The 56,793-nt window shown below is 72.1% G+C and carries 53 protein-coding genes, 1 tRNA gene and 1 pseudogene (1 of these 55 only partly in view); 36 read left to right on the top strand and 19 right to left on the bottom strand.

The features are described from left to right. Window positions 1-96 precede the first annotated feature (96 nt). Window positions 97-627 (top strand): annotated as a pseudogene (locus P3T27_RS10130) (site-specific integrase); the annotation flags it as partial. 319 nt (window positions 628-946) lie between these two features. Here P3T27_RS10130 and P3T27_RS10135 read toward each other — a convergent pair. Both P3T27_RS10135 and P3T27_RS10140 read right to left on the bottom strand, forming a co-directional pair. Then, entirely contained in the window at window positions 947-1,867 is a 921-nt protein-coding gene (locus P3T27_RS10135; RefSeq protein ID WP_280676657.1) for an HNH endonuclease, read from the bottom strand. A 158-nt stretch (window positions 1,868-2,025) separates the two neighbouring features. Next, on the bottom strand, window positions 2,026-3,120 hold the full coding sequence (locus P3T27_RS10140) for a DNA cytosine methyltransferase (protein ID WP_280676659.1): 1,095 nt from the start codon (window positions 3,118-3,120) through the stop codon (window positions 2,026-2,028). Between the two features lie 95 nt (window positions 3,121-3,215). Here P3T27_RS10140 and P3T27_RS10145 point away from each other — a divergent pair, with 95 nt between their 5' ends. Beyond that, window positions 3,216-3,650, top strand: coding sequence for a GntR family transcriptional regulator (locus tag P3T27_RS10145; RefSeq protein ID WP_280676661.1), 435 nt, complete (start codon window positions 3,216-3,218; stop codon window positions 3,648-3,650). A 12-nt stretch (window positions 3,651-3,662) separates the two neighbouring features. After that, a complete protein-coding gene (locus tag P3T27_RS10150) occupies window positions 3,663-4,208 on the top strand; it encodes an HD domain-containing protein (RefSeq protein WP_280676664.1) in 546 nt (181 codons plus the stop codon). Here P3T27_RS10150 and P3T27_RS10155 read toward each other — a convergent pair. Continuing rightward, window positions 4,205-4,678 carry an NUDIX domain-containing protein gene (locus P3T27_RS10155; protein WP_280676666.1) on the bottom strand — a complete coding sequence of 158 codons (474 nt, stop codon included), beginning with the start codon at window positions 4,676-4,678 and terminating at the stop codon, window positions 4,205-4,207. The genes P3T27_RS10150 and P3T27_RS10155 overlap by 4 nt on opposite strands. After that, window positions 4,675-5,445, bottom strand: a complete 771-nt coding sequence (locus tag P3T27_RS10160; protein ID WP_280676668.1) for a helix-turn-helix transcriptional regulator — start codon at window positions 5,443-5,445, stop codon at window positions 4,675-4,677. Before P3T27_RS10160 ends, P3T27_RS10155 begins: the two co-directional genes overlap by 4 nt. A 599-nt stretch (window positions 5,446-6,044) precedes the next feature. Here P3T27_RS10160 and P3T27_RS10165 point away from each other — a divergent pair. The 14 genes from P3T27_RS10165 (at window position 6,045) to P3T27_RS10230 (ending at window position 17,156) form a co-directional block, all read left to right on the top strand. Continuing rightward, window positions 6,045-6,332 carry a hypothetical protein gene (locus P3T27_RS10165; RefSeq protein ID WP_280676670.1) on the top strand — a complete coding sequence of 96 codons (288 nt, stop codon included), beginning with the start codon at window positions 6,045-6,047 and terminating at the stop codon, window positions 6,330-6,332. Window positions 6,333-6,433: 101 nt separating this feature from the next. After that, window positions 6,434-7,936, top strand: coding sequence for a DUF2637 domain-containing protein (locus tag P3T27_RS10170; protein WP_280676672.1), 1,503 nt, complete (start codon window positions 6,434-6,436; stop codon window positions 7,934-7,936). Beyond that, window positions 7,933-8,295, top strand: coding sequence for a hypothetical protein (locus tag P3T27_RS10175; RefSeq protein WP_280676674.1), 363 nt, complete (start codon window positions 7,933-7,935; stop codon window positions 8,293-8,295). Before P3T27_RS10170 ends, P3T27_RS10175 begins: the two co-directional genes overlap by 4 nt. Before the next feature lie 4 nt (window positions 8,296-8,299). Then, on the top strand, window positions 8,300-8,689 hold the full coding sequence (locus P3T27_RS10180; RefSeq protein WP_280676676.1) for an RRQRL motif-containing zinc-binding protein: 390 nt from the start codon (window positions 8,300-8,302) through the stop codon (window positions 8,687-8,689). 17 nt (window positions 8,690-8,706) lie between these two features. After that, complete coding sequence (locus tag P3T27_RS10185) at window positions 8,707-9,492, top strand: NUDIX domain-containing protein (RefSeq protein ID WP_280676678.1); 786 nt, start codon at window positions 8,707-8,709, stop codon at window positions 9,490-9,492. Window positions 9,493-9,581: 89 nt separating this feature from the next. Next, complete coding sequence (gene traA, locus P3T27_RS10190; RefSeq protein WP_280676681.1) at window positions 9,582-10,061, top strand: plasmid transfer protein TraA; 480 nt, start codon at window positions 9,582-9,584, stop codon at window positions 10,059-10,061. A gap of 13 nt (window positions 10,062-10,074) precedes the next feature. Further along, window positions 10,075-12,126 carry a plasmid transfer protein TraB gene (gene traB / locus P3T27_RS10195; RefSeq protein ID WP_280676683.1) on the top strand — a complete coding sequence of 684 codons (2,052 nt, stop codon included), beginning with the start codon at window positions 10,075-10,077 and terminating at the stop codon, window positions 12,124-12,126. Window positions 12,127-12,277: 151 nt separating this feature from the next. Further along, a complete protein-coding gene (locus P3T27_RS10200) occupies window positions 12,278-12,484 on the top strand; it encodes a hypothetical protein (protein WP_280676685.1) in 207 nt (68 codons plus the stop codon). Further along, window positions 12,481-12,759 carry a hypothetical protein gene (locus tag P3T27_RS10205; protein ID WP_280676687.1) on the top strand — a complete coding sequence of 93 codons (279 nt, stop codon included), beginning with the start codon at window positions 12,481-12,483 and terminating at the stop codon, window positions 12,757-12,759. Before P3T27_RS10200 ends, P3T27_RS10205 begins: the two co-directional genes overlap by 4 nt. A 14-nt stretch (window positions 12,760-12,773) precedes the next feature. Then, the gene (locus P3T27_RS10210) at window positions 12,774-12,968 is read left to right on the top strand and encodes a hypothetical protein (protein ID WP_280676689.1); all 195 of its coding nucleotides are present in this window, start codon (window positions 12,774-12,776) and stop codon (window positions 12,966-12,968) included. Window positions 12,969-13,050: 82 nt separating this feature from the next. Then, complete coding sequence (locus tag P3T27_RS10215; protein ID WP_280676691.1) at window positions 13,051-13,905, top strand: bifunctional DNA primase/polymerase; 855 nt, start codon at window positions 13,051-13,053, stop codon at window positions 13,903-13,905. A gap of 2 nt (window positions 13,906-13,907) precedes the next feature. Next, window positions 13,908-15,383, top strand: coding sequence for an ATP-binding protein (locus P3T27_RS10220; protein ID WP_280676693.1), 1,476 nt, complete (start codon window positions 13,908-13,910; stop codon window positions 15,381-15,383). A gap of 451 nt (window positions 15,384-15,834) precedes the next feature. Continuing rightward, window positions 15,835-16,023, top strand: a complete 189-nt coding sequence (locus P3T27_RS10225; protein ID WP_280676695.1) for a helix-turn-helix domain-containing protein — start codon at window positions 15,835-15,837, stop codon at window positions 16,021-16,023. Then, window positions 16,023-17,156, top strand: a complete 1,134-nt coding sequence (locus P3T27_RS10230; protein ID WP_280676697.1) for a site-specific integrase — start codon at window positions 16,023-16,025, stop codon at window positions 17,154-17,156. The genes P3T27_RS10225 and P3T27_RS10230 overlap by 1 nt, the downstream gene beginning before the upstream one ends. Window positions 17,157-17,211: 55 nt before the next feature. Here the strand turns inward: P3T27_RS10230 and P3T27_RS10235 are convergent. Continuing rightward, a tRNA-Val gene (locus P3T27_RS10235) sits at window positions 17,212-17,286 on the bottom strand. A 166-nt stretch (window positions 17,287-17,452) separates the two neighbouring features. Between P3T27_RS10235 and P3T27_RS10240 the strand changes: the two genes are divergently transcribed. Together P3T27_RS10240 and P3T27_RS10245 are read left to right on the top strand one after the other, a co-directional pair. Continuing rightward, window positions 17,453-18,814 carry a hypothetical protein gene (locus P3T27_RS10240; protein WP_280677214.1) on the top strand — a complete coding sequence of 454 codons (1,362 nt, stop codon included), beginning with the start codon at window positions 17,453-17,455 and terminating at the stop codon, window positions 18,812-18,814. A gap of 102 nt (window positions 18,815-18,916) precedes the next feature. Beyond that, window positions 18,917-19,138 (top strand): zinc ribbon domain-containing protein, encoded by a 222-nt coding sequence (locus P3T27_RS10245; RefSeq protein ID WP_280676698.1) that lies wholly within the window; start codon window positions 18,917-18,919, stop codon window positions 19,136-19,138. Between the two features lie 22 nt (window positions 19,139-19,160). Here P3T27_RS10245 and P3T27_RS10250 read toward each other — a convergent pair whose 3' ends face one another. The 3 genes from P3T27_RS10250 to P3T27_RS10260 all read right to left on the bottom strand — a co-directional run bounded on the left by P3T27_RS10250 (window position 19,161) and on the right by P3T27_RS10260 (window position 23,800). Further along, entirely contained in the window at window positions 19,161-20,000 is an 840-nt protein-coding gene (locus P3T27_RS10250; RefSeq protein WP_280676700.1) for an HAD family hydrolase, read from the bottom strand. Beyond that, window positions 20,000-22,429, bottom strand: a complete 2,430-nt coding sequence (locus P3T27_RS10255; protein WP_280676702.1) for a phosphoribosyltransferase — start codon at window positions 22,427-22,429, stop codon at window positions 20,000-20,002. Before P3T27_RS10255 ends, P3T27_RS10250 begins: the two co-directional genes overlap by 1 nt. 174 nt (window positions 22,430-22,603) lie before the next feature. Then, on the bottom strand, window positions 22,604-23,800 hold the full coding sequence (locus tag P3T27_RS10260; protein WP_280676704.1) for an HpcH/HpaI aldolase/citrate lyase family protein: 1,197 nt from the start codon (window positions 23,798-23,800) through the stop codon (window positions 22,604-22,606). Between the two features lie 384 nt (window positions 23,801-24,184). Between P3T27_RS10260 and P3T27_RS10265 the strand changes: the two genes are divergently transcribed. Further along, window positions 24,185-25,390, top strand: a complete 1,206-nt coding sequence (locus P3T27_RS10265) for a TerD family protein (RefSeq protein ID WP_280676706.1) — start codon at window positions 24,185-24,187, stop codon at window positions 25,388-25,390. An 81-nt stretch (window positions 25,391-25,471) separates the two neighbouring features. Here P3T27_RS10265 and P3T27_RS10270 read toward each other — a convergent pair whose 3' ends face one another. Continuing rightward, window positions 25,472-26,221 carry a Tellurium resistance gene (locus tag P3T27_RS10270; RefSeq protein ID WP_280676708.1) on the bottom strand — a complete coding sequence of 250 codons (750 nt, stop codon included), beginning with the start codon at window positions 26,219-26,221 and terminating at the stop codon, window positions 25,472-25,474. Between the two features lie 349 nt (window positions 26,222-26,570). Here P3T27_RS10270 and P3T27_RS10275 point away from each other — a divergent pair, with 349 nt between their 5' ends. Next, window positions 26,571-27,743: a DUF2637 domain-containing protein gene (locus P3T27_RS10275; RefSeq protein WP_280676710.1), complete on the top strand. Its 1,173-nt coding sequence runs from the start codon at window positions 26,571-26,573 to the stop codon at window positions 27,741-27,743. Window positions 27,744-27,814: 71 nt separating this feature from the next. Here P3T27_RS10275 and P3T27_RS10280 read toward each other — a convergent pair whose 3' ends face one another. From P3T27_RS10280 to P3T27_RS10300, 5 genes are all read right to left on the bottom strand, one after another. Beyond that, window positions 27,815-28,909 carry a DUF475 domain-containing protein gene (locus P3T27_RS10280; RefSeq protein WP_280676712.1) on the bottom strand — a complete coding sequence of 365 codons (1,095 nt, stop codon included), beginning with the start codon at window positions 28,907-28,909 and terminating at the stop codon, window positions 27,815-27,817. Window positions 28,910-29,059: 150 nt separating this feature from the next. Continuing rightward, window positions 29,060-29,638, bottom strand: coding sequence for a TerD family protein (locus tag P3T27_RS10285; protein WP_280676714.1), 579 nt, complete (start codon window positions 29,636-29,638; stop codon window positions 29,060-29,062). Between the two features lie 270 nt (window positions 29,639-29,908). Further along, the gene (locus tag P3T27_RS10290) at window positions 29,909-30,484 is read right to left on the bottom strand and encodes a TerD family protein (protein WP_280676716.1); all 576 of its coding nucleotides are present in this window, start codon (window positions 30,482-30,484) and stop codon (window positions 29,909-29,911) included. A gap of 197 nt (window positions 30,485-30,681) precedes the next feature. Further along, window positions 30,682-31,140, bottom strand: coding sequence for a peroxiredoxin (locus P3T27_RS10295; RefSeq protein ID WP_280676718.1), 459 nt, complete (start codon window positions 31,138-31,140; stop codon window positions 30,682-30,684). Window positions 31,141-31,387: 247 nt separating this feature from the next. Then, entirely contained in the window at window positions 31,388-31,828 is a 441-nt protein-coding gene (locus P3T27_RS10300; RefSeq protein WP_280676720.1) for a DUF3052 domain-containing protein, read from the bottom strand. Between the two features lie 517 nt (window positions 31,829-32,345). On the opposite strand from P3T27_RS10300, the gene aceE reads away from it, so the two are divergent. Together aceE and P3T27_RS10310 are read left to right on the top strand one after the other, a co-directional pair. Beyond that, window positions 32,346-35,096: a pyruvate dehydrogenase (acetyl-transferring), homodimeric type gene (gene aceE, locus P3T27_RS10305; RefSeq protein WP_280676722.1), complete on the top strand. Its 2,751-nt coding sequence runs from the start codon at window positions 32,346-32,348 to the stop codon at window positions 35,094-35,096. Between the two features lie 111 nt (window positions 35,097-35,207). Continuing rightward, on the top strand, window positions 35,208-35,672 hold the full coding sequence (locus P3T27_RS10310; protein ID WP_280676724.1) for a nitroreductase family deazaflavin-dependent oxidoreductase: 465 nt from the start codon (window positions 35,208-35,210) through the stop codon (window positions 35,670-35,672). A gap of 73 nt (window positions 35,673-35,745) precedes the next feature. On the opposite strand, the gene P3T27_RS10315 is transcribed toward P3T27_RS10310, so the two are convergent. Then, entirely contained in the window at window positions 35,746-37,350 is a 1,605-nt protein-coding gene (locus P3T27_RS10315; protein WP_280676726.1) for an MFS transporter, read from the bottom strand. 214 nt (window positions 37,351-37,564) lie between these two features. On the opposite strand from P3T27_RS10315, the gene P3T27_RS10320 reads away from it, so the two are divergent. From P3T27_RS10320 to P3T27_RS10360, 9 genes are all read left to right on the top strand, one after another. Beyond that, window positions 37,565-38,266, top strand: a complete 702-nt coding sequence (locus P3T27_RS10320) for a TetR family transcriptional regulator (RefSeq protein WP_280676728.1) — start codon at window positions 37,565-37,567, stop codon at window positions 38,264-38,266. A gap of 153 nt (window positions 38,267-38,419) precedes the next feature. Next, window positions 38,420-39,724, top strand: coding sequence for a sensor histidine kinase (locus P3T27_RS10325; RefSeq protein WP_280676730.1), 1,305 nt, complete (start codon window positions 38,420-38,422; stop codon window positions 39,722-39,724). Next, window positions 39,721-40,395, top strand: coding sequence for a response regulator transcription factor (locus P3T27_RS10330; protein WP_280676732.1), 675 nt, complete (start codon window positions 39,721-39,723; stop codon window positions 40,393-40,395). The genes P3T27_RS10325 and P3T27_RS10330 overlap by 4 nt, the downstream gene beginning before the upstream one ends. A 215-nt stretch (window positions 40,396-40,610) precedes the next feature. Continuing rightward, entirely contained in the window at window positions 40,611-41,732 is a 1,122-nt protein-coding gene (locus P3T27_RS10335; RefSeq protein ID WP_280676734.1) for an alpha/beta hydrolase, read from the top strand. Window positions 41,733-41,766: 34 nt separating this feature from the next. Beyond that, window positions 41,767-42,996 (top strand): acyltransferase, encoded by a 1,230-nt coding sequence (locus tag P3T27_RS10340; protein WP_280676736.1) that lies wholly within the window; start codon window positions 41,767-41,769, stop codon window positions 42,994-42,996. Between the two features lie 234 nt (window positions 42,997-43,230). Beyond that, window positions 43,231-45,168 carry a glyoxal oxidase gene (locus P3T27_RS10345; RefSeq protein ID WP_280676738.1) on the top strand — a complete coding sequence of 646 codons (1,938 nt, stop codon included), beginning with the start codon at window positions 43,231-43,233 and terminating at the stop codon, window positions 45,166-45,168. A gap of 29 nt (window positions 45,169-45,197) precedes the next feature. Further along, entirely contained in the window at window positions 45,198-47,573 is a 2,376-nt protein-coding gene (locus P3T27_RS10350) for a Dyp-type peroxidase (RefSeq protein ID WP_280676740.1), read from the top strand. A gap of 101 nt (window positions 47,574-47,674) precedes the next feature. Beyond that, window positions 47,675-48,022 carry an MmcQ/YjbR family DNA-binding protein gene (locus tag P3T27_RS10355; protein ID WP_280676742.1) on the top strand — a complete coding sequence of 116 codons (348 nt, stop codon included), beginning with the start codon at window positions 47,675-47,677 and terminating at the stop codon, window positions 48,020-48,022. Between the two features lie 160 nt (window positions 48,023-48,182). After that, window positions 48,183-49,397 carry an alpha/beta hydrolase gene (locus P3T27_RS10360; protein WP_280676744.1) on the top strand — a complete coding sequence of 405 codons (1,215 nt, stop codon included), beginning with the start codon at window positions 48,183-48,185 and terminating at the stop codon, window positions 49,395-49,397. Between the two features lie 25 nt (window positions 49,398-49,422). On the opposite strand, the gene P3T27_RS10365 is transcribed toward P3T27_RS10360, so the two are convergent. Beyond that, window positions 49,423-50,406: a WYL domain-containing protein gene (locus P3T27_RS10365; protein WP_280676746.1), complete on the bottom strand. Its 984-nt coding sequence runs from the start codon at window positions 50,404-50,406 to the stop codon at window positions 49,423-49,425. A gap of 101 nt (window positions 50,407-50,507) precedes the next feature. Here P3T27_RS10365 and P3T27_RS10370 point away from each other — a divergent pair, with 101 nt between their 5' ends. Next, window positions 50,508-51,086 carry a TIGR03086 family metal-binding protein gene (locus tag P3T27_RS10370; RefSeq protein ID WP_280676748.1) on the top strand — a complete coding sequence of 193 codons (579 nt, stop codon included), beginning with the start codon at window positions 50,508-50,510 and terminating at the stop codon, window positions 51,084-51,086. 84 nt (window positions 51,087-51,170) lie between these two features. Here P3T27_RS10370 and P3T27_RS10375 read toward each other — a convergent pair whose 3' ends face one another. Continuing rightward, complete coding sequence (locus P3T27_RS10375) at window positions 51,171-52,184, bottom strand: aldo/keto reductase (RefSeq protein ID WP_280676750.1); 1,014 nt, start codon at window positions 52,182-52,184, stop codon at window positions 51,171-51,173. Window positions 52,185-52,225: 41 nt separating this feature from the next. Next, the gene (locus P3T27_RS10380) at window positions 52,226-52,702 is read right to left on the bottom strand and encodes a MerR family transcriptional regulator (protein ID WP_280676752.1); all 477 of its coding nucleotides are present in this window, start codon (window positions 52,700-52,702) and stop codon (window positions 52,226-52,228) included. Between the two features lie 122 nt (window positions 52,703-52,824). On the opposite strand from P3T27_RS10380, the gene P3T27_RS10385 reads away from it, so the two are divergent. Then, window positions 52,825-53,655 (top strand): serine hydrolase domain-containing protein, encoded by an 831-nt coding sequence (locus P3T27_RS10385; protein ID WP_280676754.1) that lies wholly within the window; start codon window positions 52,825-52,827, stop codon window positions 53,653-53,655. A gap of 7 nt (window positions 53,656-53,662) precedes the next feature. On the opposite strand, the gene P3T27_RS10390 is transcribed toward P3T27_RS10385, so the two are convergent. Beyond that, complete coding sequence (locus tag P3T27_RS10390) at window positions 53,663-54,439, bottom strand: pirin family protein (protein WP_280676756.1); 777 nt, start codon at window positions 54,437-54,439, stop codon at window positions 53,663-53,665. Between the two features lie 208 nt (window positions 54,440-54,647). On the opposite strand from P3T27_RS10390, the gene P3T27_RS10395 reads away from it, so the two are divergent. Next, window positions 54,648-55,844 carry a helix-turn-helix domain-containing protein gene (locus tag P3T27_RS10395; protein WP_280677216.1) on the top strand — a complete coding sequence of 399 codons (1,197 nt, stop codon included), beginning with the start codon at window positions 54,648-54,650 and terminating at the stop codon, window positions 55,842-55,844. Between the two features lie 90 nt (window positions 55,845-55,934). Continuing rightward, on the top strand, window positions 55,935-56,793 hold the 5' portion of the coding sequence (locus tag P3T27_RS10400; protein WP_280676758.1) for an ACP S-malonyltransferase. It continues 92 nt past the right edge of the window; only the first 859 of its 951 coding nucleotides appear in the window; the start codon lies at window positions 55,935-55,937; the stop codon falls past the right edge of the window.

The following is a 56,793-nucleotide window of genomic DNA, read 5'->3' on the forward strand; positions in this document are numbered from 1 at the left end:
CAGCCGGACGGGCGTAGACCATCCGGCCTACGCCCACCAGGAAGATCAACAGCTAGGCCAACCGGGTGCCGTACACCTAGATCGTGATAGTCCCGGCTCCGGCGCGGCGAGATCCTGGGCCTGCGCTGGAGCGACATCGACCTGGACGGCCGCAAGCTGACCGTTCGAACCCAGCTTCAGCGGGTGCAGAAGGAGCTGTACGCCGACAGCACGAAGAACCGCCGGACGCGGGCGATCCCGCTGCCGGCGATGTGCATCGCTCCGCTGCGGTGGCGGCGGTTCCAGCAGACGAAGCAGCGGGAGGAGGCTGGGCGGGAGTGGGAGGACACCGGGTACGTGTTCACCACGCGGACCGGCCGGCCGATCGAGCCCCGAAACCTCAGCCGGTCCTTCGAGCGGATCGGTGCTGACGCCGGTCTGCCGCGCATCCGCCTCCACGACACGCGGCACGGCTGCGCGACGATCCTGTTCGCGGCCGGCGTCGCGCCGCGGGTGGTGATGGAGATCCTGGGGCACTCCCAGATCGCCGTGACCATGAACGTGTACACCCACGTCTCGGAGGAGACGCGGCGCGAGGCCCTCGGGCACATGGACCGCCTCCTCAAGAGGCGCCGCAAGACCGGCTGACATCAGCGGTTGCCGTCAATCAGTGCAGTCAAAAGGCCCGCAGCATGATCGCTGCGGGCCTTTTGTGCTGGTGGGCGCGGACGGTTTCGAACCGCCGACATCTGCTTTGTAAGTTCGATCGGGTGGCGTCCGTAGCTGCACGCGTCCGTGATCGCAGCCCGGCCGCGATCCACCCGAATCCCGGTGGGGTTGCCGGTGTCCGCTGTCGTTGATGTCAGACGCTGATGTCGCACTCAGGGGAGATCAGCCCAGCTCACCGCAGGTTTGGGGCAAGCTGCCGCCGAGGCTGGCAACCTGCCCCCGCGATCGTCCACCCTGTCTAGGTGCGATGCATCTTCCAGTGGGCAGCCAGCCACTTGACGTGATCGGCCGTCACACTCACCGCGAGCGGGGCGCCATCGAGCTTGGCGTAGTCCGGGAACCCCTTGAGAGAGTCGGCCAGGTGGAGCAACTTGGTCGTTGGGTTCACCGCGATCATGCCGAGGTCGAAGAGGCGATGAAGGTCGCGGCGCAAGAGCAGGCCGCCGCCCTTCCGGTGCTTTCCGTCAGCGGCGTAGCTGTACAGGTGGGCCGCCTCGATCGCTTGGCTGGGCGCTGGTCCCGTGAAGGCGCACACTTCACCAAACACACCCAGGAGATGAGTACGGAAGGCAGCCTGGCCCTTGCGCACTCGGATCGTGGCGACGCTGTGGCCACCGGCGATGAGCTTGAGAGTGGTGTCGACGATCCCCAGCGGTACTGGCGTACCGGCCTGCTCAACTGCCGTGTGGAAGTCGTCCCACCGCAGTTCGCGCAGGCTGTTCTGTGACGAGCCCTTCACGCACAGGGCTCGCAACTCAGGTGCCGTCAGCGAGCTGTTAGCTCGGACCCAGCCGGCTTCGTGGCGGCTGCGGTAGGTGGTGACCAGCTTGCGCTTCCAACCGGCCTGGTCGTCCTCGTGCTTGCACTTCTGGTTCCAGCAGACGAACCGCGGCAACTTCTTCTTGCGCTCGGCTACGTCTGCCTTCTTGCACTTGAGGCAGAAGGGGACCACTTTCTCCCGCTGCCCGATGGCGATGTCCTCGATCACGGAGACGCCGAGCAGCTGGACGGAGTCCCACAAGGCGATGACGTCGCCCACCTTCGGGGCGGCGTGGTTCGGCACAGAGCTGTCCCAGCTGTAGTGAGTAGCCGGGCTGTCGTCGTACCCCTCGCTGATCCGCTTGCTGCCGGCCTTCGCCAGCATCAGCCATGCTGTCATGCGCCCTCCCAGTGATGCGTCACGCCGCGCTCCGAGGGCGGCGGTGCCGCAGCCCAACGTAGCCCGACGCGCTGACATCGGCCGAGACATCCTCGACACGCTGAGGCCGCACGGCAGTCGGCCATGCCGACTGGTGCGTCAGGGTCCAGCGCTGGCGATCACGTGCCGTCCTCCATGGCAGGTACGCCATCGTGAGCTTTGCTGGAGGTTCGTTCCGAAGGCCGCCACTCGTGAAGGCTTTCCAGTTCGCTTTCACTCGGAGGTGCCCAACCGAACGCCGCGGAGAGGACATGCATGGCAAGTCGAGGCGGAATGGCGTTGCCGGCCTGCTGGCCCAGACCCCGTGCGGACCACGGATAGTTAGCCGGGAAGGTCTGCAGGATTCCTGCCTCTGAGAGAGTGAAACGGTCGAGGGGATAGCCCCCAGGCCCGTAGATCATGTTTCTGGCGATCTTTCCGGTAACGGTGGCAGACGGCTCCTCGGAGCTCCGGCGACCTCGCTTCCTCGGGTCGCCGCCAGTGCCGTAGTTGGAGATCACCTCGAATGGCGACGGACGATCAAGCACTTCACCCATGGTCTTCCAAGGCTGGAGGGCCGGATCGCCGGCATTCCGGGGGACCCCGTTCTTGTAGGGCCGGTGAGTGGGCGGTGGGAGATTCACAGGACTTTGCCCATACCGGGCGACTAGCACGGCCCGACTGCGAGTCTGGGGAACACCGAACTCTTCGGCCCTGAGGATGCCGCAGGCGACCTGATAGCCCTCGCCGAGCAGGACCGTCCGGTAGGCCTCCCAGACGGGCAGGACAGCCGGGACCTGCTCAAGGACAATTGCCTGATACGGCCGATCTACCTTGTCGATGGCGTCCAGCGCCCAACGGAGGGGCTCTAGGACGAGCATTGTCCGCTCGTCAACGAGCTTTCTGATATCCGTTTCGATCTCATCACGGTCGTCCCTACCGGCAAGGCGCTCAGCGAAGTCGAGCACGTCGTTGAGCGCCTTACGCCCGGCACCTGCCCCCTGAACAGTGAAGGTCTGGCATGGGGGTCCCGCTGCAAGGACATCGCTATCAGGGAAGTCTGATGGCCCGAACGAACGTACATCGCCCTCCACCGTCTCTAGGCCCGCAGACCGGCGCGTGGCGCACGTGTCGCGATCCCATTCGATGCCCACTGCGCGGATGCCGAGGTGTTCCGCTGCCACATCAAGCCCACCGGGGCCGCCGAATAGGTCGATGATCTGGGTGGGCTGCAACCTGGTCTCCTGGCATGTTCGCTGAGGGGCAACTGTCCCGCGACCCCAAGGATCGTTCATCCTGTCTAGGTATCACCTAGAGAAGGGAGTGGCCAGTGCCCGAGCGGAGCCCGCGCGGTACCTACCTACGGATCGCCGATGCGCTGCGGACCAAGATCAGCGGAGACTCCACGGTGACGGCGCTTCCCTCCGAAGCGGAGCTCATGGAGGAGCATGGCGTCGCCCGCACCACGGTGAAGCGCGCTCTCGACGTCCTCGCGGCAGAGGGCCTGATCCGGTCGCAGCCTGGCGTTGGATGGGTTGTCGGTCGTGCCGAGCCCAAAATCCCGGTACTCGACCAGCTCGCCGCCCTCGCCCGCAAGCTCGACGTCGGGGCCGAATTCCCCTCCGAGAAGGAACTCACCGAGCACACTGGTGCAGCGAGAGGTACCGTCCGTCGCGCCCTCGCGCAGTTGGAGGGCGCCGGCGTCCTCGAAGTGCGCCACGGAAAGGGCCGAACGATCCGCGCCCTGCCCGGCAATCACACCTAGGAGCAGCTGCCCATGTGGGCCTACGACCTTGCCGAGTCCCTGCTGTCCACCGACCTGCCGCGCCGCTGGAACCACTCCCAGGGGGTAGCCAGCAAGGCGCGTACCCTGGCCGGCATCCTCGGCCCGGATGCTGAGCTGCTGGAATCCGCAGCGGTCCTGCACGACGTCGGCTACTCGCCGCGGATCGTCGACACCGGCTTCCACCCGCTCGACGGCGCGCGCTTCCTCCGCGCGGAGAACGTCGACGAGCGCGTCGTGCGACTGGTCGCTCACCACTCCTGTGCCCTGCTCGAAGCCGAGGAACGGGGCCTTCGCCAGGAGTTGGAGGCGGAGTTCCCGCTGGAGGAACCCCACTTGGTGGACGCACTGATCTACTGCGACATGACCACCACTCCGGACGGCACACCGACGACGACGCCCGACCGGATCGGCGAGATCGTGGGCCGCTACGGACCGGACAGCGTCGTCGGCCGGTTCATCCGCCGCGCCGAGCCGGAGATCGATGCGGCGGCGCGACGCGTCGAAGGCCGGCTGCTCCAGATCGGCACGTCGGCCTAGCCGATGTACGGCTCGGCTCGGTCCGACGCCAAGCCGTGCGTGATCCGCAGCCGCATGGACGGGTGAATGTCCAGGTCGTCGAGGTCCGCTGGGTTCACCCAGCGGACCTCCTTCGACTCCGAACTCGTCCGCAGAGCGCCACCGACGGGGCGTGCCCGGAAGCAGATGGAGAACTGCTGCCGGACTTCCCCGTCGTCGTAGGCCATGACGTGACCAGGGTCCGTGTAGAGCCCGACGACCGAGGCCACCTCGACGTCGATCCCCGTCTCCTCCCGAACCTCCCGGACCACGGTGTCCGCCACGGACTCCCCGATGTCGTGCCCACCACCGGGGAGGGCCCACAAGTCGTTGTCTGTCTTGTGGATCAGCAGCAACTGTCCCTCGGTGTCCGTCACAACGGCGGTAACGGAGGGCACAACGGAGTTCGCCGGCGGGGCGGCCGGGTCGTGGAAGTAGTCAATGCGGCTCATGCGGCCTCACTTTCAAGATTCGGCGAGGTGATGATCCGGGAGCTTTCCCAGATCCGCTCGATGCTCGCCGCGTACGTGCTGAACAGCTCGCCTCCGGGCACCTCGGAGAGGTGCATCACCGGCGCCAGGTAGGCGCCGACACCGTAGACGTGTCCGTTGACGAGCAGGTCGTCATCGGCTCGGTAGAGCGAGTTGTAGAGCGTCGTCGAGTGGAGCCGGAACTCGACTCCAGGGACGCCGAACAGCGGCGCGTAGTTGGCGAGCGCGTTGCGAATCTTGCCCGCCATCGCTGGGCCGATCCCCTCGTCCTCGCCCCGTTGGGCCACTCCATCGCAGTCGGGGTCACCCAGCATCAGCCTTACCGGCACGCCCGCCTGCGCCTTCTCTCGGACGAGGCGGAAGAACAGCGGGTCCTCCGACAGCCAGAAGCCGGCGTACACCACCAGGTCGAAGTGCCGCGTGGACCTCGCGTAGAGGGACGTCCACAGCTCTTTCGGCACGACCGCGCGGTGTGGGTACAACTTCACCAGCTCGGCCCGGCCGGCCTCCGCCGCCGCGCTGCTGGTCTGCTCATCCGGCCAGAGGTCCGACAGGTCTCGCTGCAACAGGTTGGCGAGCGCGTACTGGAAGCGCCGGTACGGCCGGCGCTCGTCCTTGGCCTCCACCCATCGCTCGACGGTTCGCGAGCTCACTCCCAACCGCTCTGCGATCTGCTCAATCGTCAAATTGCTGGCAAGGATTGCCCCTCGCAGCCTCTCATTGGCCATCTCGCCCTCCCCTGGACGATGGTGCGGCGCTTGGACGATCCGGGACGACTTCGACCGTAGCGAAGTCGGACCGTAGCCGTCCAGACGCGCCGTGTTCCGACAGGGCCGGAGAGCCGAATCTATTGATGCGCGGCCGGGACTCTCCGGCCGCACCAACCGAAGGACTTGACGAAGCGTCTGTTTCTCGGCATCGTAAGAGACATGTTCAACATGTCTCGCATCGCGAGGCGGACGAACTGACGGCCTTCTTTGGCCTGCTCTGAGCTGTATGAACGCGCCTATCAATGGACGGCTACCGCCGTACCCAGGGCGAAGCGGCCTTACGGGGCCATGGTTCCCGGCGCCTTTTCAGTCCGGAGGGCAGTGATCGAAAGATCCGCGTCTGCCTAAAGCGGGAGCACGCTCCCGAAAGACGCAACAGCTCAACAACGAGTGTCTTTGGTCCCCGATCCGTGCCACCTGTGGCGGGTCGGGGGTCATGGCTGCTCGTGACGTGACGAGTGGTCTGGGCCCGCATGAGTCGGGGCCGCCGCGCCTTCCTTGGCCGGAGCACGGCAGCCCCTGGGGCCTACACCCCCATCGAGAGAAGAGGTAGACCCGTGAGGTCGATTGTTGCAGGTCAGACGGCCCTGAACGAGGACGAGTTCGCCGAGCTGGCGCTCGGCGTGGACTCGGAGTTCACCCGGCTGTTCACCGGGATGCCCGGTGAGAGCGAGACCGAGCGCGAGGCCCGGATGGACGCCGCGCACGACGTCCTGGCGGATCTACGCCGGGAGGACCCGGAGCTGGCCGCCTACGCCGAGCGCCTGCTGAGCGTGGCGCCGGTCCCGCTGCGGCGCCCGGCCGTGATCCGCCGCACCGCCAGCGTCGAGCGGGTGGCCGCGTGACCACCATGGCCGCGCCGACGGGCGTTTCACCCCCGGCCGCCGCCGCTTCGACCACCCGGCCCGCCGCTTCAAGCACGCGGGCCGAGGCTTCGGACAAGCTCATGCTGGGCGTGGCAATCCTCGCCGCGATCGGCGGTGCGGTCCTCGCCGGGATCGGCTTCAGCGGCTCCTACACCGCGCTGCAGCAGCTCGGTTTCAGGCACGGCTTCGGGAACTTCAGCTACGCGTTCCCGATCGGTGTGGACGCCGGGATCGTGGCCCTTCTCGCCATGGATCTGCACCTGATCCGCAAGGGCGCCCCGGCGCCGTGGCTGCGGCTGCTGGCCCACACCTTCACCGTCGCCACGATCTACTTCAACGCCGCCTCCGCCGGGCCGCTGATGGCGAACCCGACCGGCACCGCGATGCACGCAGTGATCCCGATCATGTTCGTGGCGGTCGTGGAGGCCGGGCGGCGCCTGGTCATCCGGATCACCCGGATCGAAGCCGGACACCAGCGCGACGGGGTACCGCTGCACCGCTGGCTCCTCGCCCCCCTGCCCGCGTTTCGGATGTACCGGCGGATGCGCCTGAACGGCATCGCCTCCTACGACCGGACGGTCGAGCTGGAGCGCGAGCGCCTCGTCTACCGGGTGATGCTGGAGCGCGACAACGGCGGCGACTGGCGCAAGGCCCCCGCCGACCAGCGCCTTCCGCTCACCATGGCCCCGTTCGGACTGAGCGTGGACGAGGCCCTGGCCCTCCCGGCGGAGGCCGAGGAGCGCGCCCAGCTGCGGGCCGAACGCAAGGCCGCATTCGAGGCCGAGGCCGCCACCCGCGCCGAGGCCCGCACCGCCGAGCTGAAGATCTCCAAGCTCCGCACCGCAGGCCGGGTGGAGGCCGCCGGGTACGAGGTCGGCGCCGAGACCGCCACCGCCAAGGCCCACGCCCACGCCCGAACCGTGGCCGCCGGCCGGGAGGCCGAGGCCGCCGAACGGCTCGACCAGGCCGAGGAGGAACTGGCCGCCGCCGCGGCCGAGCAGGAAGCCGCCGACGCCCGTCTGCGCGCCGCTGAAACCGACCGCACGGCCGCTGAAACCGAGCACACTGCCGCTGAAACGCGGCGTCGCGCCGCTGAAACGGACCGCGATGCGGCGACCGTCGAGCGGGCCCGGGCCGAGGACGAGGAAGCCGTTCAGGCCGCCCGCCTGAGCGCGGCTGAAACGGCCAAGGCCGCCGCTGAAACCGAGGAGGCCGCCGCTGAAGCGCTGAAGCGCAAGGCCGAAGCCGACCGCGACGCGGCCACCGCCAAGCAGTCCCAGGCCGACACCGAAGAGGCCACCCTCGCGGCCCGGCTGCGTGCCGCTGAAGCCCGCCAGCGCGCGGCTGAAGTCGAGCTGCGCGCGGTCGAAATGGAGGACGAGGCGAAGCTGACGCCCTCCGCCCGGGCCACCCGCAAGGTCGCCCGGATGATCCTCGCCGACGGCGCCGGCAACCCGGACGCCGTCGACCTCCAGACCATCGCCGAGACGCTCGGCGTCTCCCTCGCCACCGCCTCCGGGCGCCGTGCCGAGGCCGCCGAACTGCTCGCCTCCGGCTACAACCCCGGAAGGACACTGTCGTGACCACCAGCACCGCCACCACCGCCGCTGAGATGGCCGCCGCCCAGGTCAACGCGGCCGGCGCCCTGATGGCCATCCTCACCGCCCACAGCGACCTGCCCGCGCCGACGGTCCAGCTGCAGCAGTTCTTCGAGCCCGCTACCGACATCCCGTGGGGTGCGTGGGGCGTGAAGCTGTCGCTGCACCGCGGCCTCACCACGTTCGAGCAGTGGCGCGAGGCCCTGGACCTGGACCCCGCCACCACCGACCACGGCGAGTGCAACACCAGCCGATGGCTGTCCGCCTACGGCACCCGCCACGGCGTCCCGGTCGAGGTCGTCGGCTTCTACACCCTGCCCGCCGCCGACGGCACCAGCGAGTAGCGCCATGGGACGACCCCGCCACTGGGACCCCACCGGCGACCGCCACGGCGGCACCCCCACCTACCCGTGGCGCATGGCGCCGCGTGGCCTCTTCACCCGCCACCAACTGCGCGAACGGGGACTTCGTCCCGGCGGCCAGGACGTCGCCGCGCAGATCATGTGGCGCTCCCGCCGCAGCCAGACCGGCGTCCGGGTCGCCTACCTCTACCGGCTCGACCGGGCCAAGCCCGTCCGCCCGATGACCCCCGCGAAGGCCGCCGCCCTCGCCAACGCCAACCGGGCCCGCCGCACCTGCCCCACCTGCCCCACCTGCGGCCAGGACGCCGGCTACGTGCTCCCCGCGCACCTCGACTCGTGCCTGACCTGCGCCGACACCATGCCGGCCGCCGCGTGAGCCCGAAGGAGAACCCAGTGCCCAAGTACCGCCAGAGCGAGATCACCGAGACCATCCCCGCCGGGCGACGCTCCTGGTCGGTGAGTTGGCCGCAGTACATGCCAGCGGACGTCACGCCGCCTGAGCTGCGGCCGTCGGCGCTGGCCCACCACGTGCCCGACTGGGCCGAGGGGGCGGCCACCCCGGACGCCGTGACCGACTGGGCCCGGCGGCAGCGGCACGCGCTCGTCCAGTTCCAGCGCGACGACCGCGGCTGGCCGCTGCACCCGGCGGGCCGGACCGGCCGCACGGGTCGGAACCTGGGCCGCTGGGGCGAGAACGCGGCGGTCGACCCCATCGTGATCGCGGGCATCGGCTCGGACCGGCGGATCCTGCTGATCACCCGGGACGACATCGGGGTGGAGGCGATCCCTGGCGGGATGGTGGACGACGGCGAGCCCGTCCCGGACGCGCTGCGGCGTGAGCTGCTGGAGGAGACAGGGGTGGACCTGAGGGACCACCAGCCGGTCATCCTGGGCCGGGACCTGGTGGACGACTGGCGGGCCAGCGACCACGCGTGGGTGGCCTCCACCAGCGCCCTGTACGTCCTGCCCGCTACCGTCGCCGCGATCGCCGCCGATGACGCCCTGGATGCGACCTGGTACCCGGCCGGGTCCCTGGCCGCCCTGGACACCGCCGTGGTCGCCGCCGGTCGCACCCTCTACCCGGCGCACCGGCCGCTGCTGGCGCGGGCGCTCGCCCACCTCGACCAGGCGTGGCACCACGCCGCCGAGACCCTCGCCGCGCTGATCGCCTCGGCCTGACGCTGGCCGATTGCCTGTCCCCGCCCGGCCCTTCGTGGTCGGGCGGGGGCGGGGAGTCGGGACAGCCCCGGCCCACCAGGAGGCCTGCGATGACCGTGAACGCCACGCCGGGCAACGGCGCGAGCAGCACCAACGTCAACAAGAACACCACCGCCGGCGGCGCCGGCGGGATCGGCGCCCCGCAGATGGGCGCCGCCGCGAACCCCGGCAGCGGCGTGAACCGCACCTCCCCCTTGGCCCTGCCGGAGCCCGCGTTCTACTCCACCGCCGACGTCCGCTCCTACTGCGAGGCCTTGCGGGCGTTCGGCGCCTACTCCGCGATCGAGGTGGAGGTGGCCGCCGAGATCCTCAAGGCCGCGCTGGAGCAGGCCCCGGGCGCGCCGGGCGACCACCTGTTCCAGCGGAAGCTTCGGGCCCGCACCGTGGCCCAGAAGTTGTCCAAGGCCGCCGACGCCCTGACCGACGTCGCGAAGGACGCCGCCGCCGCGTACGCCGCCTTCGAGCGCGAGTACGCCGACGTCATGGCCCCCCGCCCGGCCCAGCAGCAGCACCGTCCGTTCCAGTTCTGAGAGGAGCACCACCGTGCCGAAGAAGGACACCGACCCGGAGGTCCAGCACCGGGAGAACCTGGAAGGCGCCAGCACCGGCAAGGGCATCGCCGCGTGGATCGCCCACCGTGCCAAGCCCTACACCCCGCCGTGGATCCTGGCCGGCGCGACCGGTGTCGCCGGGAGCATGGCGTGGGTGCCCGCCCACGACTCCCCCGGGTACGCGGTCGGCCTGACCCTCGGCTCGGTCGGGCTCACCGCCGCGACCGCGTGGGCGGGCAAGACCACCTCGCCGCAGCGCCGCCTGCACTCGGCCGTGACCGTCGCCGCCGCGTCCGGCTGGTTCACCACGACCGCGTTGGCCGGCTGGAACGGATTCACCTTCGGCACGTTCTGGCTCGGCGGCAGCATCCTCGCCCTGTCCTGGAACGTGCGCCAGATACTGCGCCGGAACCCCGACGCCGTCCAGGCCGCCGGAGACAACGCGGACGCGTCGCTGCTGGAGAAGGTCAAGCTCGCCGGAGCCAAGATCCGGCGCGCCGAGGTGGAGCCGAACCGGGTCACCGCCGAACTGACCCTCCCGGCCGGAGAGTTGACCAACGATGACGTGGCGAAGGCGCTGCCGAACCTCGCCTCCGGCCTCGACGTGGCGAAGACCGCCGTGCGGTACATGCCCGATCCCGACTCCGCCCGGCGCGGTGAGCTGGTCGTGGTGCCCCGGGACATGCTCGCCGAGGTGGTCGAGTGGGAGATGCCGACCAACGTGGGCGGGTCAATTGCCGAGCCGCTGGTCATCGGCCGCTACGACGACGGCTCCCCGCTCATGCTCTGGCTGCCCGGCGACCCGCAGGCCGGCCGCAACAGCACCCACCTGCTGATCTGCGGCATCTCCGGCTCCGGCAAGGGCGACGGCGCACTCAACATCCTCACCGAGATCATGGGCCGCCGCGACGTCATCGTGTGGCTGTCCGACCCGAAGGCCTTCCAGGACTTCGGCCCGCTGCGGCCCGGCCTGGACTGGGCTGTGGAGGGCGGAGCCGAGACCGAGACCATGGTCACCGCCCTGCAGGCCGCCATCCCCGCCCGCACCCGCTGGCTCGGCGCCCACGGCTACCGCCAGTGGGTGCCCGCCGCCGCCGAGCAGCAGAGCGACCCGGCGCACTCCTGCCGGAAGGGCCGTGCCTGCGGCTGCGAGGGCATGCCCTTCCTGGTCGCCTGGTTCGAGGAGGCCGCGAACACCCTGCGCTTCATGGGCGACAGCGCGTTCACCGGCGCCGCCCAGGAAGCCCGCTCCGCCGGTATCGCCCTGGTCATCAGCCTCCAGCGCCCCAGCCACGACCAGTTGTCCACCAGCACCCGGGCCTCCCTGCCGTCCGCGCTGGCCTTCGGCCTGGACGCCAAGGACGAGGGCATGGCCCTGCCCGGCCCAGTCATCGATGCCGGCGCCCACCCCGGCGCCTGGGGCAACCGTCGCCCCGGCTACTGCTACCTCGTCACCCCCGGCGTCGAAGAGCAGCGCTACAGCTCGCCCGGCCGCACCTTCCGCTTCACCGGCCGGGCCGCCCGCGTCATGGAACAGCTCGCCGCGTGGGCGGTGCGCAACGGCGCCAAGGTCGACCCCGTCACCGCGAAGGCCGCCACCGCCACCGTCGGCAACGCCTACACCGAACGCCACAACCAGGACGCCACCGACGAGGACGAGGACAGCGTGTACGCGGACGGCGACGGCGGCGACGACACCGGTACCGAGCGGCGGGTGGCCCCGGAGGACGAGGGTCTGGACCCTCAGGCCGAACTCCCCCCGGTCCCGCAGACGCTCGCCGACATCACGTTCGGCACCGATTCGAGCGCCCCGGACCTCACCCCCGAGGAGGCCCGCGCCGCCATGGACACCATCGTCACCGAGTTCGAGCAGAGCGGGACGATGGTGATCGGCCCGAAGGACGTCATGGAGCACGCCGCCCGCTTCGGCCGGACCCGCCAGTGGGTGAGCGGGGAGTTCCGCCGCCTCATCGAGGACGGCCGCCTGGTGCCCACCGCGAAGGGTGGCCGCTACCGGATCGTCCCGTCCCCGGCGCTGGTCTGACACCCCCTGACGCCTGACACCCCCTGACACCCATTCCCCTAGGCAGACGCGGGTGTCAGGGGCCCTGACAGCGGCCCCTGACACCGTCTGACACCCGCCCCTGACACCCCGGCGTCGCCACGCCCCCAGCACCCGGAAGGGAGGCCCTGCCATGCCCCCGCACACCATCCGCCCGCTCGCCGCCACCCACCTGCGCGAGGCCCTCCAGGCCGCCGCCGACCACCAGCCCACCACCGCCCTCGCCGCCCTCATGCACATCGACCCCGACTCCTGGCAGGCCATCGAACACCGACTCGCTGCCCTCGGCACCGACCTGCTCGACGTCCTCGCCCACGCCACCACCGGAGGAACCCGATGAGCACCACCAGCGACCTCATCACCACTGCCGTCCTCATCGCCCCCGGCGCGCTCCTCAGCATCCCCGTGGCCATCTCCCAGCGCGGCGCCCGCGCCGACAGCGCCGCCGTCCGCCAGGCCCTCGCCGCCTCCGCCGCCGAACGCGCCGCCCGCACCACCGCCACCACCGAGACGGCCCCGCCCGACGGCGGCGAAGGCGCCCCAGCCCCGGCCGTCGAGGCCGCAGCCCGGCTCGCCACCGTCCACCAGCTCCCCAGCGCCCGCCGCGCCGCCTGACCGGAGGTCACCCCATGTACGACGAGTACGACGACGACCTGAACGAGTTCGACACCGACGAGGGCATCGGGGACTGGGCCCCGGGCGAGTGCGACAACTGCCCCGGCGGCGAGCCCACCCGTGTGCCGTTCGGATTCATCTACTGCGCCTGCCAGATCGGGCAGGGCGCCGACCCCGAGAACTGCGCCTGCGGCCCCGACCAGAACTGACTTCGCCCGGAGCGGCCAGCCATCCCGGCCAAGGAACCCGGCCGCTCCGGTCCCCCGCCCAACGAGACGAGGAGACCCCAGCATGACCCAACCGACCGACTTTCGGGGAGAGCACCTGCCCACCGCGCTCGCCCTGGCGGCCGACGGCGTACCCGTGCTGCCGCTGCGAGCCGGGAAGAAGACGTTCGGCAACTGCCGGCGCTGCGCCGGCAACGCGTGCGGCGGCCGGCCGAACATGAAGACCCCGGGCCCCTGTGTCTGCCAGGCCCCTTGCCACGGCTGGGCCGCCGCCACCACCGACCCCCGGATCATCAACGCACCGGACTGGACGGGGGCGTGGCGCGAGGCGGCCGCGGTGGCCTACCACCCCGGCGGCGCCGGCCTGACCGTCGTGGACCTCGACAACGCGGAAGCCATCGCGTGGGCTCACGACCACCTGCCCGCCACCCGCACCGTGCCCACCACCAGGGGCGAGCACTGGCTCTACCAGGGCACCATGACCTCCGCCAACAACGTCCGACCCGGCGTGGACATCAAGTCCGCCATGTCCTACGCCCGGTGGCTCGGCCCCGGCACCGGCACCATCGCGGCCCTGCCGGACGTCGTCCGCGACCTGGTCATGAAGGCGCCCGCGGCTGTCCGGCCGACGGCCGTCACGGTGCCCGCGCCGGCCGGGGGCGGGAAGTGCCCTCACCGCAGCCCGGCCTTCCTGGAACGTGGCATCGCCATGGCGGAGCAGCGCATCGCCGAGGCGTGCAGCGCGGTGCACGCCACCGTGTTCGGGACGTTCCTCGCGGTGCTCTCGACACACGGCCGGTGCGGCTGCCTGACCGAGGCGCACACCGCCAGGCTGTTCACCGCCGCGCAGGCCAAGGGCGAATCGCCCCGGCACTGCACCGACGCGTGGACCAACGCCCTGACCAGGCTGGGGCTGTAGCCGTGGCCGAGGACGAGAAGACCCCGGCGCGCGAGATCATCGCCGACTACGCGCAGGCGCACTTCCGGTACTTCCGTACCGCCGACGGGACCGTGTACGCGCAGAAGACCGGCCACCCGGTGGCCCGTCCGATCCGCTCCCAGGGCACGACGGGCAGCCACCGCCAGGAACTCATGGTCGGCCTGTACCGGGACGGGGTCGGTGTGTTCAACGGCAGCGCGCTCAAGGAGGCGTTGGACCTGATCGAGGCGCTGGCCCTGTCCGAGGAGGTGCAGCCCGTCCACATCCGCGTCGCCCCGGGCTTTGACGGGGCCACCTGGCTCGACCTGGGCCGCGCCGACGGGCAGTCCGTGCGCATCCACCCTGCCGGCTGGGACATCGCCGTCCCCGACCCGCGTGAGGTCTGCTGGCGGCGCACCCAGCTCACCGGTGAACTGCCGCTTCCGGCCAAGGACACCGATGGCAAGGGCATCGACCTCCTGCTCAGGCTGTGCAACTTCACCGACGCGGCGACCGAGTGCCTGGCCCTCGCCTGGCTCATCGGCTGCCTCGGGCCGTCCGTGCCCGTCCCCGCCCCGTTCCTGACCGGCCCGCAGGGCGCGGGCAAGTCCACCGGCGGCCGGATGCTCGTGCGGATCATCGAGGGCATGAGCGGCGACCTGCGCCGGGCGCCGAAGGACGAGGAGAACCTGATCGCGGCGGTGGCGGCCGGATGGGTCACCGCCCTGGACAACCTCTCCCACATGACCCCGGACCTGTCCGACGCCATGTGCTGCATCGTGACCGGAGCCGAGTCCGTCAAAAGGGCCCTGTTCACCGACGGGGACGTGCACCGCGCCAGCTACCGCCGACCCCTGCTCCTGACCGGCATCGACGTCGGCGTCATCCGGCCCGACCTCGCGGAACGACTCCTGCCGCTGCGTCTGGAGCGGCCCCGCGTGCGGCGCACCGAGGCGGAGCTGTGGGCCGAGTACGCGGACGTTCTGCCCGTCGTCCTCGGGTCCCTGCTCGACCTCACGGTCAAGGTCCGCACGGCCGAGGCGGAGACCCCCACTGACCTGCGGATGGCCGACTTCGCCCACCTGTGCGCGCAGCTCGACGCGGCGACCGGCCTCGGGGCGCTCACCGCCTACCGGGCCAGCCTGGACGACCTGAACGACGACGTGATCGAGGGCGACCTCCTCGCGCAGACCGTCCTCAAGCACGCCGACACCATCGAGCCCGGCGGGGCGCAGCGCATGACCTCCACCGAGTGGCTGCACTGCCTCAGCCGCCTCTACAGCGGCGACGACCTGCGCTCCCTGCCCAAGGGCTGGCCGACCACCGGCAAAGTCCTCTCCGACCGGCTCAAGCGCCTCCAGCCGACGCTCGCGGCCCGCCGGGTCCTCATCGACACCGGCCGGACGAGAGAGGGCCGCTACCTCGAAATGGCCCGCCCGGCCACCGCACCCCCGCACGAACAGCAACAACTGCTCTGACCCGCGTCCACGCCCGCACGGACAAGCAAGAAGAGCACCCGGGCCGACGAGGGTGCTCCTCTTGCTGTTCGGCGAAGCCGCCAAAGGTCGCGCCGCGCAGCGGCTCCTTCTTCACGCTGTGAGGCGCGCCAACCACCAACAGACACCCCCTCTTTTGTCCTAAGAGGGAAGACGCTGCGTCACCTGCGTCACACGGCCTGAAAAACGGCCCCTGACCTGCGCCGACACCCGTGACGCAGACGGCGGCCGCTGCGTCATCCTGCGTCACCTGCGTCACCTGCGTCATGCGATGACGCAACCCGCGACGCAGCGATGACGCAGCCCCCGGCCGCCGCGTCACCCAAAACCCCAGGTCAGAGACCTGAATGACGCTGATGACGCAGTGACGCAGAAATCCGCACCTAGGACACACGCCCACCGCGAGAAGCCCGCCATCGCCCAGGGAGCACACGTGACCACGATCCCGCCCCTCGTTCTGGAAGTCCCCGAAGTCATGACGGCCCTGCGCATGAGCCGCAGCAAGGTCTATGACCTCATCCGCGCCAAGAAGCTCGAAAGCTTCACGGAAGGCCGTCTCCGCCGCATCCCCGTCACCGCCCTGCACGACTACCTGCGCACCAAGAAGGAAGAGAACGCCTAATGACCAAGCGAAACCCGAACGGCGCCGGCACCGTGACCAAGCGCAAGGACGGCCGGTACCAGGCTGCCGTCTACGTCCCGCAGCCCGACGGCACGTGGGCCCGCAAGTTCGTCTATGGCAAGACCTGGGACGAGTGCGACGGCAAGCGCAAGGAGTTGGTGGAACGCGCCAAGCAGGGCATTGCCACCCCGACCCGGTCGGCGAAGCTCTCCGAGTGGCTGCCGTACTGGCTGGAGCACTTCATCAAGCCCCAGCGGAAGAAGACCACACAGGCCAAGTACGAGACGCACGTGCGCCTCTACCTCATCCCGCTGCTCGGCTCGAAGGGGCTGGAGTCGCTGAGCCCGCGCGACGTACGGACGTTCCTGGCGAAGGTCACCAAGCAGTCCAGCGCCGCCACCGCGAAGGAGTCGCACCGAGTGCTCCGCTCGGCTCTGAGCGCCGCGTGCCGGGACGAGCTGATCGTGCGGAACGTCGCGATGCTCGTCCCGCCGCCCCGGGTGACGAGCCGTGAGATCACGCCGTGGACGCTCGGCCAGACGCTCGCCTTTCTCTCGGCCGCCCGCACCGATCCGCTCTACGCCGCGTTCGTGCTGGCCATCGCGCTCGGCATGCGGCGTGGGGAGATCGTCGGTCTGCGCTGGTCGTGGCTGGACCTGGAGAGCCGGGTCGTATGGGTGGGCCGACAGCTCCAGCGGGTCGGCGGTGAGCTGTACGAGGACACCACCAAGAACAGCAAGCGCCGCCCCGTGCCACTCCCCCGGATCTGCGTGGCAGCCCTGCGCTGGCACCGGATGCGACAGGACGAGGCCCGGCGCGCGGCCGGGGCGAAGTGGGAAGAGACCGGGTACGTCTTCACCACCCGAACCGGCCGGCCGATCGAGCCGACCAACCTCTACCGCTCGTTCGTCCGGGTGTCCAAGGCCGCCGACGTCCCCGTGATCCGGCTGCACGACGCTCGGCACGGGTGCGCGACGCTGCTCGTCGCGTGCGGGGTGCCGCCGCGGGTGGTGATGGAGATCCTCGGCCACAGCCAGATCGGGCTGACGATGAACGTCTACACCCACGTCACCCAGGACACCCAGCGGGAGGCCCTCGGCAACATGGACCGGCTGCTCAAGCGGCGCCACTGATGTCAGGCTGAGATGTCAAATGCCCCGGACCATGATCGGTCCGGGGCATTTTGGCTGGTGGGCGCGGACGGTTTTGAACCGCCGACATCTGCTTTGTAAGAGCAGCGCTCTACCACTGAGCTACGCGCCCCCGTCGCGGCCCGGTGGGGGCACGACGACTGCCTAGGGTACCTGGTCCCGGGGGGTGGTGTGGTGTCGGTGGCCGGGGAGTGGGACGGGTGGGGTGCCGGTGGGGTGGGGTGATCGGGAAGAATGGGGGCGGATCAGCGGGTCGGAGCAGGGAGCGCGCAGTGACGGTGGCCGGCGGGAGCGGGCGGGGGTGGCGTCGGGCGGGGGGTGCGCTGGCCGACGCGCTGGTGGTGCCGGTGGTGCTGGCGGGTGCACTGGGCACGGTTGCGCTGGCCTCCGCCGGGAGCGGCGGTTGGTGGGGCCGGCGCGGCGGGGAGGGTGTGCGGGCGGACGCCAAGGCGGCCCGGGACGCCGCGCAGGAGGCGTTCTACGAGCTGGACTCGACGCAGCGCGAGGTGCAGTTGGCGGTGGAGACCGTCCGGGCGGCCGAGGACGAGGCGACGGCACGGCGGGTGCTGGCCGACCTGGAGGCGATCTCCGGCCGGGTGGACCAGGTCACCGTGAACTACCTGGGTGCGCTGGACGCGTACAACCTGGACGACGAGGCGCTGGACGCCGGCGCGGCCACGCGGGCCCGGCGGCAGCTGGAGGACGTGAAGGGGCAGCTGGGCTCGGCCCGGGCGGAGCTGAACGACTTCCTTCAGCGGCTGCAGCCCGTCCTGCAACGCGCCGAGCAGCAGCTGATGCGGGTCACCCCCGCCGTCGAGCAGGCGAAGCGCGCGCTGCTCCAGGCGAGCAACGCGCTGGACGCGGTGCGCGGCGCCGGGCTGCGGGCGGACGACCTGGCGGCCCGGCTGGCCGAACTGGCACCGGAACTCGGGCTGCTGAACGAGGGGCCGGCCCGGCACGGGGTGGCCCCGACGCTGCGGCGCGCGGACGAGGTGAAGCAGCGCGCGGAGGCGATCGCGGCCGACGCCGGGCAGCTGCCGGAGCGGGCGCGGGAGATCGACCGGCGGGTGGCGAGCCTGCGGACCCGGATCCAGGCGCTGGAGACCAAGGCGGCGACGGTCGAGCCGGCGCTGAGCGAACTGCGCCGCCGGTTCAGCGCGGCCTGCTGGCAGGACCTCCAGCGGGTGTCGGCGCAGGTCGCGGAAACCGGCCGGGCGGCGGAGCGGAAGCTGGCCGAGGCCGCCCGGGCCCGGGACGAGCAGCGCTGGGCGGACGCAACGGGCGCGATCGGTACGGTGCGCGCGCTGCTGGACACGGCGGACGGGTCGGTGGTCGCGGTGAACGACCGCCTGCGGCAGCTGAACGAGGTGCAGCACGACCCGAACCGGGAGGTCGAGCGGGCCCGGTTCGCCCTGCGCGACGCGCAGCGGCTGGCGATGGCGGGCCGCAGCGCGCCGGACCCGCGGCACGCCGCCCCGCTGGACGAGGCGGTGGCGCGGCTGGACCGGGCGGTGGCCACCCTGGACGCGGCCGGCTGGCACCCCGACTACTGGCACTTCCTGACCGAGCTGGCGGGCGTGCGGGAGACGGCGGCGCGGGTGATCGGGCTGATCCGCGGCGATCTGGGCGGGCCCCGGTGAGCACAGTGGACAAACTGCGGTGAACAAGGTGAACAAGCTGCGGTGAGCAAGGTGAACAAGCCGCGGTAACCGGCCGCCGGACGGCCTGGGTACCCTGCCGGTATGCCACGCTACGACTTCCGCTGCCGCACCTGCGACGCCACCTTCGAGCTCCGCCGCCCGATGGCGCAGGCCGGCGCCCCCGCCGTCTGCCCGCAGGGCCACGAGGACACCGTGAAGCTGCTGTCCGCCGTCGCCGTCACCGGCTCCGCTTCCGGCGGTGCCCCGCAGCAGGCCCCCTCCGGCGGCGGGGGCGGCTGCTGCGGCGGCGGCTGCTGCAGCTAGGGCCGGGGGCACCCGACCGCGGCTAGGACGCGACCGGGGTCGCGGCCACCCGGGCCAGGAACCGTCGGACGATCTCCTCCCCCGCCGCCACCCCCACCTCGTCCAGGGCGGTGACGCCGGGGGCGGTCCACCCGCCGTCGGCGAGTTCGCCGTGCCCGGGCCGCCAGGCGGCGTCGGCGGCGAGCAGCAGGTCGGCGTCGAGCAGCGAGTCGCCGGCCGCGAGCACCGTGGTCGCGCCGGAGCGCCGGACGGCTTCCGCCAGTGCGGCGCTCTTGCTGAGCGGCGCGGGCACGGCGTAGACCTTGCGGCCCTGGAGGGAGACCGTCCAGCCGCGTTCGGCGCACCAGCCGGTGAGTTCGTCGAGCCAGCCACTGGGCAGTTCGGCGCGCTCGACGACGAGGTAGGCGAACAGGCCGTCGGCGACGCGGCGCTTGTGCGTCCACTCCGGGTCGGCGCTCAGCGCGAGCTGCCGGACGACCTCCTCCAACGGGGCCGCGCCGGCGGCGATCCGCGCGGTGATCTCGGCGCGCCAGTCCGGGTCGGGCACGCCGTCGACGAGCAGGTGCCCGCCGTTGCCGCAGATCGCGTACGCGGGGACCCAACCGGGCGTCGGGCCGGGCAGGTTGATCCGCTCGTACTGGGCGAGGGTGCGGGTGGTGGCGGGGACGAAACAGGCCTGGCGGACGAGGTCGACGAGCAGCGCGGCGGCTTGCTCGGTCATGAAGGAGAGCGCCTTCCCCTCGTGCACCTCGACCGAGAGCAGCCGGGGCGCGAGCCGGTCGGGGACGTCCAGGGCGAGGGCCCGGTTGGAGTAGACGAGCGTGCGGTCGAGGTCGCTGGCCACGAGAACATCCGGGTGCATCAGGACTCCTTCACCAGAACGGCCGTACCGGATGCGCCGGTCGCCCCTCGACTGTAACGGGGGTGGATGAGGCCGACGCACGAGTACGGCAGGCCGTCCACCTCCTCGACCCGGACGCCGCGTTGGGCGGCGAGCAGCCGGACGTGGTCGAGGTCGGCGCCGGCGCCGCGCCGGGCGAGGATCCGCCAGGGGACGCGGCGCAGCAGGACCCGGGTGGTCTCGCCGACGCCGGGTTTGACCAGGTTGACGCTGTCGATGCCGTACTCCGTGCTGATCCGCTCGACGGTGGCCCAGCCGGCCCAGTCGGGCGTGCGGTCCGGGTCGGCGGACAGCCGGCCGGCGGCGGCGACCGCCTCCGCGCGGACGGCGGCGAAGTGGTCGGCCACGGTGTCGAGGAACGCGGCGGAGGCGTCGCCGCCGGCCAGTTCGGCGTAGTGCTTGGCGCCGTGGAAGTCGTCCGGGCCGATCAGGCCGGGCCGCAGCACGGTGCGCGAAATCAGGCCGGAGACCGTGGAGTTGAGGCAGGCGGAGGGGATCAGGAAGTCGTCCCGGGTGCCGTAGGTGCGCACGCAGCGGCCGGGGTCGGCGAGGACGGCGAGGTCCGGATCGAAACCAGTACCGGCCAGGGCGTCGGCGAGTTCGCGGGTGATCGCGCCCTTGCCGGTCCAGCCGTCGACGAACACCACGTCGCCGGCGTGGTGATGGGCGGCCAGGTAGCGCAGGGCGACCGGGTCGATGCCACGGCCGCGGACGATCGAGACGGCGTAGTGCGGGGTGTCGAGGCCGTGCGCGAAGCCGAGCCAGCGGCGGATCAGGATGCCGACGGGCGTGCCGGCCCGGGCCAGCGAGGCGAGCACCAGGCCGGGGCCGCGCTCGCTCAGCAGGGTCTCGGCGACGGTGCCGACGGCGAGCGCGATCCGGCGGGCGGAGGCGCGCAGTGCCTGGTGGAACAGCTCCTGGTACTCGGGGCTGGGCTGGTACTCGACCGGCAGCGACTCCGCGTAGTGCGCGCCGCCGTTCTGGACGGCCTCCTCGCGCTCCTCGGTGGGGGCTTCGAGCGGGACGCCGGAGAGGTCCTTGAGCAGCCAGGTCACCTCGTCGGGCCGGTACGAGGAGAACTCCGGGCCGTACAGCGGGGACGGCAGGCGGACCGGCCGGTGGGAGGGCAGCACCGCGAGCACCACCTGGTCGGTGACCTGCCGCAGCTGGCCGAGCAGGGCGCGCTCGCCCTCGTGCAGGGCCGCGGTGTCGGCGACGTCGTCGACCACCAGCACGACGGCGTCGAAGCGGCGGGCCGGGTCGGTGCCGGGGGCGACGTTGTAGGCGTAGCGCTCCCGCGAGGCGTCGTCCTGCGGGTCGTCGTGGGCGGGGAAGGCGAGGCGGGTGCGGATGGCGTAGCCGGGGTCGTCCACGGCGAGGACGGGCGACCGGGTGGTGGTGGAGTAGCGGACGCGGTCGCCGCCGAGCCGCTCGGCGAGCGCGTCGGCCAGCCGCAGCGGGGCGTACATCAGCTCCTCGAAGCCGAGGACCAGCACGCGCCGCGCCGTCGCGGGTATCGCCTCGGCCAGCTGTCCGGCCAACCCGGGCAGGGCGGCGTCGAGTCGGGCGCGGTTCCGGGCGGTGAACCCGTGCCGGCCGCCGTCCGGGAGCCCGGCGGGCCAGTCCAGCTCGACCCGGACGAGCGGCGCGGGCGCCCCCGCCGGCACGGCCGGGGCGTGGGCGGGCGTGGCCTCGGCGATCAGCCGCTCGGCGCGGTCCAGGACGTCGGCGGGCAGCTCGACGGCACCGGTGGCGGTGGCCACCAGGTCGAGCCGGACGCCGAGTTCGGCGGCGGCGGCGACCAGCCGGCGGCGGTCGGCGGCGGAGCGCAGGTCGACCAGGGCGACCACGACGTAGTGGCCACGGGGGTGGCGGGCGTGCAGTTCGCGGATCGTGTTGAGGACCGTCCGGCCGGTCGAGAACTCGTCGTCGACCAGCACCAACGGGCCGTCACCGGCGAGGAGTTCGGGATCGGCGGGGAGCAGCAGGTGCGAGGTGGCGTGCGAGTGCTCCTCCTCGAAGCCGCCGACCGGGGGCACGCCGGGCACCGGGCGGCGGGTGGAGTGCAGGTACGGGGCGTCGAGGCCGTCGGCGACGCTGTGGCCGAGGCCGGTGGCCGTCTCCGCGTAGCCGAGGACGACGGCCCGCGCGGCGGCCTCGTCACCGAGCAACGCGTGGACCCGGCGGCCGAGTTCGAGCCCGGCGCCGTGGACGACCGCGGGCCGCTGCGGGACGTGCTTGCCGAGCACGGTGGAGACCAGCAGGTGGGCGCGCTTGCGGTTCTCGCGCAGGGCCAGGCCCACGAGTTCGGGGAGGCGGTCCGATCCGGTCAGGGCGATGCCGGCCCGGTCGGAGACCCACCGGCCGGTCCACGTCTGCTGTGCTGTCACTGCTGGTCCTGCCTTCGAATGGTGCGGTAGTGCGGTCTTCGGATCGGTTACGGCGTTCAGATCGGTTTCAGCGTTGAGATCGGTTACGGCGTTCAGATCGGTTACAGCGTTGAGATCGGTTACGGCGTTGAGATCGGCACGGCGACCCAACGCGGTGCAGCCCCCTCAGCCCCCTCAGCCCCCGCACAGGCAGGCCGAGAGCAGTTCCGCGAAGCTCACGTCCTCCCGGGCCACCCCGAACACCTCCGCCCGCAGCAGCACCCGCTCCGCCCAGGCACGGTGCGGCCGGGCCTCGTTCATCTTGTTGGTGTACGCCGAGCGCAGGACCCCGCCGCCGTCCTGCTCCTGCCGGAGGATGTCCCGGGCGTCGCAGTACTCCTCGTGCGTGACCACGGACAGGGCGTGCACGGCGGGGACGTGGCTGGGGTGGATGCAGGTCTTGCCGAGCAGGCCGTTGGCCCGGTCGAGTTCGACCTCCCGGATCAGCCCGTCCAGGTCGTGTTCGATGATCCGCCGGCGGACCTCCTCACCGGAGGCCAGGGCCGTCCCGGACGACTCGGCGAACGGCGTGCGGCGCAGCTGCGGCTTGAACATCCGCTCCTGCACCGGGAAGTACTCCCAGACCGGACCGGTGACGGTGTACCCCGTGCCGTCCGCCCGGCCGAGCACGTTGACCACCTCGCCGATCACCGCCGCGACCAGCGCGACGTCGTACGCGGTGAGGTCGGGCGAGCGGCGCAGGCCGTACGCGGAGCAGAGGTCGGTCACGCCGAGGCGGACGGCGAGTACCCGCTCCCGGTGCCCGGCGAGCAGTTCGGCGATGCCGAAGAGCTGTTCGCGTCTGGTCTCCAGGTGGGCGAGCTCGGGCGATTCCAGGACGGGCATGGCGAACAGCCGTCGCCCGGTGGCGGCCTCGGCGGCGGCGAGGGCGGCCAGGTACGCGCCGCCGGTCTCGGTGGTGAACTTCGGCAGGACGAAGCCGCTGAGCAGTCCGACGGCCGGGCCGAGCCGCTCGGCCAGGTCGAGGATCTGGGAGGCGGCTCGGACTCTGATGAAGAGCAGGGGGTGGCCCTGTGTGCAGTCGGTGAAATCCCTGACCAGGTCATTCAACTGCTCGACCAGGTTCCGCTCCCCCGCGTCCACCTCGTGGTCCGCGATCGCGTCCTCCAGGCAGAGCACCATCGAAACCACGCCCCGAGCAGCCTGTTTGCGGATGTCGGCGGCCAACGCGGGCCGGGTGGCGGGGCTGTAGAGGGTGCCGCCGAGGGCGGTGGCGAGCACCGCGGGCTCGCTCCGATCGGTGAACGGCCGGGGCTGTTCGAGGAAGAGGCGGCCGCGTACGTCGTCGGCGAGATGGCCGAAATGGCGCAAGGTGCTCTCCTCAGAGGATTGACGGCCACCGGTCCGTTGCCGGGGCGTGCGGCGGCGCGGGACGGCACCACGATTCAGCGGGACGACACCATGGTTAACCGGTCCACGGGGCGCGGTGGTTCCCGGACGGACGCCGGCGGACCCCCCTTCGTCCGCCCCCGGTGGGCCCTTCGATCGCCCATCGTACGGACGAATTCCGGCCGTCCGCGGTTCCTCGGCACTGAACTCCCGGAACATCCCGGAACACCGCCGTCCGGATCACGGATCCACGGGAGAAGCACCGGCAAACCCACGGATAGCGCAATTCTTGGCAAAGTCCGACCCTGTTGCGGCGGCCTCGGTCACGTTGTCCGAAGGGGTGGCGAACGGGCAGGATGGTCCGCTATGACGCACGTGATGGCCAAGGGCGCCAACATCGCACTGCCGGCGGCGGCGGTCCGTGCCGTGCTGCGCTGGAGCGCCACGCCCGGTGCGCCGGACGTGGACGCGTCCGCGCTGCTGCTCGGCGCCAACGGCAGGGTCCGTTCGGATGCCGACTTCGTCTTCTACAACCAGCCGCGACACCCCTCCGGCCTGGTGCGCCACCTGCCCAAGCAACAGACCTCCGGCGGCGCCGAGATCATCGACACGATCGAGGTCGAGCTCGCCAAGCTGCCCGCCGACGTCGACCGGGTGGTGCTGGCCGGCTCCTCCGAGGGCGGCTCCTTCCGCGCGGTGCCCGGGCTGCGCCTGATGCTCTTCGACGCCGCGACCGGCGACAGCGTGCCCGCGCTCGCCGAGTTCGCGATCTCCGACGGCGACAACGTCACCGCCCTGGTCGCGGGCGAGCTGTACCGGCGGGCCGGAGCCTGGAAGTTCCGGGCGATCGGCCAGGGCTACACCTCCGGCCTGATCGGCCTGGCCACCGACTTCGGGATCACCGTCGACGACGAGGCGGAGGCCGCCACCGCCACCGCCGACGCGGCACCGGCACCGGCACCGGCTTCGACGTCCACCCCCACCGCCGCCGTCGACCCGCGCAGCACCCCGCTGCCCGCCCCGCGCCCGACCGCCCAGCCGGAGCCCGACACCTTCACCCTGGCCCCGGCCGTCCGACAGCCCCCGCCCGCCCCCCGGTCCCAGCCGCAGCAGCAGGCCGCCACGGCCGCCGCGGGCACGGCGCCGACCCCGCCGCCGCCCCCCTCGGCGCCGCCGACCGTGACACCCCCGCCGACCGCACCGCCCACCGTGCCCCCGGCCGCGCCGCCGACCCCGCCCGCGCCCCCGGCCCACCAGCCCGGCACCGGGTACGGCTACCCCCAGCCGCAGCAGCCCCCCGGCACCGGTTACGGCTATCCGCACCAGCAGCAGCCCGGTACGGGGTACGGCTACCCGCAGCCCACCCCCCAGCCGTACCCGCAGCAGCAGGGCACCGGCTACGGCTACCCGAACCAGCAGCAGCCCGCCCCACAGCAGCAGCACCCCGGCAGCTACGGCTACCCGCACCCCGGCACCGGCCAACAGCAGCCCGCCGCACAGCAGCCCGCACAGGCGCCCACCGGCGAGGAGTTCGCCCTGCCGCCACAGGGCCCGCAGTTCCAGCCCCGCTAGCCGAAGCCGACGGGGTCGACGCGGCCAGCGGGGCCGGCGCGGCCGACCGGGCGGCCCCGCACCCCGCCGCCCGACGCCGCCCTACTCGGAGCCGCCCGACTGGCTCTTGTACCCGCGCTGCCACTGCATCCCGAACCCGTACAGCCGGTCGATGTCCGCCTGGAACCCGTTGACGTACCGCACCTCACGGCGCACCGTCAGCTGGTTGTCCCCCGCGTTCTCGATCAGCACCACCGCGCACGAGCGCGCCGCCCGGGCCCGCTCTTCCAGTTTGATCTCGATCCGCGGCCCGGTCTGCGGCACGATCGTCACCACCGCGTGGGACTGCTCGAAGGCCGGCGTGCCGTCGTAGATGTACACGAAGATCAGCAGCCGTTTGAACTTGTCCTTCTTCTCCAGGTTGACGTACATCGTCTCGCCGGACGGCGCCCCGTACTGGTCGTCGCCGCTGAGCTTGATGTACGGCGGATGCTGGAGGTCGCCGAAGTAGCCGCCGAGCGGCTGCACCACGCCGCTGCTCCCGTCGGACAGTTCGTACATGCACGCCAGGTCCAGGTCGACGTTGACCTGCTGGTTCTGCACCGAGTCCGGCTCCAGCGGGCTCAGGATGCGCGGGCTGAAGAAGCGCTTGACGCGGTCCCCCGCGCTCGGCCGGACGGCCCCGGAGCGGGTGGTCCAGTGCAGGTTGACGTAGAGGTAGCCGGTGGTGGCCGCGGCCCCGGTGATCGCGTGCTGCGGGGTCGACTTGGTGAGTATGACCTTGTGCTGACCACCGGGGTTGTCGAAGGTGTAGTTCCGCTCCCCGCGCAGGTACTCCCAGATCGAGACCATCCCGTCCCCTCCCCCTGCTCCCGTCAGGCGATCTGACGGTCCGCCGCTCCATGATCGGGCATCAGCCCGGCCGTCCGATACCCGAGCCGTCCTCTCCCCTACCCCGTGGGGCCCCCTGGCGCTCACCGGCGGGTCGATTGGCAGGAGGAAGCCGCCCTCCCGTAACATGCCGCCCCTTCGGACGCGATATCGTCTAGCCGCACAGGTGTCCCGTCCGCCCCTGCGCGGGTGCGGCGGGAATGCCGTGCGGCGACGAACGAATCGTCAGGCGATCCCGGCGCACCGGGAGCTGACCGCCTGTGTCGCCCTGTGAACCCGTCCCCTGCGGAAACCCGAGGCCCGACCCGCAATGAACCTGACCTCCATACAGCTGGTCTGGACCGTCATCGGCGGCGCAGCCCTGCTGTTCGTCGCCATCCTGCTGGCGACGCTGCGCTTCAAGAACACGAAGAAGGAAGAGGCCGGCGACTCCTGGGAGCGCAGCGAGGAGCGTCGGCGGCGCAAGGAGATGATCTACGGCATCTCCTCCTACACGCTGCTGTTCTGCTGCGCCGGTGTCGCGGCCGCGCTGTCCTTCCACGGCCTGGTGGGCTTCGGCAAGGAGAACCTGGGGCTGTCCGGCGGCTGGGAGTACCTCGTCCCGTTCGGCCTGGACGGCGCCGCGATGTTCTGCTCGGTGCTCGCCGTCCGCGAGGCCAGCCACGGCGACGCCGCGCTCGGCTCGCGCCTGCTGGTCTGGGTGTTCGCGATCGCCTCGGCCTGGTTCAACTGGGTGCACGCCCCGCGCGGCGTGTCGCACGACGGCGCCCCGCAGTTCTTCTCCGGCATGTCGATCTCGGCGGCGATCCTCTTCGACCGCGCGCTGAAGCAGACCCGCAAGGCCGCGCTGCGCGAGCAGGGGCTCGTGCCGCGCCCGCTGCCGCAGATCCGCATCGTCCGCTGGCTGCGCGCCCCGCGCGAGACCTACGCGGCCTGGTCGCTGATGCTGCTGGAGAACGTCCGCAGCCTGGACGAGGCGGTCGACGAGGTGCGCGAGGAGCGCCAGGCGAAGCTGGACGCCAAGGCGCGCGCCCGCACCGCCGACCGCCGCGAGCGGGCCGAGCTGAAGGCCATCTCCCGTCAGGGCGGCATGCTCGCCCGGGCCCGCAGCGGCCGCCAGGTGCCCGCGCTCACGGCTGCCGGAGACGGCCCGAGCGCTACGGAGCCTGCCCTAGCCGCCGGGTCGGACACCACCGCCTCGCACCAGTCCGCCCCGGGCTCGCTGGAGCCGACCTCGCTGAGCGCGCTGGACGCCGGCCGCCGCCCGCGCGCCGCCGTCGGCTCGTCGTACTCGTCGTCCTACTCCTCGTCCTCGTCCTACTCCTCGTCCGCCGACTCGGCCTCCTCGACCGCCGGAACGGCCTCGGGCTCGTCCTACCGCAGCTCGACCATCGACCTGACGGCCGACGACGACACCCTGTCGATGCCGAAGCTGGACTCGCTGGAGCGCAAGCTGCGCGCGATCGAGCAGCAGCTCGGCTGACCGCGCACACCGCGACGCGAAAACGGCCGCCCCCGGAACCCCGGAGGCGGCCGTTTTCGCATGCCCGACGGCTACCTGCCGGAACTCACCAGTTCCTGCTCGTCGTCCGCACCCTCGCGCCGGTTGCGCAGGATCGACGAACCGAGCGCCAGCCCGATGAAGGCGACGCCGATCAGGCCGGTGACGATCTCCGGGATGTGGTACTTGATCCCGACCAGCAGGATCACCGAGAGCGCGCCGATCGCGTAGTGCGCGCCGTGCTCCAGGTAGACGTAGTCGTCCAGGGTGCCCTTGCGGACCAGGAAGACGGTCAGCGAACGGATGTACATCGCGCCGATGCCCAGGCCCAGGGTGATCTGGAAGATGTCGCTGGAGATGGCGAACGCGCCGACCACGCCGTCGAAGGAGAACGAGGCGTCCAGGACCTCCAGGTAGAGGAAGAGGAAGAACGCCGCCTTGCCGCCGACCTGGAGGATCGATTTGCCGGACTTCTCCGCCTCCTCCTCGCGTTCGGCCTCGCCCTCCAGGCCCGATTCGAAGATCGAGGACAGGCCGCCGACCACGAGGTAGGTGATCAGGCCGAGGACACCCGCGAGCAGAACGGTTTCAGCGTGCTCCCCGGCGAAGAAGTTGGAGGCCAGCACCAGCACGACCAGGGCGACGACACTGGAGAAGGCGTCCAGCTTGCCGACCTTCTCCAGCGGGCGCTCGATCCAGGCCAGCCAGTTGTGGTCCTTCTCGTCGAACAGGAAGTCGAGGAAGATCATGAGCAGGAAGACGCCGCCGAAGGCCGCGATGGCGGGGTTGGCCGCCTCCAGGTACTGGCCGTAGGTCAGGCCGTCGTGCGTCTTGTCGGAGTGCAGCGCGAGGTCGATGACGGTCGCGGGGTTGAGCTTCGCGGTGAGGCCGACCACCAGCAGCGGGAAGACCAGCCGCATACCGAAGACGGCGATGAGCACGCCGACGGTCAGGAAGATCTTCTGCCAGTACGGGTTCATCCGCTTCAACACCGTGGCGTTGACCACCGCGTTGTCGAACGACAGGGAGATCTCCAGGATGGAGAGGATCAGCACGATGCCGAATCCTTGGGCCCCCCAGAGCAGTCCGGCCGCGATCAGGCCGATGACGGTGATCGCGAACGACCAGCCGAAAGTGCGGAGGAACACGGGACTTGGTTACCTTTCGGGTTTCGGGCCGTGCCGGGGGGCGGCCTCGTCCCGAGACGCCCTGACCGGGCCGCGCCCGGTCAGGTCACCCCCGCACTGCCCTCTGTTCTCATGATCGTTGGTTGGGTGCGATTGTTCTGATTTTCGCCCTTACTGTACGTTTACGCCGAAATCGAGGGCGATGCCACGCAGGCCGGAGGCGTACCCCTGGCCCACCGCGCGGAACTTCCACTCACCGGCGTAGCGGTACAGCTCGCCGAAGATCATCGCGGTCTCGCTGGACGCGTCCTCGGAGAGGTCGTAACGGGCGATCTCCTGGCCGTCGAGGGAGTTGACGACCCGGATGTAGGCGTTGCGGACCTGCCCGAAGTTCTGCAGCCGCGCCTCGGCGTCGTAGATCGACACCGCGAACACCACCTTGTCCGCCTGCGCCGGCACCAGGTCCAGGTTGACCAGGACGACCTCGTCGTCACCCGTCTCGTCGCCGCCGGTGAGGTTGTCGCCGGTGTGCTCGACCGAGCCCTCGGGGCTCTTGAGGTTGTTGTAGAAGACGAAGTACTCGTCGCCGAGCACCCGGCCGCCACCACAGATCAGGGCGCTCGCGTCGAGGTCGAACGGTGCGCCCGTGGTCGAACGGGCGGACCAGCCGAGGCCGATCTGGACCTGCGTCAGGTTCGGCGCGGCCTTGGTGAGCGAGACGTTCCCGCCCTTGGCGAGCGTGACCACCATGACTGTTCTTCCTCCCTTGCCTTCTCCCGGGGCGCGCCTACAAGGTGTAGTCCCCCGCGGCCCCGGCCGGCCCCGTTTGGCCGGCTGAACTTCCTGAACTCACATCCTCGCAGCGCACGCAGCGCGCACGAAGCCGGGGCGGCCCCGGACCGCGAAGGTCCGGGGCCGCCCCGTGCACGGCTTGCGCGCCGACGGCCCAGACGCCGACGACTCGACCGTCGACGACTCGCCGCTGCCGACTCAGGCGCCGACGCCTCGACTGCCGACGACTCAGACGTTGACGCCGAAGTCCTGGGCGATGCCCCGCAGGCCGGAGGCGTAGCCCTGGCCGATGGCTCGGAACTTCCACTCGGCGCCGTTGCGGTACAGCTCACCGAAGACCATCGCGGTCTCGGTGGAGGCGTCCTCGGAGAGGTCGTAACGGGCCAGCTCCGTGTTGTCGGCCTGGTTCAGCACGCGGATGAAGGCGTTGCGCACCTGGCCGAAGTTCTGCCCGCGGTTCTCGGCGTCGTAGATCGAGACCGGGAAGACGATCTTCTGCACGTCCGCCGGGACGCCGACCAGGTTGACCTTGATCGCTTCGTCGTCGCCCTCGCCCTCGCCGGTGCGGTTGTCACCGGTGTGCTCGACGGAGCCGTCCGGGCTCTTCAGGTTGTTGAAGAACACGAAGTTCCCGTCCGCGGCGACCTTGCCCTGGTCGTTGCAGAGCAGCGCGCTGGCGTCCAGGTCGAAGTCCGTCCCGGTGGTGGTCCGGACGTCCCAGCCCAGGCCGACGACCACGGCCACAAGACCCGGGGCCTCCTTGGTGAGCGAGACGTTTCCGCCCTTGCTCAGGCTGACACCCACTTGTCCTCCAAGAATCGGGAGGCACGCCCTGGTGCCCCCGGTGGTGCGGTTCGAGGCGCCGGCCGGCGAGCGGCTCCTGCGCCACCCGGCCAACGGACCGAGCGTAGTGCGCGGTTCCCGTCCGGATGCGCGAACGGGTCCGGCGCGGCTGTTCGAAGTTCGGCCGGATGGGGCCCGCAGCGCGGTTCCCGGGGCCGTCAGAGCGCGTCGAGGGCCTTCAGGTACTCCTGCGCGTCCCGGGCGTCCGGGAGGTCGTTGACGACGCTCCAGCGCACCACGCCCGCCGTGTCGATCACGAAGGTGCCGCGCAGGGCGCAGCCCTTCCGCTCGTCGAGGACGCCGTAGGCGCGGGCGACCTCGCCGTGCGGCCAGAAGTCGGCCAGCAGCGGGAACTCCAGGCCCTCCCGGTCGGCGAAGACCCGCTGGGTGAACTGCGAGTCGCAGGAGACGCCGAGCACCTGGACCCGGTCGTCCTGCAGCCGCGGCAGCTCCCGCTGGATCGCGCCGAGCTCGCCGGTGCAGACGCCGGTGAAGGCGAACGGGTAGAAGACCAGGACGACGTTCCGCTCGCCCCGGAAGTCGGAGAGGCGGACCGGTTCGCCGTGCTGGTTGTTGAGCTCGAAGTCCGGAGCCTCGGTGCCGACCTCGATGGCCATGGACGGGACCTTTCTGACGCGACCACGCCGCGCGGCGGCGCGGCCCGGCGCCATCCTCGCATCCGATCACCCGCGTTCCGCCGAACGGATGAGGCCCGGGCTTCCGCGCTCCATCCCTTTCGCCCTGGGCGAACGCGTCCGCACCCGGCACCGCACGCCGGAAACGACCGGGCCCCGCACGCCGGAAACGACCGGGCCCCGCCGGAGGATCCTCCGGCGGGGCCCGGTCCGGGGCTTCAGAATCCGCTCAGCGCTTGCCGCCCGGCTTGGCCGTGGACTTGGTCGCGAGCCGGGTGGCCGCCCAGTCCTTGGCGACCGCGATCGAGCTGGTCTGGGAGAGGCCCGCGGTGCGGGCCGCATCCGCGATCTCGGACGCCTCGATGTGGCCGTCGCGCCCGGTCTTGGGCGTCAGCAGCCAGATCAGACCACCCTCGGCCAGGTACTCCAGGGCGTCGACGAGGGAGTCGGTGAGGTCCCCGTCGTCGTCGCGGTGCCACAGCAGGACGGCGTCGGCGACGTCGTCGTAGTCCTCGTCGACGAGATCCGTCCCGGTGAGCTCCTCGATGCCGTCGCGGAGCTCCTGGTCAGTGTCGTCGTCGTACCCCAGCTCCTGAATGATCTGGCCCTCTTCGAAGCCGAGACGGGCCGCCGGGTTGGACTTGTCCGCGGGGTCCGCGGTCGCGCTCACGGGAATAACCTCCAGTATTCGGCTCGGCGTCCATGCCGAGGCTGTGGCCGTAGTCCACACGGGCGCGGCGGTTCGCGCAAGTACCCGACCCCCGATCCCCCCCAAAGGTTGACGTGTCGCACCGGGACACGCCGTCCGGACGTGTCGGGAATCACACCGATTTGCCCTTCTCTGTGTAGGACAACGATGCTTCGGGTGGTCCCGGCCCACAGGCCGTACGCGTGCCCGAGATGCGAACGGCATTCGGGTCCGCGCGTACGCGGGCGTAGAGTCTCCTGTTGGCCCTCACCCCGGCCGCCCGCCATCGGGCGGACGGGAAACCAGGTCGGACCACCTCTGTTCGTAACACCCGGGGGTGTGCGGGGCGGGCGAAGACGCCCGGACCGCGCACCACCAGACCGTCCCGCCCACCAGGCGGAACGGTTACCGATCGGTAGAGATGACGGATCTCCGAGCGCGGTAGCACGATGGAGGCGGCGCGACACACCTCAGTTTCGACCGACAGTGAAGGAACAGCGTGGCTTCCGGATCCGATCGCAACCCGATCATCATTGGCGGCCTTCCGAGTCAGGTCCCGGACTTCGATCCCGAGGAGACCGCGGAATGGCTGGAGTCGCTTGACGCGGCCATCGACGAGCGGGGGCGCGAGCGTGCCCGCTACCTGATGCTCCGCCTGATCGAGCGCGCCCGCGAGAAGCGTGTCGCCGTGCCCGAGATGCGCAGCACGGACTACGTCAACACCATCGCGACCAAGGACGAGCCGTTCTTCCCCGGCAACGAGGAGATCGAGCGGAAGATCCTCAACGCGACCCGTTGGAACGCGGCCGTCATGGTTTCCCGGGCGCAGCGCCCGGGCATCGGCGTGGGCGGCCACATCGCCACCTTCGCCTCCTCCGCGTCGCTGTACGACGTCGGCTTCAACTACTTCTTCCGCGGCAAGGACGCCGAGGGCGAGTCCGGCGACCAGATCTTCTTCCAGGGCCATGCCTCCCCCGGCATCTACGCGCGCGCGTTCCTGCTGGACCGACTGTCCGAGCGGCAGCTCGACGCGTTCCGCCAGGAGAAGTCGAAGGCCCCGTACGGCCTGTCCAGCTACCCGCACCCGCGGCTGATGCCGGACTTCTGGGAGTTCCCGACCGTCTCGATGGGCCTCGGCCCGCTCGGCGCGATCTACCAGGCCCGGATGAACCGCTATCTGGAGCACCGCGGGATCAAGGACACCTCCGACTCGCACGTCTACGCCTTCCTCGGCGACGGCGAGATGGACGAGCCGGAGTCGCTGGGCCAGCTGTCGCTGGCCGCCCGTGAGGGCCTGGACAACCTGACCTTCGTGGTCAACTGCAACCTGCAGCGCCTGGACGGCCCGGTCCGCGGCAACGGCAAGATCATCCAGGAGCTGGAGTCCCAGTTCCGGGGCGCCGGCTGGAACGTGATCAAGCTGGTCTGGGACCGCAGCTGGGACCCGCTGCTCGCGCAGGACCGCGACGGCGTCCTGGTCAACAAGCTGAACACCACGGTGGACGGCCAGTTCCAGACCTACGCCACCGAGACCGGCCAGTACATCCGCGAGCACTTCTTCGGCAGCGACCTGCGCCTGCGCAAGATGGTCGAGAGCATGACCGACCAGCAGATCCAGCACCTGGGTCGCGGCGGTCACGACCACAAGAAGATCTACGCGGCGTTCAAGGCGGCCCGCGAGCACCAGGGCCAGCCGACGGTCATCCTGGCCCAGACGGTCAAGGGCTGGACGCTCGGCCCCAACTTCGAGGGCCGCAACGCCACCCACCAGATGAAGAAGCTGACGGTCGAGGACCTGAAGCGCTTCCGCGACCGGCTGCACCTGCCGATCACGGACAAGCAGCTCGACGAGGGCTACCCGCCCTACTACCACCCGGGCCGCGACTCCGAAGAGATCCAGTACATGCACGACCGCCGCAGCGAGCTGGGCGGCTACGTGCCGACCCGCAAGGTGCGCCCGCGTCAGCTGGAACTGCCCGGCGACGACGCGTACAAGGCGGTCAAGAAGGGGTCCGGCAACCAGACCATCGCCACCACCATGGCGTTCGTCCGGGTGCTCAAGGACCTCATGCGGGACAAGGGCATCGGCAACCGCTTCGTGCCGATCGCGCCCGACGAGTACCGCACCTTCGGCATGGACTCGCTGTTCCCGTCGGCGAAGATCTACAACCCGCTCGGCCAGACCTACGAGTCGGTCGACCGCGATCTGCTGCTGGCCTACAAGGAGTCGCCGACCGGGCAGATGCTGCACGACGGCATCTCCGAGGCCGGCTGCACCGCCTCGCTGATCGCCGCCGGCTCGTCCTACGCCACCCACGGCGAGCCGCTGATCCCGGTGTACGTCTTCTACTCGATGTTCGGGTTCCAGCGCACCGGCGACCAGTTCTGGCAGATGGCCGACCAGCTGGCCCGCGGCTTCGTGATCGGCGCCACCGCCGGCCGCACCACGCTGACCGGTGAGGGCCTGCAGCACGCCGACGGCCACTCGCACCTGCTGGCCTCGACCAACCCCGGCGTCGTCGCGTACGACCCGGCGTACGGCTTCGAGATCGCGCACATCGTCCAGGACGGTCTGCGGCGGATGTACGGCTCCAGCGAGCAGTACCCGCACGGTGAAGACGTGTTCTACTACATGACCGTCTACAACGAGCCGATCAAGATGCCGGCCGAGCCCGAGAACGTCGACGTCGAGGGCATCCTCAAGGGTCTGCACCGGTACGCGCCGGGCACCGCCGGCCAGATCCCGGCCCAGATCCTCGCCTCCGGCGTGGCCGTGCCGTGGGCCCTGGAGGCCCAGCGCATCCTCGCCGAGGAGTGGAACGTCAAGGCCGACGTCTGGTCCGCGACCTCCTGGAACGAGCTGCGCCGCGACGCGGTGGAGGCCGAGGAGTTCAACCTGCTGCACCCCGAGGAGCAGCAGCGCGTGCCGTACGTCACCCAGAAGCTCCAGGGCGCCGAGGGCCCGGTCGTCGCCGTGTCCGACTGGATGCGCGCGGTGCCGGACCAGATCGCCCGCTGGGTGCCGGGCCAGTACCAGTCGCTGGGCGCCGACGGCTTCGGCTTCGCCGACACCCGCGGTGCGGCCCGTCGCTTCTTCCACATCGACGCGCAGTCGGTCGTCCTGGGGGTGCTCACCGAGCTCGCCAAGCAGGGCAAGGTCGACCGCAGCGCGCTGAAGGACGCGATCGACCGCTACCAGCTGCTCGACGTGACCGCGGCCGACCCGGGTGCCGCCGGCGGCGACGCCTGATCACCCGCTGGACCCTGAAGGGCCGGGCCTCCGCACGGAGGCCCGGTCCTTCGGCGTTCCCACCCCTGTGCCTCGGCCCGCACAGCGGTGTCAAGCCCTAGTCTCGTCCCCATGACGAACGAGATCGCACCCGGGAACCCCGGTCGAGGGCACCCCGAACCCACCGACGGCGGAACCGAGTTCAACCGAGAGGTGATCGCCGAGTTCCGGGCGAACGGCGGTGTCGTCGGCGGCGAGCTCACCGGCCGGCCGGTGCTGCTGCTCACCGTCCGCGGCGCCCGCAGCGGCGAGCCGCGCACCACGCCGCTGGTCTACCTGCCGGACGGCGAGCGGCTGGTGGTCTTCGCCAGCAACGGCGGCAGCCCGAAGGACCCGCTCTGGTACCGCAACCTGCTGGCCCACCCCGAGGTCACCGTCGAGGTCGGCACCGACCGCTACCCCGCGCTGGCCGCCCCGGTCGCGCCGGAAGACCACGAGGCGCTGTGGGCCCGTCAGATCGCCACCGCGCCGCTGTTCGCCGACTACCGCGCCGGGGCCGGCCGGACGATTCCGCTGGTCGCCCTGGCTCGGGTCTGACCCCGGGCGGCGGACGAGGACGCACGGCGGCCCCGGACTCCGCCGAGTCCGGGGCCGCTGGTGTGGGCGGGGATCAGATGTGGACGGCCGGGCCCGCGTCGACGGCGCCGCGGCGGGTGAGCAGGCCGAGCACGGCGGCGGCGAAGGCCACCACGGCGGCGACCGCGAAGGCGAGCGACATGCCGCTGACGAAGGAGTCGTGCACGGCACCGGCCATCGCGTCCACCGCCTGCTGCGGGGTGCCGGCCGGGGCCGGCGGGGCGATGCCGAGCTGCGCGGCCTGCTTGAGGCCCTCCGCGTCCGCGCCCTGGACCGGCGGCAGGCCGGCCTTGGCCCAGTTGCCGGGCAGCACGTCGGTGACCTTGGCGGCCATCAGCGCGCCGAGCACCGCGGTGCCGAGGCTGCCGCCGACCTGCATCGCGGCCTGCTGCAGGCCGCCGGCCACCCCGGACAGCTCCAGCGGGGCGTTGCCGACGATCACCTCGGTGGCGCCGACCATGACCGGGCTGATGCCCAGGCCCATCAGGATGAACCAGAGCGACATCACGCCGGTGCCGGAGCCCGCGTCCAGGGTGGACATGCCGAACATCGCGGCGGTGGTGATCAGCATGCCGGCCACGATCGGGATCCGCGGGCCGAGCTTGCCGATCGCGATGCCCGCCACCGGCGAGCCGACGATCATCATGCCGGTCATCGGCAGCAGGTGGACGCCGGCCGAAACCGGCGACATCCCGTGCACGTTCTGCAGGTAGAAGGTCACGAAGAAGATCGCGCCGAAGAACGCGAAGGCCATCAGCACCATCAGCAGGGTGCCCGCCGACAGCGGCACCGAACGGAACAGGCTGAGCGGGATCAGCGGCTCCTTCGCCCGGGCCTGCCAGAACGCGAAGAGCACCATCAGGACCACCGCGCCGCCCAGGAACAGCAGCGTGCGGGCGTCGCCCCAGCCCCACTCGGGGGCCTTGATGATGCCGAAGACCAGCGCGAACATCGCCACCGAGAGCAGCACGATGCCGGGCACGTCGAAGGACTTGGCGGCCTTCTCGGCCCGGACGTCCTTGAGGATCCACAGGCCCAGGCCGAGCGCGATCAGGCCGACCGGGATGTTGATGAAGAAGACCGACTCCCAGTTGACGTGCTCGACCAGCAGGCCGCCGACGATCGGGCCGGCCGCGGTGGACGCGCCGATCACGCCGCCCCAGATGCCGATCGCCATGTTGAGCTTCTCGGCCGGGAAGGCGCCGCGCAGCAGGCCGAGCGCGGCCGGCTGGAGCAGCGCGCCGAACAGGCCCTGGAGCACCCGGAAGGCGATCACGGTCTGGATGTTGCCGGCGAAGCCGATCGCGGCCGAGGTGGCGGCGAAGCCGACGGCGCCGACCAGGAAGGTGTTCTTGTGCCCGAACCGGTCGCCGATCTTGCCGGCCGTGATCAGGAAGACCGCCAGGGCCAGCAGGTAGCCGCTGGTCACCCACTGGATCTCGGAGGGCGCCGCCTTCAGGTCCGCCTGGATGACCGGGTTGGCGATGGCGACGATCGTGCCGTCCAGGGCGACCATCATGACGCCGACCGCGACGGTCAGCAGGGTCAGCCAGGGGTGCCCCTTGAGCCCTCCCCCGCCCGGTGGCGTGCGCTGCGGCGGGACGTCCGCCTTGGCGTTCTTGACGACGGACTGGCTCATCTGGGGCCCTCCGGGGGCGTGACAGAGAACGAAACGTGGGAGTGGCGCCGCGGCCCACCCGTCCCCACGAGTGCCCGGCCGGCGAGCGCCACTTCCGGCAGATTATGTCAGCGTCTGACATTCGGCAAACACTGACTTCTGGCCCTGGCTGACATTTGTCAGAACGCTAAGGTTGTGCTCCCACCCCGCCCGCACGCGCCCGGAAGGCCCCACCATGGCCGCTCGCACCCCCACCCCCACCGCCGCCCCGGTCACCGCCGAACGGCTGCCCGGGCTGCGCGAGCGCAAGAAGCAGCAGACCCGGGACGCCCTCGTCCAGGCCGCCCACGTGCTCTTCCTCCGCCAGGGCTTCGCCCGCACCACCGTCGACGAGATCGCCTCCGCCGTCGAGGTCTCCCAGCGCACCTTCTTCCGCTACTTCGCCAACAAGGACGAGGTCGCGCTCGCCGTGATGGCCGAGGCCGAGGACCACTTCATCGCGTGCCTGCGCCGCCGCCCGGCCCACGAGTCCCCGCTCCAGGCGCTGCGCGCCGCGATCGTCCAGTCCTGGCTCGAACTCGGCGCCGAGCACCGCTCCGGCCCAGGCTCGATCACCACCGCCCTCGAACTGATGCGGATGATCGAGGAGACCCCCACCCTGCTCGCCACCCACCTGCGCCGGGTCACCGAGCAGGAGCGGGTGGTCGTCCAGGTGCTCGCCGAGCGCGAGGGCCTCGACCCGGCCAGGGACCTGCGCCCCACCGTGCTCGCCGCCGTCTTCGGCAGCGTGCTGCGCGCCGCCCACCTGTCCTGGACCCCCGAGCAGGAGCCCGCCGGGCCCGAGGGCATGGTCGCCGTCATCGAGCGCCACTTCGACCAGCTCGGCCCGGCCCTGTCCGGCCACTGGCGCACCGGCCCGCAGCAGGGGCCGCAGTAGGTCCGGAACCGGGCCCCGGGCAGGACCCCAGGAGGGTCCGGACCAGTGCCGCCCGCAGTACTACCCGGGTATCACCCCCTACCCCGGTAGCACCCCCGATGTTCGACCCCAGTGCGACGACGGGCGGACACCACCCTCCTAGGCTGGCCCGCGATGAACACGATCAGCAAGGCCGAAGTCCGCGCGCAGACCGTCCGGCTGCTCCGCTCGCTCCGGCTCCACCTCACCACCCCGACCGGCGGGCACGCCCCGCTGCTCGGGGACTCCCCCCGGGCCTGGCTGCGGCGGCTGCCGTACGTCGTGGCGCTGATCATGCAGGCGTCGCTGATCCCCACCGGGATCGCCGCCCTGGTCGGCTACTACAACGTCGCCCTGCCGATCGCCGGTGCGCTCACCATCGCCCAGACCGCGCCGCTGCTGCTCGCCATCACCCGGCCGCTGGCCGCCTGGTGGATCAGCGCGGCCGCCCTGGTCACCACGGCCTCCATCACCGCCCGGTACGACCAGCACGGCGGCACCTGGCCGTGGACGGCGCCGATGATCCTGGCGTACGTCTTCCTGCTGATCGCGCTCGCGCTGCGGGAGAGCCGGGCCACCCTGATCTCGGTCTGGATCGCCACGATCCTGCTCACCCTCCTCGCCACCACGCTCGGCTTCCCGCACGCCGACGACGGCACCACCATGCTGCTGGTCGCCCTCGGCGGCGCCGCCCTGCTGCTGGGCTGGGCCGTCCAGGACCGCACCGAGGCCCGCCGGCTGCTCGCCGAACAGGAGCACATCAGCGAGGCCGAACGCGAGCGGCGCACCCTGCTGGAGGAGCGTGCCCGGATCGCGCGGGAGCTGCACGACGTGGTGGCCCACCACATGTCGGTGATCGCCGTTCAGGCGGCCAGCGCGCCGTACCGGATCACCGGCGTACCGGCCGAGGCCACCGAGGAGTTCACCGCCATCGCCGGCACCGCGCGCGAGTCGCTGGCCGAGATGCGCCGGCTGCTGGGCGTGCTGCGCAGCGAGGAGTCCGCCGCCGAGAAGGTGCCGCAGCCCGGGATCGCGCAACTGCCCCAGCTGATCGAGACGGTGGGACGGGCCGGGGTCCCGGCCGAGCTGACCGTGGATCCGGGGCTGGCCGAGGCGGTGCCGCAGGCGGTCGGCCTCTCCGCCTACCGGATCGTGCAGGAGGCGCTGGCCAACGTGGTGCGCCACGCGCCCGGTTCGAAGGTCCGGGTCTGCCTGGTCGACGAGGGCCCCACCCTGCTGCTGACCGTGGTGAACACGCCGCCGCCGAAGCACACCGAGTCGTTGGAGGCCTCCATGGAGGGCACCGGGCAGGGACTGATCGGAATGCGGGAACGCGCCCGGCTGGTCGGTGGCAGGCTGGAGACCGGCCCGATGCCCGACGGCGGCTACAAGGTGGCCGCCGTCCTGCCCCTCGAAACCCCCCGGGAGAAACCCGCATGACCATCCGCGTGATCATCGTCGACGACCAGGCCATGGTGCGGGCCGGCTTCGCCGCCCTGCTCAACGCCCAGAGCGACATCGACGTGGTGGGGGACGCGGCGGACGGCGCGCAGGCCCTGGAGGTGAGCGGCCGCACCCACCCGGACCTGGTGCTGATGGACGTCCGCATGCCCGTCATGGACGGCCTGGAGGCGGCCCGCCGACTGCTCGACCCGGCCGTGCCCGGCGCGCACCGGCCCAAGGTGATGATGCTGACCACCTTCGACGTGGACGACTACGTGTACGAGGCGCTGCGCGCCGGGGCCAGCGGCTTCCTGCTCAAGGACGCCCCGCCCGCCGACCTGATATCCGCGGTCCGGGTGGTCGCGGCCGGCGAGGCGCTGCTCGCCCCCTCGGTGACCCGCCGGCTGATCGAGGACTTCGCCCGCAACCGGCCGGCCCGGCGGCGCGACCCGAAGCTGCGGCTCAACGGCCTGACCCCGCGCGAGACCGAGGTGCTGGAGCTGATCGCCCGTGGCCTGTCCAACCAGGAGATCGCGGCCCGGCTGGTGCTGGCCGAACAGACCGTCAAGACCCACATCGGGCGCATCCTCGCCAAGCTCGACCTGCGCGACCGGGCCCAGGCCGTCGTCCTCGCCTACGAGTCGGGCCTGGTGACCCCGGGCCAGTGAGGCCCGCGGCCCGCCCCGGCGCCGTGCTCCGCGCCGCATTCCGCGTCGCTCTCCGCGCCTGCCTCCGCGCCGCACCCCCTGCAGTACCCCGTGCTGCACCCCCAGTAATACCCCGGTAGCACCCGGGAGTTGGCCCCGCGGTGTGACGTCCGCGGGGCCGTCGCATTTCTACCTTCCTCTCCGTCGAAGTCGAACGGACAAGGGAGGGGCCGGACATGGGGAAGTTTCGGGTCAGGAGAGCGATCGCGGCCAGTGGGGTGGTCCTCGCCGCGGTGCTCGGCCTCGGCGGCTTCTCCGCGGACGCCCAGCAGGCCGTCACCGGCCCGCCGCCGGGCAGCGCCGCCTGGGTGGCCGACACCGCGCTCGGCGTCCACCCGCCCGACCCGGCCACCACCACCCCGGCCGAGGTCGCGGCCTTCTTCGCCCGGCTGACGCCCGCTCAGCAGGACGCGCTGGCCGTCCGGCACCCGCTGGTGGTCGGCAACCTGGACGGCGCCCCGGTCCGGCTCCGGTACCGGGCCAACACCCTGGCCCTCACCGCCGAACGCGGCCGCGAACTCGCCCGGGCCACCGACCCGGCGCTCACCCCACAGGACCACGAGGCCGCCCGCGACCGCGCCGAGCGCTACCGCACCCTGCTGGACGGTGGCCGCCAGATCCTCGCCTTCGACCCGCGCGGCCGCGGCCAGATCGCCGAGGTGTTCGGCGACCTCGCCACCGCCCGCCGCACCGCCGTCGTCGTCCCCGGCTCCGACATCGACCTGCACAACTTCGACCGCGCCTCCAGCCCGTACGGCACCCCCGCCGGCATGGCCCGCTCGCTCTACCAGGCCACCGACCGGCAGACCGCCGTGATCGCCTGGACCGGCTACACCACCCCGCTCGGGATCGGCCTGGACGCCGCCACCGAGGACCTGGCCCGGGCCGGGGCCGAGCGGCTCACCCGGCTGCTCGACGGACTCGCCGTCAGCACCCGCCCGCAGGCCCCGGCCACGGTGTTCTGCCACAGCTACGGCTCGGTGGTCTGCGGCCTGGCCCGCCCCGGCCCCGACCAGGCCTCCGGCGTGGTCGTCCTCGGCTCGCCGGGGATGGGCGTCGGCTCGGCCGCCGACCTCGACCCGCGCGTCCCGCTCTGGGCCACCGCCCGCAACGACTCCGACTGGATCGGCCGGGTCCCCTACGTCTCGGTGCTCGGCCTGGGCCACGGCGCCGACCCGACCGCCCCCGGCTTCGGCGCCCGCCCGCTGCCCGCCACCGGATCCGCGGGCCACGCCGGCTACTTCGCCCCCGGCACCGCCTCCCTCGCCGCCTTCGCCGCCGTCGCGCTCGGCCGCTGACCGCTAGCCGCCCGCCACCGAAAGGAGCACCACCATGGCCCACCCGCTCACCGCCCTGCGCAGCGCCGCCCGCCAGGTCGACGCGCGCACCCCCGAGACCCGCGACCGCGCCCTGGACGGGCTGCGCGCCCTCGCCCTGCTCGCCGTACCAGTCGGGCACTGGCTGCTCGGCGGCTTCACGCTCTCCGCCGACGGCGCCCTGCACAACGCCAGCCCGCTCTCCGCGCTCGGCGGCCTCGCCCCGATCAGCTGGGTGCTGCAGATGCTCGGGGTGTTCTTCCTGGTCGGCGGCCACTCCTCGGTCCAGTCGCTGGAACGCGCCCGGGCCAAGGGCGTGACGTACCCGGGGTGGATGCGCGGCCGGACGGTGCGGCTGCTGCGCCCGGTGCTGGGGGTGACGGCCGTCTGGGCGCTGCTGATCGCACTGCTGCCCGCGCTCGGCGTCCCCTCGGACACCGTGCGGACCGGCGCGACGCTGGTGGTGCAGCCGCTCTGGTACATCGCGGTCTACCTGGGGCTGACCGCGCTCACCCCGCTCTGCGTGGCGGCCGGGCGCCGGCTGGGCGGCTGGTCGGCGGGCGCCCTGGTGGCCGCCGTCGCCACGGTCGACCTGCTGCGGTACGGGCCGTGGGCGGAGGCGATGCCGTCCTGGGTCGGGCTGCTGAACATCCTGCCGGGCTGGCTGTTCGGCTACCAGCTGGGCGTGCTGTGGGCGCAGGGCCGACTCGGCCGCCCGACCGCCCGGGTGCTGCTGCTCGGCGGCGGCGCGCTGTTCGCCACCCTGCTGGTGGTGTTCCACTACCCGGCCAGCATGGTCGGGGTGCCCGGGGTCGAGCGGACCAACTCGCACCCGCCGTCCCTGCTGGTGCTGGCCCTGGCGGCGACGCAGTGCGGCGCCGCGGTGCTGCTGCGGGAGCGGCTGGGCCGCCTGCTGACCCGCCGTCCGCTGCTGTGGCTGCCGGTGGTGGTGGTCAACCTCTCGGCGATGACGATCTTCTGCTGGCACCAGAGCGCGATGCTCGCGGTGGCGGTGCCCGGCGCGGCCGGCCTGGGCGCCCTGCCGGGGCTGACCACCGCGCCGGACTCGGTCGGCTGGGTGGCCGCCCGGGTGGCGCTGCTTCCGCTGTTCGGAGCCGTGCTGGTGGCGATCGGGTGGTTCACCCGGCGGTTCGACGGGCCCTGGACGGCCTTCTCCCGGGCCGGGAAGGCGCTGGCCGCGGCGGGCGCGGCGCTGTTCGCCGCGTACGCGCTGGGCATGGTGTGACCTGCACCGGAGGGTGAGGCACGAAAGGGGCGCGGACCGACCGGTCCGCGCCCCTTCGACCGTTCCGCCGACGGTTCGGCGCGGGTGGTCCACACCCGGATGCATCCGCATGCGAACCGATACGCACTGTGATGTCCTGTGACGGACGGCGACCATCGCTGGACCGCGCCCGCCCACGGCCCGTCCGTCCGCATTCGCCGCTCCTCCCCGCACACCCCTTCTCCGAGGAGTTCCATGTCCCCGTCCCCAGCATGCCCACAGCCCCGGCCCCGGGCCCGCCGCCGGCTGTCGGCCACCGCCGTGGTCTGCGCGGTGACCACCGGCACCCTGCTCGGCGCCGTCGGGCCGGTCGCCGCCCACGGCGGGCCGGCCACCCCCGGGCAGAACGACCTCGCCCCGCACATCGCCTCACCCCGGGTGATGGCCGAGATGCGGGACGACGAGGTCGCCGCGCTCGGCGCCGAGCACGCCGAGGAGCACGCCCGGGCCCGCGCCGCCATCCGCGGCATCGGCGACTACCCGCAGACCACCCGCACCAACCGGTACAACGCGCTGACGGCCTCCCAGTCCAGCACCAACGCCGCCTTCGACCCGAAGGTCTTCGGGTCGTTCAAGGAGTACTTCCCCTCCCCCGACTTCGGCGACCACGTCGCGCTGCTGCCCACCGGCAAGGTGCTGCTGTTCTCCTTCGAGCGGATCGAGACCAACCCGGAGAAGGAGCCCGCCCCCACCCAGACCACCGGCAAGGAGAACGCCGGCCGGGCCTTCCTCTGGGACCCGGCCAAGGGCACCGGCAAGGACGCCTTCAAGCAGGTCACCCCGCCGGTCGCCGACATGCCGGACGGCCTCAACGAGCCCCGCCCGGTACCGTTCTTCTGCTCCGGCCACTCCTTCCTGCCCAACGGCATGCTCGGCGTCTTCGGCGGCAACCTGGGCGGCAACGGCGGCACCGGCGCCAAGCTCTCGCTGATCTTCGACCCGTGGACCGAGACCTGGACCCGCAACCCCGACATGTCGGTCGGCCGCTGGTACCCCTCGGTGGTGACCGGCGCCGACGGCCGGCAGCTGATCATGTCCGGCCAGTCCGAACTCGGCTACGGCACCCCGACCCCGGTGGTCGAGCGCTTCCCCGCCAAGGGCTCGCCCGTCCCCCAGGGCAAGAACGACACCCCGAGGAACACCCCGGTGGACCGGTTCAAGGCGGACGGCCCGTTCACCACCGACTACCCGCACCTGTTCTCGCTCAACGACGGCAACGTCTACGGCTTCGGCCGCCAGCCCAACGAGCAGTGGAAGTTCGACCCCGTCGCCGAGTCCCGCAGCGACCTGACGGCCCGCCCGGACGGCCGCAAGCGCAACTACGGCTCCGCCGTGATGCTGCCCGGCGGCGTCAACGGCCCGGACTCCACCCTGGTCCTCGGCGGCGACCGCGACAACCCGAGCACCCTGCGCTTCTCCAACGGCAGTTGGACCGCCGAGAAGTCCCGCGCCTTCGGCCGCACCCAGGACGACACCCTCCTGCTGCCCAACGGCCGGCTGATGACCGTCAACGGCGCGTACGACATCCGCGACTACGGCAACGGCCCGTACAACCCCAACGCCGACCTCAAGTACCGCCAGGTCGAACTGCGCGACGACCAGGGCAACTGGAAGCTCGGCCCGGTCCAGCGGCTCCCGCGCGGCTACCACTCCAACGCGGTGGTCCTGCCGGACGGACGCGTCATGGTGACCGGCGACGAACTCCAGCAGCTGGCCAACAACACGGACGTCAACGGCACGGTGAGCGGAGTCCCCGGCACCACGGGCCCGGTCACCATGAACGGCACCATCGAGATCTACGAGCCCGCCTACCTGCACCAGGGCGACCGGCCCGCGCTGGACAACCCGCCCACCTCGCCGGTCGGTTACGACAAGACCTTCACGGTCACCAGCACCACCCCGGGCCAGGCCGTCAAGGCCGTCCTGCTGTCGCCGACCACCTCCACCCACTCGGTCAACACCAGTCAGCGCCACCTCGACCTGCGGATCACCAGCCGGGCCGGCAACCGGCTCCAGCTCCAGGCCCCGCCGGACGCCAAGGCCGCGCCGCCCGGCTGGTACATGCTCTTCCTGCTCAACGACCAGGGCGTACCCAGCATCGCGAGATGGATCCAGCTCAGCTCCTCGGCCTGACCACCCCCCACCCAGAAAGGAACCCACCCATGGCACCGGATCTGAGACTGCGCGAGAGTGACGAGATCCAGGGCGACATCCTCGCCGGCTTCAAGAAGGACAACGTCAGCGTCCTGTTCCTCAAGTTCGAGGATGCGGGCCGGGCCCGCGAATGGCTGCGCCAACTGGTCCCGCAGATCGCCACCACCCGCGAGGTCGCCACCTTCAACGAGGCGTTCAGCGAGGCCCGCAAGTCCTCGGGCGGCGACGACCCGAAGACGCTCAAGGCCACCTGGCTGGGCGTCAGCTTCACCTACGAGGGCCTGCGCGCGCTCTCCACCACCGACCCGTTCGTGACGCCCCCGCCGATCGGCAGCGGCCTGGAGGCGTTCAAGGAGGGCTCGGCCAAGCGGGCCGGCGCGCTCGGTGACACCGGCGACAACTCCCCGGAGAACTGGCTCTTCGGCAACGGCAAGAACCAGCCGATCCACGCCGTGCTGAAGCTCTCGGCGGACAGCGAGAAGGACCTCCAGGCGGCCATCGAGGCCCAGCGCATCGCGGCCGCCGAGCAGCGCGTCCTGATCGTCTACCAGCAGAACGCCCAGACCCTGCTGGGCAGCCGCCGCGGCAAGGAGCACTTCGGCTTCAAGGACGGCATCAGCGAGCCCGGCATCAGGGACTTCGACCGGCCCGCCCCGGCCAGGCCGGAGGAGCTGGACGGCCACCCCGGCACCCGGCTCATCCCGCCCGGCGAGTTCGTCTGCGGCGAGGACAACGACCCGTTCAGCTTCCCGAAGGACCAGTACCCGGTCTGGTCGCGCAACGGCTCCTTCCAGGTGATCCGCCGGCTCGCCCAGGACGTCCCCGGCTGGTGGTCGCAGGTCTCGATCAAGCTGCGGGAGCTCAAGCAGGCCAAGGCCGTCCCGGACAGCGCCACCACCGAGTGGCTGGCCGCCCGGATGGTCGGCCGCTGGCGCTCCGGCGCCCCGGTCTGCAAGCACCAGGACCGGGACGTCCCGAACAACCCGAGCGCGGCCTCGGACAACGACTTCGACTTCCGGGACGATCTGGAGGGCCTGGTCACCCCGCTCTGGTCACACCTGCGCAAGACCAGCCCGCGCGCCGCCCTGCAGGAGAGCCCGGACAAGGAGCCGTTCGCCGCCAAGGACCTCGACGGCCGGCGGATCATGCGCCGCGGCACGCCGTACGGGGCCCCGTTCGACCCGGCGTCCGAGGGCCCGGGCGGCCCCGACGACCCGCGCGGCCTGCTGTTCATCTGCTACCAGGCCGACATCCAGCGGCAGTTCGAGTTCATCCAGGCCGACTGGATGGACCAGCCGAACTTCCCGCCCAACCGTCAGACGGACACCACCCCGCCCGGGCACGCGGGGCCGCGGCCCGTCCCCGGCAAGGACCCGGTCACCCAGGAGGCCCCCGACGTCGACTTCGAGAGCCGGGACCAGGACGGCACGATCAGGCACACCCCGGTGAGCTTCCAGCAGTTCGTGCAGACCACCGGCTCGGTGTACGCCTTCATGCCGTCCATCAGCGTGTTGAAGGCGCTCTGCGACGGCCGGCTCACCCCCCAGGGCGGCGGGCAGACCACCGGCCAGGGCGGGCAGACCGGGCAGACCCAGCAGCCGGGCGGCGGCCAGCAGCCCAAGCCGCAGCCGGTGAAGGCGTACCCGTGCGACGAGTTCCTCCCCGTCCCGGACCAGCAGCGCCGGGGCGGTCAGAGCCAGTACTGGGCGTTCCACGGCGACCGGTGCCGGCTGATCTCGGTGGCCGACGGCTCCGCGCACACCGACCGCAAGGTCGAGGACGACACCTGGCTGAACACCTGGTCCTGTCTGCAGGGCGTCGGCCGGGTCGACTGCATCCTGCCGATGCCGGACCTGCAGAACCCGGGCGGGAAGAGCTGGTACTGGGTGTTCCACAGCACCAGCGGCCGCCAGCAGTACCGGGCCGTCTCGATCACCTGCGGCGGCGGCAGCTACACCACCGCGCTGGAGCGCGCGGACCGCGACCTCACCGCCTGGGGCTCGCTCAGCGGCGTCGGCCAGGTGGACTGCTGGCTGCCGGTGCCCGACCAGCAGCGGGTCGGCGGGAAGAGCTGGTACTGGGTGTTCCACACCACCAGCGGCCGCCAGCAGTACCGGCTCTGCTCGATCGCCGACGGCTCCGCGCACACCGACGTCCGCGAGCGCACCGACCGTGAGATCTCCCAGTGGGGCTCGCTGAACGGCCTGAGCCGGGTGGACTGCTTCCTGCCCGTCCCGGACTGCCAACGGGTCGGCGGCCAGAGCGAGTACTGGGCGTTCTGCGGCCAGAGCTACCGCCGGATCTCGATCGCCGACGGCAGCGGCCACCCCGACCGGCTGGTCTCCGGCGACCGCTCCTGCGACGCCTGGGCCTCGCTGGGCTGACCGGCCGCATCGGCCACATCGGCCAGACCGGCCCGCCCGCCCCCGGTACGCCTCGCGCGCACCGGGGGCGCGTTGTCGGCGCCGTGCTCTAACCTGCCGCCATGGTGACGTTCGAGGAGTTCCGCGCGATGGCGCTCGCCCTGCCGGAGGCCGCGCAGGAACCGACCTGGGACATCGAGACCCTGCGGGTGCGCGGCCGGATCTTCGCGATGGGCGCCCCCGGGGGCCTGGCGGTCACCGTCAAGGCCTCCCCCGCGGACCAGGCCGAACTGCTGGCCGCCGAGCCCGAGGTGTTCTCCAGCGCCCCGTACGTCGGACGACACGGCTGGGTGAGCGTCCGGCTGGACCGCGTCGACCCGGAGGAACTGCGCGACCTGGTCGTGGAGGCCTGGCGCCGGACGGCACCCAAGCGCATGCTGCGCGAGTTCGACGCGCACGACACGCCCTGACGCCGAAACGACACCGCCGGTTCATGTGATCCATCCCACAGTTTGGGCGGGCGCGTCACCTCCCCGGGCACCCTAGGCTTGCGCAGGGAAGCAAGCAGTCTTGTCGCACCCTCCGGGCACCGCCCGAGAAACGGTGACGGGCCCCAAGGGAGTTGGTGCGGTGCGCAACCGTCGACGCTGGAAGCGGGTACTGATCGGGGCGTTCGCGGGTTGTGCCGTGCTCGCCGACGCCGGCGCCGCGGCGGCCCAGGCGGCCGCCTCCACCGAGCAGCTGGCGATCTCCACGCCCCCGGCCGGCAGCGCCGCCTGGGTCCAGGACCACACCTTCGGCCGCACCCTGCCCGACCCGGCCACCACCAGCCCGGCCGCCGCCGCCGAGTTCTTCGCCTCGCTCGCCCCCACCGAGCTGGACCGGCTGATCCAGGACTACCCGCTGGTCGTCGGCAACTTCGACGGCGCCCCGCTGGGCCTGCGCTACCGCGCCAACAAGATCGCGCTGACCGCCGAGCGCGACCACGCCCGGGCCCGCGCCGCCGACCCGAAGCTCGACTCCGACACCCGCCAGCTGGCCGTCTCCCGCGCCAACGACGTCGAGCACCTGCTCTCCCCCGACCGCCAGGTCCTCGCCTTCGACCCGCGCGGCCGCGGCCTGGTCTCCGAGGTGTGGGGCGACCTCGCCGACGCCGAGCGGATCTCCGTCCTGGTGCCCGGCTCGGACGCCGACCTCGGCCACTTCGACCAGACCGTCGAACCGCTGCGCTCCCCCGCCGGCATGGCCCGCGCGCTGTACACCGAAGAGCAGAAGCAGGCGCCGAACACCCGCACCGCGGTGATCGCCTGGACCGGCTACGTCACCCCCTCCGGCCTCGGCCCGGACGCCGTCACCTCCCGGCTCGCCGACGTCGGCGCGCCCCGGCTGCAGCGGCTGCTCGCCGGGCTCAAGGAGACCACCCGGCCGGACGCGCCCCCGGCCCTGCTCTGCCACTCGTACGGCTCCGTGGTCTGCGGCAACGCCGCCCCCGAGATCCCGCGCGCGGCCGCCTCGCCCTCCGACGTCTCCGGGGTCACCGACCTGATGGTGTTCGGCAGCCCCGGCATGGGCGTACAGAGCACCAGCGAGCTGGGCACCGGCGTGCACGTCTGGGCCACCCGCAACCCCAGCGACTGGATCGGCAACGTCCCCTACCTGGAGGTCGGCGGACTCGGCCACGGCGCCGACCCGACCGGCAGCGGCTTCGGCGCCGAGCAGATCTCCTCGGCCCGCGCGGTCGGCCACAACGGCTACTTCACCGAGGGCACCGACAGCCTGCACAACTTCGCGGCGATCTCGCTCGGCCACTACCAGGACGTCGTCCGGCCCGCCCCGAGCTCCTGATGCAGCCCTGGGGCTCCGGCCCGCCTCAGTCCTGGTAGAGGCGCAGGGCGTCCGCCGCCGCCCGGGCCAGCTCGCGGCGGGCCGCGGGCGGGCCCAGCACCTCGACGTCCGCGCCGAAGGCGAGCAGCGAGCGGACGGCCGCCGGCGCCGGGAAGACCATCGCCACCTCGACCCACTCCTCGGCCGGCCCGGCGCCCCCCTCCGGTGGCGGCGTGGTGACCCGACCGCCGTGGATGCGGACGAACATGTCCAGCCGCCCGCGCCGCACCCGCACCCGGACCGGCAGTTCCTTCGGCAGCCGCTCCACCTGCTCGCGCAGCACCGCCCAGGCGTCCCCGAGCCCCACCCCGGGACGGCGGCGCACCGCCTCGTCGGTGGTCTCGGCGGCCAGCACCCGGTCGGCCCGGAACAGCCGGGGCTCACCGTGCAGATCGGCCACCAGGTACCAGACCGAGGCCTTGCTCACCAGCCCGTACGGGTCGACGGTGTACTCCACCGGCGCGGGCGTGCCGCTGTGCCGGTAGCGCAGCCGCAACCGCCGGTCGGCGAACACCGCGTACTGCAGTTCGCCCAGTTCCGGGCCGGCCGCGGCACCGGCCGCCGGGCCGCTCTGCATCCAGCGGGCCGGGTCGACCAGGATGCGCTCGGTGACCCGCTCCGCGGCCGGGCGGTGCGGGGCCGGCAGCGCGGCCATCACCTTGCGCAGCGCCGAGCCGAGCGCGCCGTCCAGCCCGAGGTCGCTGTGCGCGCCCTGGGCGGAGAGCACGAACAGGGCCCGGGCCTCGTCCGCGGTCAGGCCGGTGACGTCGGTGCGGTAGCCGGGCAGCAGGCTGATGCCGCCGTGCCGGCCGCGTTCGGTGAACACGGGCACGCCGGCGGCGGAGAGCGACTCCACGTCGCGGTAGATGGTGCGGACGGACACCTCCAGGCGCTCGGCCAGTTCGGTGGCGGACACCCGGCCGCGGGTCTGGAGCAGGAGCAGGATCGAGAGCAGGCGGTCGGCCTTCATGGCAGCAGAATCCCAGCAATCCTGACGGCGGTTGTCAGGTTTTACTGGGAGATTGCCGTCCGAGACCGAAAGCCCGCCCGACCTCAGGGAGCTGACTCCACGTGACCTCCGTCCAGGATGCCCGCCCGCAGTACCTGCTCGCCCTCGGCCAGTTGGAGAAGCTGTTCGCCGAGATCACCCCGGAGGCCCTCGACCGGCCCACCCCGTGCACCGAGTTCACGCTGCGCCAGCTGCTGGGCCACGTGGTCGGCGGCGTCCACCGATTCGCGTACCTGGGCGAGGGAGGCCGGGCCGAGGACGTCGTCGCGGCCACCGGGGACCTGCCGGACGACGCCTGGCCGGGCGCGCTGGACCGGGCCCGCGCCCGGGCCGCCGCGGCCTGGGCGGACGACGCCGCGCTGGAGCGCCCGACCCACGCGCCCTGGGGCGTGGTGCCCGGCCGGATCGCGGTCGGCGGCTACCTGATGGAGACGGTCGCCCACACCTGGGACATCGCCCGCGCGCTCGGCTCCGACCAGCCCTTGGACGACGCGCTGGCACACGCCGCGCTGGCCGTCGCCGAAGCCGTCCTGTCGGCCGAACACCGCGGCGGCCCCGTCCCGTTCGCCGCGGTGCGGCCGGTCGCCCCGGACGCCGACGTGCACACCCGGCTGGCCGCCTGGCTGGGCCGGGAGGTCTGAGCGGCGCCCACCCGGTTCAGGCCCTGTTCCGGCGGTGGTGGGGGGAGCGGCACGGGCGGCCGCTCCCCCCACCGGACACCGGACCTACTCCCGCCCGACCTGGGTGAGGCGCATGTCCGGGTAGCGGTCCCCGGCCACCTCGCCCGCCACCGGCTCCAGCAGGGCCAGTTCCCCGGCGGTGAGCCGCAGCGTGGCGGCCGCGGTGTTCTCGGCGAGCCGGCTGCGCTTGCGGGTGCCGGGGATCGGCACGACGGTCAGCCCGTGCACCTCCGCCCGCTGGTGGACCCAGGCCAGCGCGACCTGTGCGAGGGTCACCCCGCGGGCCGTCGCGATCTCCCGCAGCGGCGCCAGGAGTTCGGCGTTGGCCGCCGCGTTTGCGCCGGTGAAGCGCGGCTGGGTGCGCCGGACGTCGTCGGCCGCGAGCTGCTCGGCGGCCTGGAACGAGCCGGTCAGGAAACCCCGGCCGAGCGGCGAGTACGGCACGAAGGCGACGCCCAGTTCGGCCGCGGCCGGCACCGCCGTGCGCTCGACGTCCCGGGCGAACACCGACCACTCGGACTGCAGCGCGGCGATCGGGTGGATCGCGTGCGCCTCGCGCAGCTCGGCGCCGGTCACCTCGGACAGGCCCAGCCGGCGCACCTTGCCGGCCCGGACCAGCTCGGCCATGGCGCCGACCGATTCGGCCAGCGGCACGGCCGGGTCACGGCGGTGCATGTAGTAGAGGTCGATCTCGTCCACGCCGAGGCGGCGCAGCGAGGCGTCCGCGGCGGCCCGGATGTACGCCGGGTCGTTGCGGATGCCGCGGTAGGACGGGTCCTCCTCCTTGCGTTCGAGGGCGAACTTGGTGGCGAGCACCACCTTGTCGCGGTTGGCCCGGATGAAGGGGCCGATCAGCTCCTCGTTGCGGCCGAAGCCGTAGGCGTCGGCGGTGTCGAACAGGGTGACGCCGGCCTCCAGGGCGGCGTCCAGGGTGGCGAGCGCCTCGGTACGGTCGGTCGGGCCGTAGAACTCGCTCATGCCCATGCAGCCGAGGCCCTGGACGCCCACGGACGGGCCGTCGGCGCCGAGTCGGACGGTGGGGAGGGTGGGGACGGTCATTGGCTCTGCTTCTTCCTCTGCGTACGGCGTGCTGGTGGCGGCTACTCGTAGCGGCAGACCGCCGGTCCCTCGGACGCGGCGATCCGGCCGGAGTACAGGTCGATCTTGTAGTCGAGGACGGCGAGAGTGGCCTGGAGGTCGGCGACACGCTGGCGGACCTCCGCACGCTGGTCGACCAGCAGCTGACGTCGCGCCTCGAAGGTCCGCTCACCCTGGCGGGCCAGCTCCACGTAGCGGAGCATGTCGGCGATCGGCATGCCGGTCAGCCGCAGCCGGCCCAGGAAGGCCAGCCGGTGCAGGTCGGCGTCGCGGTAGCGGCGCTGGCCGCTGGCGGAGCGGTCGACCGGGTCGAGCAGGCCGATCCGTTCGTACCAGCGCAGCGTGTGGGCGGTGAGTCCGCTGGCCGCGGCGACCTCGCTGATCGGGTGCCGCGGGGTCCGGTCCGGATCGCCGACCGGACGGTGGAAGACCTCGGCGCAGCTCTGCAGGTCGAGTTCAACGGGTGCGAGCGTGGCCATGATCGGTTACCCCCTGTGGTGAGCGGTGACAACGACGCTATCGAGTTGGAGTGCACTCCAAGCAAGCCTCTCAGCCGGGTGCTCCCGCCACCTGTTTTCGGGCCTTCGTTAGAGTCGGGCGCATGGAGAGCTTGCGGATGATCGAGAACTGGCCGGTGCCCCACGCCGCGGCGGCGGTGGTCCGGGGGGCGGACGGCGCGGTGCTGGGCACGTACGGGCCGCAGCAGCACCTGTTCCCGCTGGCGTCGGTGACCAAGCTGCTCACCTCGTACGCGGTGCTGGTCGCGGTCGAGGAGGGCGTCTTCGAGCTGGACGACCCGGCCGGGCCGGCCGGCTCGACCGTCCGCCACCTGCTCGCGCACACCTCCGGCCTGGGCTTCGACGAGGACCGGGTGTTCGCGGAGCCCGGCAACCGCCGGCTGTACTCCAACGCGGGCTTCGACGCGCTGGCACGGACGCTGTCCGACGCCGCCGGGATCGAGTTCTCCCGGTACGCCGCCGAGGCGGTGTTCGAGCCGCTGGGCATGCACGACACGCTGCTCAACACGGCGCACAAGTCCCCGGCCGGCGCCGGCGGCCTGTCCACGGTCGCGGACCTGGTCCGGTTCGCCGCCGAACTGCAGTCCCCGAAGCTGCTGGACCCGTCCACCGTCCGGCAGGCCACCGGCGAGGTCGCCTTCCCGGGCACCAGCGGCGTCCTGCCCGGCTACGGCCACCGCCGCCCGAACGACTGGGGCCTCGGCTTCGAGATCCGCGACGGCAAGTCCCCGCACTGGACGGGCACCGCCAACTCGCCCGCCACCTTCGGCCACTTCGGCCAGTCCGGCACCTTCCTGTGGGTCGACCCGGAGGCCGGCGTGGCCTGCGTCGCGCTCACCGACCGGGACTTCGGCCCGTGGGCCGCGGAGGTCTGGCCGGCCTTCTCGGACGCGGTGCTGGCCGAGGTCCGGTAGGACGCCGTCAGCCGTACGAGACCGGCGAGTGCATCTCCCAGAGCAGGAGTTCGGCGCCGGTCTCGCCGGCCGTCGGGTCGGCGAAGGCGTCGCCGGTGATCCGCACGCTGTCGCCCGGGGCCATCGAACGGCCGCCGCCCTTCGGCCCCGGGATCGTCCGGTAGCCGAGCGAACCGGCCGTCAGATGCGCGTACCGCCAGGCGGCCTCGGGCAGTCGGGGCAGCGGCTGCCACGGCCCCGCGGTCGCCAGCCAGAGCGCGGCGTCACTCCGGCGCAGCCGCAGGGCGTCCGTCCCGGCGTCGCGTTCCAGGCCGGAGGCGAGCAGCGTCAACCCGTCGTCGGCCGGTTCCACCCTGCGCAGCCCGTACACCGGGGGCGCGTCGAACACGTCCGGCTGGAGCCACATCTGGACGAAGCGGACCGGGCCGGCGGCCCCGCCGACGTTGCGTTCGGTGTGGGTGACGCCCGAGCCCGCGCCGAGGTGCTGGATCATCCCGGGGCGGACCACCCCGCCGTGCCCCTGGGAGTCCCGGTGCGCCAGCGCGCCCTCCAGCACCCAGGTGAGGATCTCGGTGTCCCGGTGCTTGTGCTCCTCGAACCCCGCGCCCGGGGCGAGCAGCTCCTCGTTGCACGCGAGCAACGCGCCGAAGTGCGTGTTCTTCGGGTCGTAGTGGCCGGAGAAGGAGAACGCGTGTCGGGTCTCGACGCCCTCGGCCGGGGTGGAGAGGTAGCGCTCGACGGTGCGGCGCAGGTCGGCGCGGGGGCGGGCGGCGGCGTCGGTCACGGACCCCACCGTAGCGGGTGTGACCGGTGCCACCGTGTCGCGTTCGCCGGGGGGTGTGCACGAGCAGTCACTCGCGTGAGGCAGTCTTGTCCTTGTGCCAGCCGCTTCCGCGAACTCCAAGAGCGAACCGAGTCCCACAGCCGAGCCGACCGGGAAGAGCCCGACCCCCAGGGCCGGCCGCGACCGCCCCGGCCGGGCGGCGCCCCGCCTGACCGCGCAGGAGCGCAGAGTCGCGGCCGAGCGGGCCGAGCGCCGGGCGGCGACGCTCAAGCGGCTGGAGAAGTCCTCGGGCAAGCTGGCCAGCGCCGCGATCGCGCGGATGGACGACCAGCTCGGCTGGTACCGGCGGATGCCGCCGGAGCACCGGTCCTGGATCGGTCTGGTCGCCCAGGCCGGCATCGCGGCCTTCACCGAGTGGTACCGCCACCCGGACGCCGCGCAGGCCATCTCCACGGACGTCTTCGGCACCGCCCCGCGCGAGCTGACCAGGGCGATCACGCTGCGCCAGACCGTCGAGCTGATCCGCACCACGATCGAGGTGATGGAGGAGGCCATCGAGGAGGTGGCCGCCCCCGGCGACGAGTCGGACATGCGCGAGTCCGTGCTGGTCTATGCCCGGGAGATCGCCTTCGCCACCGCCCAGGTGTACGCCCAGGCGGCCGAGGCGCGCGGCGCCTGGGACGCCCGGCTGGAGGCGCTGGTGGTCAACTCGCTGCTGTCCGGCGACGCGGACGAGGGCGTGCTGTCCCGGGCCGCGGCGCTCGGCTGGGGCCAGCCGAGCCAGGTCCGGGTGGTGATGGGCAGCGCCCCGGACGGTGACAGCGAGCTGGTGGTCGAGGCGATCCGCCGGGCCGCCCGGTACGCCAAGCTGCACGTGCTGACCGGGGTGCTGGGCAAGCGCCTGGTGGTCGTGGTCGGCGGCGACAAGGAGCCGGTGCACGCGGCCCGGGCGCTGATCGGCCAGTTCGCGCCGGGCCCGGTGGTGGTCGGCCCGACCGTGCCGGACCTGCTCTCGGCGACCCGCTCGGCGCACGCCGCCGCGGCCGGCCTGCGCGCCTGCGCCGCCTGGCCGGACGCCCCCCGCCCGGTGCTGGCCGACGACCTGCTGCCCGAGCGGGCGCTGGCCGGCGACCAGGCCGCCCGCCGCCAGCTGGTGGAGGAGATCTACACACCGCTGGACGAAGCCGGCTCGGCGCTGCTGGAAACGCTGAGCGTCTACCTGGAGCAGGCCTCCTCGCTGGAGGGCGCCGCCCGGATGCTCTTCGTCCACCCCAACACGGTGCGCTACCGGCTACGACGTGTGACCGATGTCACGGGGTACGCCCCGTCCGACGTACGTTCGGCGTTCACGCTGCGGATCGCGCTCGCCCTCGGCCGGCTCACCGCCGCCGGGGAGCCGAGTTGAGCCGAATGTAGGGACCTTACAATCCCGGATGGTTTTCTTCGTTACCGTCGCCTACCCGCCCCTGGGCGCCTGGCGAGAGAGGGTTGAACCGTGCTCGTAATCGTCGCCCCTGGACAGGGTGCCCAGACCCCCGGTTTCCTCAGCCCCTGGCTGGAGCTCGACGGTGTCGCCGACCGCCTGCGCGGCTGGTCGGAGGTCGCCGGGCTCGACCTGGTGCACGCCGGTACCGAGGCCTCCGCAGAGGAGATCAAGGACACCGCCGTCGCCCAGCCGCTGCTGGTCGCGGCCGGCCTGATGACCGCCCGTGAGCTGTTCCCGGACGAGGACGTCGCCCGCAAGCTGGTCGGCGCCGTGGCCGGCCACAGCGTCGGGGAGATCACCGCCGCCGCCGGCGCCGGGGTGCTGAGCGCGCACGACGCGCTGGCCTTCGTCCGCGAGCGCGGCCAGGCGATGGCCGAGGCCGCCGCCGTCACCGAGACCGGCATGATCGCCGTGCTCGGCGGCGACCCGGAGACCGTCGCGGCGAAGCTCGCCGAGCACGGCCTGACGGCGGCCAACAACAACGGCGGCGGCCAGATCGTCGCCGCCGGCACGCTGGCCCAGCTGGACGCGCTGAGGGCCGACCCGCCGGCCGGTGCCAAGCTGATCGCGCTGAAGGTGGCCGGCGCCTTCCACACCGAGCACATGGCCCCGGGGGTCGAGCGGCTGGCCAAGCTGGCGCCGACGCTGACGGTGGCCGACCCGCAGGTGCGCTACGTCTCCAACCGGGACGGCGAGGTCGTGGACACCGGCGCCGAGGTGCTCGACCGCCTGGTGTCGCAGGTCTCCAACCCGGTCCGCTGGGACCTCTGCATGGAGACCCTGGGCCGACTCGGCGCGACCGCCGTCATCGAGCTGTCCCCGGCGGGCACCCTCACCGGACTGGTCAAGCGCAACCTCAAGGGTGTGG

Origin of the sequence: Kitasatospora sp. MAA19 (genome assembly GCF_029894125.1) — a bacterium.
Taxonomy (GTDB): domain Bacteria; phylum Actinomycetota; class Actinomycetes; order Streptomycetales; family Streptomycetaceae; genus Kitasatospora.

Bases quoted from the DNA above. Each gene is read 5' to 3' on its own strand.
- P3T27_RS10135 (WP_280676657.1), bottom strand. From the start codon at position 1,867: ATGACAGCATGGCTGATGCTGGCGAAGGCCGGCAGCAAGCGGATCAGC.
- P3T27_RS10150 (WP_280676664.1), top strand. From the start codon at position 3,663: ATGTGGGCCTACGACCTTGCCGAGTCCCTGCTGTCCACCGACCTGCCG.
- P3T27_RS10155 (WP_280676666.1), bottom strand. From the start codon at position 4,678: ATGAGCCGCATTGACTACTTCCACGACCCGGCCGCCCCGCCGGCGAAC.
- P3T27_RS10160 (WP_280676668.1), bottom strand. From the start codon at position 5,445: ATGGCCAATGAGAGGCTGCGAGGGGCAATCCTTGCCAGCAATTTGACG.
- P3T27_RS10170 (WP_280676672.1), top strand. From the start codon at position 6,434: ATGCTGGGCGTGGCAATCCTCGCCGCGATCGGCGGTGCGGTCCTCGCC.
- P3T27_RS10180 (WP_280676676.1), top strand. From the start codon at position 8,300: ATGGGACGACCCCGCCACTGGGACCCCACCGGCGACCGCCACGGCGGC.
- traA (WP_280676681.1), top strand. From the start codon at position 9,582: ATGACCGTGAACGCCACGCCGGGCAACGGCGCGAGCAGCACCAACGTC.
- P3T27_RS10200 (WP_280676685.1), top strand. From the start codon at position 12,278: ATGCCCCCGCACACCATCCGCCCGCTCGCCGCCACCCACCTGCGCGAG.
- P3T27_RS10205 (WP_280676687.1), top strand. From the start codon at position 12,481: ATGAGCACCACCAGCGACCTCATCACCACTGCCGTCCTCATCGCCCCC.
- P3T27_RS10210 (WP_280676689.1), top strand. From the start codon at position 12,774: ATGTACGACGAGTACGACGACGACCTGAACGAGTTCGACACCGACGAG.
- P3T27_RS10215 (WP_280676691.1), top strand. From the start codon at position 13,051: ATGACCCAACCGACCGACTTTCGGGGAGAGCACCTGCCCACCGCGCTC.
- P3T27_RS10230 (WP_280676697.1), top strand. From the start codon at position 16,023: ATGACCAAGCGAAACCCGAACGGCGCCGGCACCGTGACCAAGCGCAAG.
- P3T27_RS10245 (WP_280676698.1), top strand. From the start codon at position 18,917: ATGCCACGCTACGACTTCCGCTGCCGCACCTGCGACGCCACCTTCGAG.
- P3T27_RS10250 (WP_280676700.1), bottom strand. From the start codon at position 20,000: ATGCACCCGGATGTTCTCGTGGCCAGCGACCTCGACCGCACGCTCGTC.
- P3T27_RS10265 (WP_280676706.1), top strand. From the start codon at position 24,185: ATGACGCACGTGATGGCCAAGGGCGCCAACATCGCACTGCCGGCGGCG.
- P3T27_RS10270 (WP_280676708.1), bottom strand. From the start codon at position 26,221: ATGGTCTCGATCTGGGAGTACCTGCGCGGGGAGCGGAACTACACCTTC.
- P3T27_RS10275 (WP_280676710.1), top strand. From the start codon at position 26,571: ATGAACCTGACCTCCATACAGCTGGTCTGGACCGTCATCGGCGGCGCA.
- P3T27_RS10285 (WP_280676714.1), bottom strand. From the start codon at position 29,638: ATGGTGGTCACGCTCGCCAAGGGCGGGAACGTCTCGCTCACCAAGGCC.
- P3T27_RS10295 (WP_280676718.1), bottom strand. From the start codon at position 31,140: ATGGCCATCGAGGTCGGCACCGAGGCTCCGGACTTCGAGCTCAACAAC.
- P3T27_RS10310 (WP_280676724.1), top strand. From the start codon at position 35,208: ATGACGAACGAGATCGCACCCGGGAACCCCGGTCGAGGGCACCCCGAA.
- P3T27_RS10315 (WP_280676726.1), bottom strand. From the start codon at position 37,350: ATGAGCCAGTCCGTCGTCAAGAACGCCAAGGCGGACGTCCCGCCGCAG.
- P3T27_RS10320 (WP_280676728.1), top strand. From the start codon at position 37,565: ATGGCCGCTCGCACCCCCACCCCCACCGCCGCCCCGGTCACCGCCGAA.
- P3T27_RS10325 (WP_280676730.1), top strand. From the start codon at position 38,420: ATGAACACGATCAGCAAGGCCGAAGTCCGCGCGCAGACCGTCCGGCTG.
- P3T27_RS10330 (WP_280676732.1), top strand. From the start codon at position 39,721: ATGACCATCCGCGTGATCATCGTCGACGACCAGGCCATGGTGCGGGCC.
- P3T27_RS10335 (WP_280676734.1), top strand. From the start codon at position 40,611: ATGGGGAAGTTTCGGGTCAGGAGAGCGATCGCGGCCAGTGGGGTGGTC.
- P3T27_RS10340 (WP_280676736.1), top strand. From the start codon at position 41,767: ATGGCCCACCCGCTCACCGCCCTGCGCAGCGCCGCCCGCCAGGTCGAC.
- P3T27_RS10345 (WP_280676738.1), top strand. From the start codon at position 43,231: ATGTCCCCGTCCCCAGCATGCCCACAGCCCCGGCCCCGGGCCCGCCGC.
- P3T27_RS10350 (WP_280676740.1), top strand. From the start codon at position 45,198: ATGGCACCGGATCTGAGACTGCGCGAGAGTGACGAGATCCAGGGCGAC.
- P3T27_RS10355 (WP_280676742.1), top strand. From the start codon at position 47,675: ATGGTGACGTTCGAGGAGTTCCGCGCGATGGCGCTCGCCCTGCCGGAG.
- P3T27_RS10365 (WP_280676746.1), bottom strand. From the start codon at position 50,406: ATGAAGGCCGACCGCCTGCTCTCGATCCTGCTCCTGCTCCAGACCCGC.
- P3T27_RS10375 (WP_280676750.1), bottom strand. From the start codon at position 52,184: ATGACCGTCCCCACCCTCCCCACCGTCCGACTCGGCGCCGACGGCCCG.
- P3T27_RS10380 (WP_280676752.1), bottom strand. From the start codon at position 52,702: ATGGCCACGCTCGCACCCGTTGAACTCGACCTGCAGAGCTGCGCCGAG.
- P3T27_RS10385 (WP_280676754.1), top strand. From the start codon at position 52,825: ATGGAGAGCTTGCGGATGATCGAGAACTGGCCGGTGCCCCACGCCGCG.